This window comes from Antarctobacter albus, assembly GCF_900101505.1.
Classification (GTDB): domain Bacteria; phylum Pseudomonadota; class Alphaproteobacteria; order Rhodobacterales; family Rhodobacteraceae; genus Antarctobacter; species Antarctobacter albus.
Genome location: NZ_FMZI01000009.1, coordinates 169,136 through 224,719, shown reverse-complemented (window position 1 = coordinate 224,719; position 55,584 = coordinate 169,136). Strand labels below are relative to the sequence as shown.

The 55,584-nt window shown below is 65.6% G+C and carries 54 protein-coding genes (2 of these 54 only partly in view); 24 read left to right on the top strand and 30 right to left on the bottom strand.

Translation table 11 applies throughout. The annotated features are described in order from the left end of the window. From BLQ71_RS17115 to BLQ71_RS17105, 3 genes are all read left to right on the top strand, one after another. Window positions 1-499, top strand: the 3' portion of a protein-coding gene (locus BLQ71_RS17115) for an HD domain-containing protein (protein ID WP_074622564.1). It extends 101 nt beyond the left edge of the window; 499 of the gene's 600 nt are visible here — the last part of the coding sequence; its start codon lies beyond the left edge, outside the window; the stop codon is at window positions 497-499. Then, the gene (locus BLQ71_RS17110) at window positions 496-984 is read left to right on the top strand and encodes a GNAT family N-acetyltransferase (protein WP_074622563.1); all 489 of its coding nucleotides are present in this window, start codon (window positions 496-498) and stop codon (window positions 982-984) included. The genes BLQ71_RS17115 and BLQ71_RS17110 overlap by 4 nt, the downstream gene beginning before the upstream one ends. A 277-nt stretch (window positions 985-1,261) precedes the next feature. Continuing rightward, on the top strand, window positions 1,262-2,155 hold the full coding sequence (locus BLQ71_RS17105) for a LysR family transcriptional regulator (protein WP_074622562.1): 894 nt from the start codon (window positions 1,262-1,264) through the stop codon (window positions 2,153-2,155). Here the strand turns inward: BLQ71_RS17105 and BLQ71_RS17100 are convergent. After that, window positions 2,152-2,706 (bottom strand): ActR/PrrA/RegA family redox response regulator transcription factor, encoded by a 555-nt coding sequence (locus BLQ71_RS17100; RefSeq protein WP_043142704.1) that lies wholly within the window; start codon window positions 2,704-2,706, stop codon window positions 2,152-2,154. The two genes, BLQ71_RS17105 and BLQ71_RS17100, sit on opposite strands and share 4 nt — an antisense overlap. Before the next feature lie 78 nt (window positions 2,707-2,784). Then, window positions 2,785-3,408 (bottom strand): SCO family protein, encoded by a 624-nt coding sequence (locus BLQ71_RS17095; protein ID WP_043142707.1) that lies wholly within the window; start codon window positions 3,406-3,408, stop codon window positions 2,785-2,787. Window positions 3,409-3,484: 76 nt separating this feature from the next. Here BLQ71_RS17095 and regB point away from each other — a divergent pair, with 76 nt between their 5' ends. From regB to hslV, 9 genes are all read left to right on the top strand, one after another. After that, window positions 3,485-4,891 (top strand): sensor histidine kinase RegB, encoded by a 1,407-nt coding sequence (gene regB / locus BLQ71_RS17090; protein ID WP_043142710.1) that lies wholly within the window; start codon window positions 3,485-3,487, stop codon window positions 4,889-4,891. Between the two features lie 98 nt (window positions 4,892-4,989). Then, window positions 4,990-6,507 carry a PAS-domain containing protein gene (locus BLQ71_RS17085; RefSeq protein WP_074622561.1) on the top strand — a complete coding sequence of 506 codons (1,518 nt, stop codon included), beginning with the start codon at window positions 4,990-4,992 and terminating at the stop codon, window positions 6,505-6,507. A gap of 41 nt (window positions 6,508-6,548) precedes the next feature. Further along, a complete protein-coding gene (gene tsaE / locus BLQ71_RS17080; protein ID WP_074622560.1) occupies window positions 6,549-7,022 on the top strand; it encodes a tRNA (adenosine(37)-N6)-threonylcarbamoyltransferase complex ATPase subunit type 1 TsaE in 474 nt (157 codons plus the stop codon). Next, window positions 7,019-7,981: an aminoglycoside phosphotransferase family protein gene (locus BLQ71_RS17075; RefSeq protein WP_083342285.1), complete on the top strand. Its 963-nt coding sequence runs from the start codon at window positions 7,019-7,021 to the stop codon at window positions 7,979-7,981. The genes tsaE and BLQ71_RS17075 overlap by 4 nt, the downstream gene beginning before the upstream one ends. Then, window positions 7,966-8,634: a nucleotidyltransferase family protein gene (locus tag BLQ71_RS17070; RefSeq protein WP_074622559.1), complete on the top strand. Its 669-nt coding sequence runs from the start codon at window positions 7,966-7,968 to the stop codon at window positions 8,632-8,634. Before BLQ71_RS17075 ends, BLQ71_RS17070 begins: the two co-directional genes overlap by 16 nt. Beyond that, a complete protein-coding gene (gene addB, locus BLQ71_RS17065; protein ID WP_074622558.1) occupies window positions 8,627-11,557 on the top strand; it encodes a double-strand break repair protein AddB in 2,931 nt (976 codons plus the stop codon). The genes BLQ71_RS17070 and addB overlap by 8 nt, the downstream gene beginning before the upstream one ends. Beyond that, window positions 11,554-14,934: a double-strand break repair helicase AddA gene (gene addA / locus BLQ71_RS17060; RefSeq protein WP_074622557.1), complete on the top strand. Its 3,381-nt coding sequence runs from the start codon at window positions 11,554-11,556 to the stop codon at window positions 14,932-14,934. Before addB ends, addA begins: the two co-directional genes overlap by 4 nt. A gap of 68 nt (window positions 14,935-15,002) precedes the next feature. Continuing rightward, entirely contained in the window at window positions 15,003-15,323 is a 321-nt protein-coding gene (gene trxA / locus BLQ71_RS17055; protein WP_043142727.1) for a thioredoxin, read from the top strand. Between the two features lie 99 nt (window positions 15,324-15,422). Beyond that, window positions 15,423-15,974, top strand: a complete 552-nt coding sequence (gene hslV, locus BLQ71_RS17050) for an ATP-dependent protease subunit HslV (protein WP_043142729.1) — start codon at window positions 15,423-15,425, stop codon at window positions 15,972-15,974. A gap of 7 nt (window positions 15,975-15,981) precedes the next feature. On the opposite strand, the gene BLQ71_RS17045 is transcribed toward hslV, so the two are convergent. Both BLQ71_RS17045 and BLQ71_RS17040 read right to left on the bottom strand, forming a co-directional pair. Then, window positions 15,982-16,767 carry a metallophosphoesterase family protein gene (locus BLQ71_RS17045; protein ID WP_074622556.1) on the bottom strand — a complete coding sequence of 262 codons (786 nt, stop codon included), beginning with the start codon at window positions 16,765-16,767 and terminating at the stop codon, window positions 15,982-15,984. Beyond that, window positions 16,764-17,699: a diacylglycerol/lipid kinase family protein gene (locus tag BLQ71_RS17040; RefSeq protein ID WP_083342284.1), complete on the bottom strand. Its 936-nt coding sequence runs from the start codon at window positions 17,697-17,699 to the stop codon at window positions 16,764-16,766. Before BLQ71_RS17040 ends, BLQ71_RS17045 begins: the two co-directional genes overlap by 4 nt. 133 nt (window positions 17,700-17,832) lie before the next feature. Here BLQ71_RS17040 and hslU point away from each other — a divergent pair, with 133 nt between their 5' ends. After that, on the top strand, window positions 17,833-19,140 hold the full coding sequence (gene hslU / locus BLQ71_RS17035) for an ATP-dependent protease ATPase subunit HslU (protein ID WP_043142735.1): 1,308 nt from the start codon (window positions 17,833-17,835) through the stop codon (window positions 19,138-19,140). A 156-nt stretch (window positions 19,141-19,296) separates the two neighbouring features. Here the strand turns inward: hslU and BLQ71_RS17030 are convergent, their stop codons facing one another. From BLQ71_RS17030 to pip, 5 genes are all read right to left on the bottom strand, one after another. After that, window positions 19,297-20,850: an ABC transporter substrate-binding protein gene (locus tag BLQ71_RS17030; protein ID WP_074622554.1), complete on the bottom strand. Its 1,554-nt coding sequence runs from the start codon at window positions 20,848-20,850 to the stop codon at window positions 19,297-19,299. A 68-nt stretch (window positions 20,851-20,918) separates the two neighbouring features. Further along, window positions 20,919-22,568 (bottom strand): ABC transporter ATP-binding protein, encoded by a 1,650-nt coding sequence (locus BLQ71_RS17025; protein ID WP_074622553.1) that lies wholly within the window; start codon window positions 22,566-22,568, stop codon window positions 20,919-20,921. Window positions 22,569-22,571: 3 nt separating this feature from the next. Beyond that, a complete protein-coding gene (locus BLQ71_RS17020; RefSeq protein WP_043142744.1) occupies window positions 22,572-23,768 on the bottom strand; it encodes an ABC transporter permease in 1,197 nt (398 codons plus the stop codon). Continuing rightward, the gene (locus tag BLQ71_RS17015) at window positions 23,765-24,760 is read right to left on the bottom strand and encodes an ABC transporter permease (RefSeq protein WP_043142746.1); all 996 of its coding nucleotides are present in this window, start codon (window positions 24,758-24,760) and stop codon (window positions 23,765-23,767) included. Before BLQ71_RS17015 ends, BLQ71_RS17020 begins: the two co-directional genes overlap by 4 nt. 79 nt (window positions 24,761-24,839) lie before the next feature. Beyond that, window positions 24,840-25,817 carry a prolyl aminopeptidase gene (pip, locus tag BLQ71_RS17010; RefSeq protein ID WP_074622552.1) on the bottom strand — a complete coding sequence of 326 codons (978 nt, stop codon included), beginning with the start codon at window positions 25,815-25,817 and terminating at the stop codon, window positions 24,840-24,842. A 47-nt stretch (window positions 25,818-25,864) separates the two neighbouring features. Here pip and ubiG point away from each other — a divergent pair, with 47 nt between their 5' ends. After that, complete coding sequence (gene ubiG, locus BLQ71_RS17005; protein WP_074622551.1) at window positions 25,865-26,602, top strand: bifunctional 2-polyprenyl-6-hydroxyphenol methylase/3-demethylubiquinol 3-O-methyltransferase UbiG; 738 nt, start codon at window positions 25,865-25,867, stop codon at window positions 26,600-26,602. Between the two features lie 75 nt (window positions 26,603-26,677). Here ubiG and BLQ71_RS17000 read toward each other — a convergent pair whose 3' ends face one another. The 4 genes from BLQ71_RS17000 to BLQ71_RS16985 are packed head-to-tail and all read right to left on the bottom strand — an operon-like array spanning window position 26,678 to window position 28,978. After that, window positions 26,678-27,109 carry a MarR family winged helix-turn-helix transcriptional regulator gene (locus BLQ71_RS17000; RefSeq protein WP_069209771.1) on the bottom strand — a complete coding sequence of 144 codons (432 nt, stop codon included), beginning with the start codon at window positions 27,107-27,109 and terminating at the stop codon, window positions 26,678-26,680. Beyond that, entirely contained in the window at window positions 27,106-27,939 is an 834-nt protein-coding gene (locus BLQ71_RS16995) for a carbon-nitrogen hydrolase family protein (protein WP_074622550.1), read from the bottom strand. The genes BLQ71_RS17000 and BLQ71_RS16995 overlap by 4 nt, the downstream gene beginning before the upstream one ends. Beyond that, window positions 27,939-28,196 carry a glutaredoxin 3 gene (grxC, locus tag BLQ71_RS16990; protein ID WP_043142761.1) on the bottom strand — a complete coding sequence of 86 codons (258 nt, stop codon included), beginning with the start codon at window positions 28,194-28,196 and terminating at the stop codon, window positions 27,939-27,941. The genes BLQ71_RS16995 and grxC overlap by 1 nt, the downstream gene beginning before the upstream one ends. Window positions 28,197-28,234: 38 nt before the next feature. After that, window positions 28,235-28,978, bottom strand: a complete 744-nt coding sequence (locus BLQ71_RS16985; RefSeq protein WP_229754883.1) for a ComF family protein — start codon at window positions 28,976-28,978, stop codon at window positions 28,235-28,237. Here BLQ71_RS16985 and BLQ71_RS16980 point away from each other — a divergent pair, their 5' ends adjacent. Together BLQ71_RS16980 and hemH are read left to right on the top strand one after the other, a co-directional pair. After that, window positions 28,979-29,797, top strand: a complete 819-nt coding sequence (locus BLQ71_RS16980; RefSeq protein ID WP_074622549.1) for a methyltransferase domain-containing protein — start codon at window positions 28,979-28,981, stop codon at window positions 29,795-29,797. Window positions 29,798-29,852: 55 nt separating this feature from the next. Then, window positions 29,853-30,917: a ferrochelatase gene (hemH, locus tag BLQ71_RS16975; protein ID WP_074622548.1), complete on the top strand. Its 1,065-nt coding sequence runs from the start codon at window positions 29,853-29,855 to the stop codon at window positions 30,915-30,917. 123 nt (window positions 30,918-31,040) lie between these two features. Here hemH and BLQ71_RS16970 read toward each other — a convergent pair whose 3' ends face one another. Next, window positions 31,041-31,241: a hypothetical protein gene (locus tag BLQ71_RS16970; protein WP_043142766.1), complete on the bottom strand. Its 201-nt coding sequence runs from the start codon at window positions 31,239-31,241 to the stop codon at window positions 31,041-31,043. 148 nt (window positions 31,242-31,389) lie between these two features. After that, window positions 31,390-31,986: a L,D-transpeptidase gene (locus BLQ71_RS16965; protein ID WP_043142768.1), complete on the bottom strand. Its 597-nt coding sequence runs from the start codon at window positions 31,984-31,986 to the stop codon at window positions 31,390-31,392. A 167-nt stretch (window positions 31,987-32,153) separates the two neighbouring features. On the opposite strand from BLQ71_RS16965, the gene dalA reads away from it, so the two are divergent. Beyond that, window positions 32,154-32,726, top strand: coding sequence for a divisome-associated lipoprotein DalA (gene dalA / locus BLQ71_RS16960; RefSeq protein WP_074622547.1), 573 nt, complete (start codon window positions 32,154-32,156; stop codon window positions 32,724-32,726). Window positions 32,727-32,767: 41 nt separating this feature from the next. Here dalA and BLQ71_RS16955 read toward each other — a convergent pair whose 3' ends face one another. From BLQ71_RS16955 to hslO, 9 genes are all read right to left on the bottom strand, one after another. Continuing rightward, a complete protein-coding gene (locus BLQ71_RS16955) occupies window positions 32,768-33,259 on the bottom strand; it encodes a L,D-transpeptidase family protein (RefSeq protein ID WP_069211145.1) in 492 nt (163 codons plus the stop codon). A 34-nt stretch (window positions 33,260-33,293) separates the two neighbouring features. Continuing rightward, window positions 33,294-34,106 carry an ion transporter gene (locus BLQ71_RS16950; RefSeq protein ID WP_069211146.1) on the bottom strand — a complete coding sequence of 271 codons (813 nt, stop codon included), beginning with the start codon at window positions 34,104-34,106 and terminating at the stop codon, window positions 33,294-33,296. 4 nt (window positions 34,107-34,110) lie between these two features. Continuing rightward, a complete protein-coding gene (locus tag BLQ71_RS16945) occupies window positions 34,111-35,340 on the bottom strand; it encodes a class I SAM-dependent RNA methyltransferase (RefSeq protein WP_074622546.1) in 1,230 nt (409 codons plus the stop codon). A 75-nt stretch (window positions 35,341-35,415) separates the two neighbouring features. Further along, a complete protein-coding gene (locus BLQ71_RS16940; RefSeq protein ID WP_074622545.1) occupies window positions 35,416-37,248 on the bottom strand; it encodes an ABC transporter ATP-binding protein in 1,833 nt (610 codons plus the stop codon). Further along, window positions 37,245-39,107, bottom strand: coding sequence for an ABC transporter ATP-binding protein (locus tag BLQ71_RS16935; protein ID WP_074622544.1), 1,863 nt, complete (start codon window positions 39,105-39,107; stop codon window positions 37,245-37,247). Before BLQ71_RS16935 ends, BLQ71_RS16940 begins: the two co-directional genes overlap by 4 nt. After that, window positions 39,107-40,954, bottom strand: coding sequence for an ABC transporter ATP-binding protein (locus tag BLQ71_RS16930; protein ID WP_074622543.1), 1,848 nt, complete (start codon window positions 40,952-40,954; stop codon window positions 39,107-39,109). The genes BLQ71_RS16935 and BLQ71_RS16930 overlap by 1 nt, the downstream gene beginning before the upstream one ends. 174 nt (window positions 40,955-41,128) lie before the next feature. Then, window positions 41,129-42,292: a CCA tRNA nucleotidyltransferase gene (locus BLQ71_RS16925; RefSeq protein ID WP_074622542.1), complete on the bottom strand. Its 1,164-nt coding sequence runs from the start codon at window positions 42,290-42,292 to the stop codon at window positions 41,129-41,131. Next, window positions 42,289-42,891 (bottom strand): CoA pyrophosphatase, encoded by a 603-nt coding sequence (locus BLQ71_RS16920; protein WP_074622541.1) that lies wholly within the window; start codon window positions 42,889-42,891, stop codon window positions 42,289-42,291. The genes BLQ71_RS16925 and BLQ71_RS16920 overlap by 4 nt, the downstream gene beginning before the upstream one ends. After that, on the bottom strand, window positions 42,878-43,885 hold the full coding sequence (gene hslO / locus BLQ71_RS16915; protein ID WP_074622540.1) for an Hsp33 family molecular chaperone HslO: 1,008 nt from the start codon (window positions 43,883-43,885) through the stop codon (window positions 42,878-42,880). Before hslO ends, BLQ71_RS16920 begins: the two co-directional genes overlap by 14 nt. 78 nt (window positions 43,886-43,963) lie before the next feature. Here hslO and BLQ71_RS16910 point away from each other — a divergent pair, with 78 nt between their 5' ends. After that, window positions 43,964-44,425 (top strand): NUDIX domain-containing protein, encoded by a 462-nt coding sequence (locus tag BLQ71_RS16910; protein ID WP_069211154.1) that lies wholly within the window; start codon window positions 43,964-43,966, stop codon window positions 44,423-44,425. Here the strand turns inward: BLQ71_RS16910 and BLQ71_RS16905 are convergent. After that, complete coding sequence (locus BLQ71_RS16905) at window positions 44,406-45,686, bottom strand: PP2C family protein-serine/threonine phosphatase (protein ID WP_069211155.1); 1,281 nt, start codon at window positions 45,684-45,686, stop codon at window positions 44,406-44,408. The two genes, BLQ71_RS16910 and BLQ71_RS16905, sit on opposite strands and share 20 nt — an antisense overlap. A 198-nt stretch (window positions 45,687-45,884) precedes the next feature. Here BLQ71_RS16905 and BLQ71_RS16900 point away from each other — a divergent pair, with 198 nt between their 5' ends. Next, entirely contained in the window at window positions 45,885-46,220 is a 336-nt protein-coding gene (locus BLQ71_RS16900; protein ID WP_074622539.1) for a histidine kinase, read from the top strand. A 38-nt stretch (window positions 46,221-46,258) separates the two neighbouring features. On the opposite strand, the gene BLQ71_RS16895 is transcribed toward BLQ71_RS16900, so the two are convergent. The 3 genes from BLQ71_RS16895 to BLQ71_RS16885 are packed head-to-tail and all read right to left on the bottom strand — an operon-like array spanning window position 46,259 to window position 49,071. Beyond that, a complete protein-coding gene (locus BLQ71_RS16895; protein ID WP_074622538.1) occupies window positions 46,259-47,068 on the bottom strand; it encodes an SDR family NAD(P)-dependent oxidoreductase in 810 nt (269 codons plus the stop codon). Next, on the bottom strand, window positions 47,068-48,294 hold the full coding sequence (gene ilvA, locus BLQ71_RS16890; RefSeq protein WP_043142802.1) for a threonine ammonia-lyase IlvA: 1,227 nt from the start codon (window positions 48,292-48,294) through the stop codon (window positions 47,068-47,070). The genes BLQ71_RS16895 and ilvA overlap by 1 nt, the downstream gene beginning before the upstream one ends. Window positions 48,295-48,330: 36 nt before the next feature. Then, the gene (locus BLQ71_RS16885; protein ID WP_074622537.1) at window positions 48,331-49,071 is read right to left on the bottom strand and encodes a hypothetical protein; all 741 of its coding nucleotides are present in this window, start codon (window positions 49,069-49,071) and stop codon (window positions 48,331-48,333) included. A gap of 128 nt (window positions 49,072-49,199) precedes the next feature. Here BLQ71_RS16885 and BLQ71_RS16880 point away from each other — a divergent pair, with 128 nt between their 5' ends. Together BLQ71_RS16880 and BLQ71_RS16875 are read left to right on the top strand one after the other, a co-directional pair. Continuing rightward, on the top strand, window positions 49,200-50,423 hold the full coding sequence (locus BLQ71_RS16880) for an argininosuccinate synthase (RefSeq protein ID WP_069211158.1): 1,224 nt from the start codon (window positions 49,200-49,202) through the stop codon (window positions 50,421-50,423). Beyond that, the gene (locus tag BLQ71_RS16875) at window positions 50,416-50,841 is read left to right on the top strand and encodes a DUF1810 domain-containing protein (protein WP_074622536.1); all 426 of its coding nucleotides are present in this window, start codon (window positions 50,416-50,418) and stop codon (window positions 50,839-50,841) included. The genes BLQ71_RS16880 and BLQ71_RS16875 overlap by 8 nt, the downstream gene beginning before the upstream one ends. A 141-nt stretch (window positions 50,842-50,982) precedes the next feature. Here the strand turns inward: BLQ71_RS16875 and BLQ71_RS16870 are convergent, their stop codons facing one another. Next, on the bottom strand, window positions 50,983-51,396 hold the full coding sequence (locus BLQ71_RS16870; RefSeq protein ID WP_043142810.1) for a DUF7282 domain-containing protein: 414 nt from the start codon (window positions 51,394-51,396) through the stop codon (window positions 50,983-50,985). Window positions 51,397-51,604: 208 nt separating this feature from the next. Between BLQ71_RS16870 and msrA the strand changes: the two genes are divergently transcribed. The 3 genes from msrA (at window position 51,605) to BLQ71_RS16855 (ending at window position 55,557) form a co-directional block, all read left to right on the top strand. Continuing rightward, complete coding sequence (gene msrA / locus BLQ71_RS16865) at window positions 51,605-52,255, top strand: peptide-methionine (S)-S-oxide reductase MsrA (protein WP_069211160.1); 651 nt, start codon at window positions 51,605-51,607, stop codon at window positions 52,253-52,255. Between the two features lie 136 nt (window positions 52,256-52,391). After that, window positions 52,392-53,798, top strand: a complete 1,407-nt coding sequence (locus BLQ71_RS16860; protein ID WP_074622535.1) for a calcium-binding protein — start codon at window positions 52,392-52,394, stop codon at window positions 53,796-53,798. 118 nt (window positions 53,799-53,916) lie between these two features. Beyond that, the gene (locus BLQ71_RS16855; protein WP_074622534.1) at window positions 53,917-55,557 is read left to right on the top strand and encodes a calcium-binding protein; all 1,641 of its coding nucleotides are present in this window, start codon (window positions 53,917-53,919) and stop codon (window positions 55,555-55,557) included. Here the strand turns inward: BLQ71_RS16855 and BLQ71_RS16850 are convergent. After that, a protein-coding gene (locus BLQ71_RS16850; protein ID WP_074622533.1) for a ribokinase crosses the window boundary here: on the bottom strand, window positions 55,554-55,584 show its 3' end. The gene runs 842 nt beyond the window's last position; only the last 31 of its 873 coding nucleotides appear in the window; its start codon lies beyond the right edge, outside the window; its stop codon occupies window positions 55,554-55,556. The genes BLQ71_RS16855 and BLQ71_RS16850 overlap by 4 nt on opposite strands.

The window sequence follows — 55,584 nt, the reverse complement described above, 5'->3', positions numbered from 1 at the left end:
CGGGCTGGCCTTTGTCGCCCGCTGGAACGGGCAGACGCGCGGCGACTATGCCTATTCGGTGGCCGAGCATTCCCTGCTGGTCGAGGTGATATTCGGCCGGCTTTGCCCGCAGGCGCGCGTGGCCGACCGGCTGACCGCGCTGCTGCACGACGCGCCGGAATACGTGATCGGCGACATGATCTCTCCGGTGAAGGCCGCTGTCGGTCCGAACTACGAAGAACTGGACAAGCGGCTCTCCGCCGCCATCCACATCCGCTTTGGCCTGCCCGCCGCCACGCCGCAGCGGCTGAAAAAGCAGATCAAGAAGGCGGACCGTATCAGTGCCTGGATGGAGGCGACCCAGATCGCCGGGTTTACCCATGCCGAGGCGGACAGGTTCTTTGGCGCGCCCGACATGGACATGATCGCCGATCTGTCGATCCACCTGCGCCCGCCGGTCGAGGTGCGCGCAGATTTCACCGCCCGCCACGCGGCCCTGTTGCAGGAGATGCCCCGATGACGATCACGATACGCCGCGCCGGTCCGCTGGACGCCCGTCCCCTGGCCGAGTTGCTGAACGAGGTGATCGCCGCAGGCGGCACCACCGCCATGACCCGACCCGTCGATGCCGAGGACCTGCGCGGCTGGATCACGCGCTGTCCCGACCGCGCCGCCTGGCACCTGGCCGAGGATGACAGCGGCGAGGTCATGGGGTTCCAGTGGATCGAACCGGCGGAGTATTTGCCGGAAGACGCGGCCGAGATCGCCACCTTTGCCCGCCGTGGCCGGACCGGGCTTGGCATCGGCTCGGCGCTGTTTCGCGAAACCGAAAAGGCCGCCCGTGCACTTGGCTATCGCTGGATCAATGCCAACATCCGCTCGGACAATATGGGCGGGCTGGCCTACTACCAGAGCCGGGGGTTCGAGGACTACGGAACCAAGCCCGGCGTCCGATTGGATGATGGCCGGACCGTCGACAAGGTACTGAAACGCTACGACCTCTGACCGCGCAACGCAGGGTGCGCTGTGGCCTGGCGCGCCCCGTCCAGGACGTACCGCAACCATGCTCCGGGCGCGCAGGCGACGGGCAGGGCCGCAACCGCCCTCAGGGCCGCGTCTTCCTTTTCGATGTCCCGACGCATTCCACGGCCAGCGGCATCGTATCGGCGCGTTGCACGCATCATGTCTTCTGATAACTGAAGCATCGTATTCTCCCAGGGCACCTTCGGCCCAGGGCTATAAATAACTTGAGTTCCGACAAATCCTGAGTCAGGAATTTTTCGTGACCTTTAAGTTGGACTACAAGATGGCAGAGATCGACTGGCACCACCTCCCGCCGCTTTCCAGCCTGCGCGCCTTTGAGGCGACGGCGCGGCTGCAGGGGTTTTCCGCCGCCGCACGCGCCCTGAACGTGACCCCCGCCGCCGTGGCCCAGCAGGTGCGGTCACTTGAATCAGAGGTTGGCGCGAAACTCGTGCGGCGCGAAGGCCGGGGGCTGGTTCTGACGGAGGCCGGTCAGCAACTCGCCAAACCCATGACCGAGGCGTTTTCCCTTTTGGCGAATGGCATCGACGGGCTGCGGCAGCGAGAGGCCAGCCGTGGGATCCGTGCAACCACCACCACCTTTATCGTGGACGCGGTGATCCTGCCCAAACTCTGTGACTTCTGGTGCGCACATCCGGAAATCCCGGTCTCCTTCGTGCCCGGGGCCTGCCTGTCGCCGGTGGATTTCGACGGGTTCGACATCGGCATCCGCATCGGAACACCCGAGGACTGGCCGGACTATCGCTGCGAGCCCCTGATCGAATGCGAAACGGTCTTCGTTGCCGCGCCGAAACTCGCGGCGTCTGCGGCGCCGCAGGATCTGCCCTGGATCCTGGGTCCGGCGGACCGCCCCGATGCCCGCATGCTGGCGGAAACGGGGATCGACGTGGACAGGGTCGCACGCCGCGACATAGGCGAGATTTCACTTGAGATCGAGGCGGCGCGGCGCGGCATCGGCGCCATCATGGCGACGGATGTCATCGTGCGCCGCCACCTGGACGACGGGTCATTGGTCAAGCTGGACCTGACCTATCCGCGCAAGTCGGTCTACCACGTCATCCTGCCCAGCGGCCCGGTCAGACCGTCCGTGCGTACCTTCGTCGACTGGCTGAAATCCAGCGTCGCCACTTAGCGCGGGCTGCGCTTCGCCAGGATGCGCTGCAGTGTCCGGCGGTGCATGTTCAGCCGCCGCGCGGTTTCCGAGACGTTGCGATCACACAGCTCGTAGACCCGCTGGATATGCTCCCAACGCACGCGGTCGGCGCTCATCGGGTTTTCCGGGGGCGGCGGCAGGTCGTCGCCCTTGGCCAGCAGCGCGTTGGTGATGTCGGTCGCGTCCGCAGGTTTCGACAGGTAATCCGTCGCCCCGATCTTGACCGCGGCGACGGCGGTGGCAATGGCACCATAGCCGGTCAGCACGACCACGCGGCTGTCGGGCCGCTTTTCGCGCAGCACCTCGACCACGTCCAGGCCGTTGCCATCCTCAAGCCGCAGGTCGACAACCGCATAGGCCGGCGGGCGGGCGGTGGCGATGGCCGTACCCGCCGCGACAGATCCGGCCATCTCGACCTCGAAACCGCGTTTTTCCATAGCCTTGGCGAGGCGCCTCAGGAAAGGTTCGTCGTCATCGACCAGGAGCAACGAGCGGTCGGCTCCCAGTTCTTCGATGCTGCGTTCCGCCAATAGCCTTCCTCCCGCCACAACTGCGTGAAAACGAGTATTAGCGGGCTAAGTTCCGGCGGTCAAACGCATCCGGACAAGTCAAGATGCCTCGATGAAGCAGGCCGTGCGGTCAGCCATCTGCTCGGGCGTGACCTCGCGCCGGAAGAACTCGACAAAACCCTGTTCGGGCAGCACCAGGTAAGTGAAGGTCGAGTGGTCGACCAGATAGTATTCCGGGTCCGCGTCGGCCTCTTTGCGGTAGTAGGTCCGGTAGGCCTGGCTGGCCGCCTTGACCTGTTCGGCAGAGCCGGTCAGCCCGATCATCTTGTCGTGGATCACCTCGGCGAACTCGCCCACCACCTCGGGCGTGTCCCGCTCGGGGTCGATGGAAATGAAGACCGGGGTCACGTCGTAGCCGCGTTCCGCCAGCACATCGACGGCATCGGCGTTACGCGCGGTGTCGAAGGGACAGACATCGGGACAGAAGGTGTAGCCGAAATACACCAGGCTGGGCTTGGTGATCACATCCTTGTCGGTCACCGTCTCACCGTTCTTGTTCAACAGCTCGAAAGGTCCACCAATGGTTTCCGCGCCCCCGGCGATCTTGCTGGTCCGGCACTGGGCAAAGGGATCGTCCGAGGCGGATTGCTGAGTGTAGACCCAGACACCGGCGCTGATGGCGACGAGACCGGCGAAGGCGGCGATTGCGGCAAGACGCTGCATGACTTTCTTCCTCTGGAATGGTTTAGCTGTAGCTATCTGTTGAGGGGCTGGACGCAAGAGGGACGAAAGGGCGCAGATGGCGCAAGGGGATCTCGGACTGATCGGCGACGAACAGCGTAGCAACTGGATCCGGCTGCGCACGATGATCCTGTTGCGCTGGTTCGCGGTGATCGGACAGCTGATCGCGATCACCCTGGCCCAGCGGCTCTACAACCTGCAGCTGGAACTGGGCCTGTGTTACCTGGCCGTGGGTGTCTCGATCGTCGGCAACCTGATCGCGATCTCGGTTTTTCCCGAAAACAAGCGGTTGAGCGAGACAGAGAACTTCATGATGGTGATGTTCGACCTCTTGCAGCTGTGTTTCCTGCTGTACCTGACGGGTGGGCTGCACAACCCGTTCTCGTTGCTGGTACTGGCGCCGGTCACCGTTTCGGCGGCTGTGCTCAGCCTGCGGTCGACCTTTCTGCTGGGGTTCACTGCCTTCGCGCTGGTTACGGGCATGGTCTATTACCACCTGCCCCTGCGCACCGAGCAGGGGTTCATCCTGCGCATTCCTGACATTTTCGTGTACGGCCAATGGGCAGCAATCTGCATCGCGCTGGTCTTTATCTCTGTCTACTCGCGCCGCATCACGCGCGAGATGAATTCCATGTCCGACGCGCTGGCCGCCACGCAGATGGCGCTGGCCCGGGCACAGAAACTGAACGACCTCGGCGGCGTGGTGGCCGCTGCGGCGCATGAACTTGGCACGCCGCTGGCCACGATCAAGCTGACCTCGTCGGAACTGGCCGAGGAACTGGACGACCATCCCGACCTCGTCGATCTCAAGGAAGACGCGCTCTTGATCCGGGAACAGGCCGACCGCTGCCGCGACATCCTGCGCAGCATGGGGCGGGCGGGCAAGGACGACCTGCACATGCGCCACGCGCCCCTGATCGAGGTGATCCGCGAGGCCGCCGAACCGCACCAGGACCGGGGCAAGGAAATCCTGATCGAGGAGGGGCCGGGCCCCGGGGGCGACTATGCCCAGCCGCAGATCCTGCGCCGCCCCGAGGTGATCCACGGGCTGCGCAACCTGGTCCAGAATGCGGTGGATTTCGCGCGGACCAAGGTCTGGGTCGAGGCGATGTGGACGGATGACGTGATTTCCATCCGTATCGTCGATGACGGGCGCGGCTTTCCCCAGCACCTGATCGGCCGCATCGGCGACCCTTTCGTGCGCCGCCGCCGCAGCGAAAGCGAAAAACGCGCGCGCCCGGAATATGAGGGCATGGGCCTTGGGCTTTTCATCGCCAAGACCCTGCTTGAACGCACCGGGGCCGAGCTAAGCTTTGCCAATGGATCGGACCCCTACTCGGCGGTGTCGGACCAGTCCGAACGCCGCGGCGCCATCGTCGAGGTGGTCTGGCCACACAGCAAGATCGTCGCCGACGCCGCAAAACCGGGGACCGCGCTGGGAGAGAACCGCCCGATTGAAATTTAAGATGACTTTAACCTTAATGTTTTATGCTTAACGCGAAATTAACCAAACTGAAATCAACCTGAAGGCCAATCCGCGGGACACGGGTAAGAGGCAGGACCTTGGAGGATCTATTAATTCTGGCAATCGGCGCCGGTGCCGCCGCGGCATTCATGGCCGCCGCACTGATCCTGTTCACGCTGTGCCCGCGCCGATCGCAGTTGCAGCACTCTGGAACGCCGGAAACCGTACTGCTGTTCCGAAACGGCGAAGTTGTCGATTTCACCCAGGATGCCGCAGTGCTGTTCGATCGCACGGTGCTGACCGGTATGGGCTGGGACGAGGTGCGCGAAACGCTATTGCCCGGCTTCCCGGATCTGCCGGAAGAGCTGCCGGGCCGGCCCTTGCACTGGCGTTCGCCTCATGTCGGCAATGCCGAACTGTGGGCCGACCCCGCGGGCAGCCGGCTGCACCTGCGTCTGCAATGCACGCCCGACGGCGCCGCCACGCTGTTCCGGGCCCGCTGCCAGAGCGACGAGTACCACCGCCTTTCGGAAATGTCGCGCAACGCCCCCGATGCGCTCTGGCAAACCGATGATGACGGGCAACTGATCTGGTACAACGAGGCCTACGAACACCTGTGCGCAAGCACCGGGCACGAAATCGACGGCACCTGTCCCGTCGACATCGAACTGCCCTCCAAACGAGTCGAGCGCAGCACCCGCATCAGCATCAAGCCCGAGGGGCAGCCGCAGCGCTGGCTCGAAGTCGTCTCGCGCCCGGTCGAACACGGCTGGGTGCATTACGCCACAAGCATCGACAGCCTCGTCAACGCCGAGATGGCGCAGCGCAACTTCGTCCAGACGCTGACCAAGACCTTTGCCCACCTGCCCATCGGTCTGGCCGTCTTTGACCGTGACCGGCAACTGGTGCTGTTCAACCCGGCGCTGGTGGACCTGACACATCTGCCGGTGGATTTCCTTTCGGCCAAACCCAACCTCCTGTCCTTCTTCGATCACATGCGGGAAAACCGCATGATGCCCGAACCCAAGAACTATGCCTCCTGGCGGGACAAGCTCTATGACGTGGTTTCGGCCGCGCGCGAAGACCGCTATTGCGAGACCTGGAACCTGCCCTCTGGCCTGACCTACAAGATCACCGGCCGCCCGCATCCGGACGGCGCCGTCGCCTTCCTGATCGAGGACATCAGCGCCGAGATCTCGCTCACCCGCCGCTTCCGCTCGGAACTGGAATTGACGCAATCGGTGCTGGATTGTTTCGACGACGCGGTGGCCGTCTTCTCTCGGCTGGGTGTGCTGACCTTTTCCAACGCCGCCTACCGGGCACAGTGGAAATGCGACCCCGACAGCGCCTTTGCCGAGATCACCATCGTCGATGCCACCAAGGAATGGCAGCAGGATTGCCAGCCCAGCCCGATCTGGGCCGACCTGCGCGAATTTGTCCTGACCCTGCGTGACCGCCAGGGCTGGGAGGCGCAATTGACCCGCAAGTCCGGTGAACAACTGCGCTGCATGGTACAGCCTGTGGCTGCCGGGGCGACCCTTGTCCGCTTTACCAGCCTGCCCGTCCAGGCAGAGGAAACCGCCCAGCCCGACAATCGCCGGAAAGCGGTGGGATAGCCGCTTGCAGGCCCCTGCGCGGCGCCGGTATCCTCGCCGCCATGACCACCCGCCAGACCGCCCTCACCCTGCCCACGCCAGAGGCCACCTGCGCCCTGGCCCGCCGCATCGGCGCCGGTCTCCGGCCCGGCGACGTTCTGCTGCTGACGGGTGAGATCGGCGCCGGAAAAACCCATTTCGCGCGCTGCCTGATCCAGTCCCTGCTGGACGAACCAGAGGACGTGCCCTCACCCACCTTCACCCTTGTCCAGACCTACGACACCGCCACTGGCGAGCTCTGGCATGCCGATCTCTACCGGCTCACCGGCCCGGACGAGAGCGTCGAACTGGGCCTGACAGAGGCCTTTGACACGGCCATCTGCCTCGTCGAATGGCCCGACCGGCTGGAGGATCTGGCCCCCCGCGACGCCCTTCGGCTGAGCTTTGCCGCCGGAAAGGACGAGGACGCCCGGGCGCTGGTGCTGGATTGGGAGGCGCCGCGCTGGGACGCGCTGATCGCGGAGCAGGCGGCGTGAGTGACTTCCTGAGTGCAGCAGGATGGGGCGCCGCCCGGCGAGAGGCGCTGGCCGGGGATGCCTCCGCCCGGCGCTACACGCGGCTGTTCCTTGACGGGCAAACCGCCATCCTGATGCAGGACCCAGAGGGCGACGTGGCGCTTTTTGCCCGCCTGGCCCGGCACCTCTGCGGAATTGGCCTGAGCGCGCCGCGCATCCTGTCCGAGGATACAGCCAACGGCCTCTTGCTGATCGAGGATCTTGGCGACGATCTGGTTGCGCGGCTGGCAGAGACGCCCGCGGCAGAGCGGGACCTCTACCTGCTGGCGACGGATGTTCTGATCGACTTGCACCGACATCCCGCGGCGCCCGACCTGCCCGTCGCCACACCCGATCACCTGGCCCAACAGATCGACCTGGCCTTTATCCACTACACGCAGGCGCCAGAGGCCCTGCCCCGCGCCATCGCCGCCTTCCGCCCCCTGCTAGAGGCCCACGCCCAGCCCGCCGAGGTCATGGTATTGCGGGATTACCACGCCGAGAACATCCTGTTCCTGCCGGATCGTTCGGGCACCGCCCGCGCCGGTCTGCTGGATTTTCAGGACGCCCTGCTGGGACACCGCGCCTATGACCTTGTCTCGCTGATCCAGGACGCGCGCCGTGATGTGCACGCGGACACCGCCGAGGTCTGTATCGCGCATTACTGCACCGCCACCGGGCACGCGGAAACGCCATTCCGCGCCTCTCTGGCCGTGCTGGGCGCCCAGCGCAACCTGCGTATCCTGGGCGTTTTTGCCCGTCTCGCAGCGACGCGGGGCAAGCCGCATTACATCGACCTGATCCCGCGCGTCTGGGCACACCTGCAGAACGACCTTGCGCACCCGCTGCTGGCCCCGGTGAAAGAGGTCCTCGACACCGCCCTGCCCGCGCCCTCGCCGGACCATCTGACAAGGTTGAAATCCCCATGCCCGACGCCGTGATGCTCTTTGCCGCCGGGTTCGGCACCCGCATGGGGGCACTGACGGCCACCCGGCCCAAACCCCTGATCGAGGTCGCCGGGAAACCCCTGCTGGATCACGCGCTGGACCTGACCGCCGGGATCGCGACCCGCGTCGTGAATGCGCATTACCTGTCGGACCAGATCGAAAGCCACCTGAACGGGACCGGCATCCATGTCTCTGTCGAACATCCCGACATCCTGGACACCGGCGGCGGGTTGCGGTTTGCCCTGCCGAAACTGGGTGCACACCCTGTATACACGCTGAACACAGACGCCATCTGGAACGGTCCGAACCCCTTGGACCTGCTGCGCGCGGCCTGGGATCCGGCGCGAATGGACGCGCTTCTGCTCTGCGTCCCGCTGGCCCGCGCCGAGGGCCGCAAGACCCCCGGTGATTTCAGCCTGCAGCCGGACGGGCAACTGTGCCGCAAGGGCGATCTTGTCTACACCGGCGCGCAGATCATCAAGACAGAGGGGCTGCACGCCATCCCCGACAAGGTCTTTTCGCTCAATCGCCTGTGGAATGCCCAGGCGGAAACGGGCCGCCTTTGCGGCCTCACCTACCCGGGCCAATGGTGCGATGTGGGCCACCCCGAAGGCATCGCGCTGGCCGAAGGACTTTTGCATGTTTGACGACACGGGACCGCGCCTGTTCGGCCTGCCGCCGGGCGCCGATTTCGCCAGTGAACTTGTCGCGGGCCTGCGCGCCCGCCTGGGCGATGCCCCGCCCGAGGCGCTGGCGCGGGTGGAAATCTACGTCAACTCCGACCGCATGGCGCGGCGCCTGCGCGAAGTGTTCGACAAGGGCCCTGCCAGCCTCCTGCCGCGCATCCGCCTTGTGACCGACCTGGCCGACCCGCTGACGAAGGCCGCCCTGCCCGCGCCAGTGCCCCCGTTGCGCCGGCGGCTGGAACTGACAGGCCTCGTGTCCAAACTGCTGGACCAGGCGCCCGATCTTGCCCCGCGGGCGGCGCTGTTCGACCTGGCCGACAGCCTGGCGACCCTGATGGAGGAAATGCAGGGCGAGGGCGTTGCCCCCGAGGTCATCGAGACCCTCGACGTCTCGGACCAGTCGGGCCATTGGCAACGCGCGCTGACCTTCCTGCGCATCGTGCAACAGTATTTCGTGGCCGACAGCGCCCCCGACCCGCAGGCCTATGCCCGCCGCGCGCTGGACCTGCGCCTGCGGCAATGGCAGGACAGCCCGCCGCAACATCCGATCCTTGTCGCGGGGTCCACAGGGTCGCGCGGGACAACGGCAGCCTTCATGGAGGCGGTGGCGCGGCTACCGCAGGGGGCGGTGATCCTGCCCGGCTTTGACACCGACATGCCGGATCATGTCTGGGACCGGCTGGATACCGCGCTGACCGGTGAGGATCACCCGCAATTCCGCTTTGCCCGGCTGATGCAGGCTTTGGACATGGCGCCCGGAGATGTTCGCCCCTGGACCGAGACACCGCCGCCCAGCCCGGTGCGCAACCGCGTGCTGTCGCTGGCCCTGCGGCCCGCGCCGGTCACGCACCAATGGCTGTCCGAAGGACCCTCGCTGCCGCCACTGGACGCGGCGATGCAGGATGTGACCCTGCTGGAGGCGCCCAGCCAGCGGGACGAGGCGCTGGCCATCGCCCTGCGCCTGCGGCAGGCAGTGGCGGATGGCCAGCGCGCCGCCGTCATCACCCCGGACCGGATGCTGACCCGGCGCGTGACTTCTGCGCTGGACCGCTGGAACATCCTGCCAGACGACAGCGGCGGCACGCCCGCGCAGCTGACCCCTCCCGGGCGACTGCTGCGCCATGTGGCGGAACTCTTCGTCAAACCGCTGACGGCCGAGATGCTGCTGACCCTGCTCAAGCACCCGCTGGTTCACAGCGGCGCCGACCGGGGGCCGCATCTGCTGAATACCCGGGAACTGGAACTGTTCATCCGCCGCAAGGGCATGCCCTATCCCCAGCCCGAACCGCTGGCGCTTTGGGGCGAAAAGCGGTCGCAGGGTGATTGGGCGGCCTGGGTCGGCACACGGTTCTGCGGACAGGAGCGGCCCGGCAAACGCCCCCTGGCCGACTGGATCGCCGACCTGCTGACACTGGCCGGCGCGATCTGTGCCGGGCCGGGCTCCAAAGGCACTGGCGGGCTGTGGCACGAAGCGGCGGGCCGCAAGCTGCAAGGCGTCATGGCCGGACTGGAGAGAGAGGCAGAGCACGGCGCCGAGATGAACGCCCGCGACTTCACCGACCTGCTGGGCGCTTTGATGTCCCGCGAAGAGGTGCGCGACCGCGACGCGCCCCACCCCGACATCCTGATCTGGGGCACGCTGGAGGCACGGGTCATGGATGCCGAGCTGATAATCCTGGCGGGCCTGAACGAGGGCGCCTGGCCGGAACTGCCCGGCGCCGACCCCTGGCTGAACCGGCAGATGCGCGCCAAGGCGGGGCTGCTGCTGCCCGAACGGCGCATCGGCCTGTCGGCGCATGACTTTCAACAGGCGGCGGGCGCACCCGAGGTCTGGCTGTCACGGTCGCTGAAATCGGACGAGGCGGAAACCGTACCCTCACGCTGGGTCAACCGGCTGTTGAACCTGATGCGGGGGCTGGAGACGCAAGGCGGCAAGGAGGTCATCGCCGCGATGCAGGCGCGCGGCAACCGCTGGCTGGCGCTGGCGCGTGCCTCGGAGGTGCCGATCGAGGCCGCGCCAGTGCCGCGTCCCTCACCCGCGCCGCCCCCCGGGACACGGCCCGCGAAACTCTCGGTCACCGAAATCAAGCGGCTGGTGCGCGATCCCTACGCGATCTACGCCAAGCATGTCCTGCGGCTGCGTCCGCTGGATCCGCTGATGCAGGCGCCCGACGCGCTGATGCGCGGCATCCTCACCCACAAGGTGCTGGAGGACTTCGTCAAGGCCACGCAGGAGGAACCGCTGGACCTGCGGCCCGATCGTTTGATGGCGCTGGCCGAACAGATCATCGGCGACCCGGACCAGGTGCCCTTTCCCACCGTCCGTGCGCTGTGGCAGGCGCGCATGGCCCGCATCGCGCCCTGGTTCGTGGAAACCGAGGTGGAACGTCAGGGCCGCGCGACCCCCAGCAAGTACGAGATCAAGGGAGAACGGCAGATCCCCGCGCTGGGCTTTACCCTGAGCGCCACCGCCGACCGGATCGACATCGACGGGCGCGGCGGGGCGCATATCTACGACTACAAGACCGGCGCCGCGCCCTCACCCAAGGAACAGCGCGCCTTTGACAAGCAGTTGCTGCTGGAGGCGGCGATGCTGGACGAGGGCGGCTTCCCCCCGCTGGACCCGCCACATGTGGAACGGGCTGTCTTTGTCTCGCTGCAGCCCTCGAACCCGCGCGAGGTGCTGGCCCCGCTGGAAGACGCGCCGCCCGAACAGGTCTGGCAGGAGTTCGTCGCCCTCATCAGCGCCTATCATGCCGCCGAGACCGGCTTTACCGCCCGCCGCGCCCTGCAAAAGGACAGCGATGCCGGCGATTACGACCACCTCGCCCGGTACGGCGAATGGGACGTGACCGATGCGCCGGTCAAGGAGGTGCTGACATGAGGCGCGACGACGCGACAGAGGCGCAGGTGCGCGCCGCCGAACCGGGGCATTCGACGTGGCTGGCCGCCAATGCCGGATCGGGCAAGACCCGCGTGCTGACCGACCGGGTGGCGCGGCTGCTGCTGGACGGGGTGGACCCGTCGCACATCCTCTGCCTGACCTATACCAAGGCCGCCGCATCCGAGATGCAGAACCGCCTGTTCAAACGGCTGGGTGGCTGGGCGATGTTGGATGAAGCCGCGCTCAGGGGTGAGCTGCGCGAACTGGGCGTCGAAAAGGACCTGACGGGCGATTTCCTGCGCGAGGCGCGCACGTTGTTCGCCCGGGCCATCGAGACGCCGGGCGGGCTGCGCATCCAGACGATCCACTCTTTCTGCGCCTCCCTGCTGCGTCGGTTCCCGCTGGAGGCCCGCGTCACGCCGCAGTTCCAGGAAATGGAGGACCGCGCCGCCGAATTGCTGCGCGCCGAGGTGCTGGACCGGATGGCCGAGGGACCGGAGGCGCATCTGATCCGCGCCATCGCACCCTATGTCTCGGGTGACGACGTGGACAGCATCGCCGCGCAGGTCTGCCGCCACCGCGATGCCTTTGCCCCGCCCAAGGATGCGGGCGGGATCCGCGCCGCATACGGGTTGCGCGAAACGGATGACGAGGACACCCTGCTGGACCAGGTCTTCCTGGGGTCCGAGCTGGACCTCTTCGCGGCGCTGGCCGAGATCCTCGCCAACGGCGGCAAGACCGATCAGACTCTCTCGGGGCAGCTAGGCGCGGTGGAAGCAATGGACAGCGCCGGGCTGGCCCAAGTTCAGGCCGCGCTGCTGACGCAGGCGGGCACGATCCGCAAGACGCTGGGCACCAAGGGGGTGCGGGCCAGCGCCGCCGACCTCTTCGAGGCGCTGGATCAACTCGCCGCACGGGTCGAGGAGGCGCTTGCCATGCAGCGCGCGCTGGCCGCCGCCGACCGCGACACGGCCCTGCACGGTTTCGCGGGCGCCTTCCTGCGCGACTACGACGCCGAGAAACAACGCCGCGGCTGGCTGGATTTCGATGATCTCATCACCCGCGCGCGCGACCTGCTGCGCGATCCGGGCGTCGCGGAATGGGTGCTTTATCGGCTGGACGGCGGCATCGATCATATCCTTGTCGACGAGGCGCAGGACACCTCTCCCGTGCAATGGCAGGTGATCGAACGGCTGGCCCAGGAATTCACCGCAGGCGAGGGCGCGCGGGCCGATGTGCGCCGCACGATCTTTGTCGTCGGCGACAAGAAACAGTCGATCTATTCCTTCCAAGGTGCCGACCCGTCCGAGTTCGACCGGATGCGCGACGATTTCGCCAACCGTCTTGCCCGGACCGACGCGCCGCTGGTGCCTGCCAGCCTCGACTACAGCTTTCGTTCGGCAGAGCCGATCCTGCGGCTGGTCGACAACACCTTTCGCGGCGCCGAGGCCTCGGGGTTCGTGGGTGACGGGCACCTTGCCTTCAAGGAGGCCATGCCCGGGCGGGTCGATCTCTGGCCGCTGGTGGACAAGGTCGGCGACGAGGAGGACGGGCCGTGGCACGAGCCCGTCGACCGGCCCAGTGCCACCCATCACACCGTGCAACTGGCCCAGCGCATCGCGCATTTCATCAAGGAGAGCATCGAGAAAGGCACCCCGCTGCCCGAGGAGGTTGGCCATACCGGCACCTACCGGGCGCGGCCCGTTCACGCGGGCGATTTCCTGATCCTTGTGCAAAAGCGCGGACGCCTGTTCAAGGAGATCATCCGCGCCTGCAAGCAGCAGGACCTGCCCATTGCCGGGGCCGACGTGCTCAAGGTCATGGCGGAACTGGCGGTCAAGGACATCATCGCCCTGCTCAGTTTCCTGTCCACGCCAGAGGATGACCTGTCGCTGGCGACGCTGCTGCGCTCGCCGCTCTTCGGCCTCACGGAACAGGCGCTGTTCAATCTCGCCCACCGGCGGCAGAAAAAATACCTCTGGGAGGAACTGCGCGCCCGGCGCGAGGATTTCCCCGAGGTGCTGCGCGTGCTGGACGACCTGCGCGGGCAAACCGATTTCCTGCGCCCCTATGACCTGATCGACCGGATCCTGACCCGCCACGACGGCCGCCGCCTGCTGATCGGGCGGCTGGGGCCGGAGGCCGAAGATGGCATTAACGCGCTGCTGCAACAGGCCCTGGCCTATGAACAAAGCGCCGTGCCCTCGCTGACCGGGTTCCTGGAATGGGCGCGGTCGGACAACCTGAAGATCAAGCGCGCCCCGGACAGCGCGGGCGAAACCCTGCGGGTGATGACGGTGCATGGTTCCAAGGGGCTGGAGGCGCCCGTGGTCATCCTGCCCGATTGCGCCGAACCGGACACCAAGCTGCGCGACGATCTGTTCACCGACGATGACGGCCCGATGTGGAAGGCCAGCGCGGACGCCATGCCGCCGCGCCAGCAGGCGGTGGTCGACACCGCCAAGGAGAAGGCCGCGCAGGAAAAGGACCGCCTGCTCTATGTCGCCATGACCCGGGCCGAGAAATGGCTGATCGTGGCGGCGGCAGGCGACTTGGGGAAATCCGGCGAGGCTTGGTACGACAAGGTCGCGCGGGGGATGGAGGATTCGGGCCCCGAGCGGGTGATGTTCGATTTCGGCGACCTGGGCAGTGGCGAAGGGCTGCGGCTGGGCCTGTCGGACTGGACGCACTTGCCCCTGGATGTCCACGACAAGCCACGGCCCGCGCCGGTAGACCTGCCCGCCGCGTTGCTGGCCCCGGCGCCGGATCCCGTGGCCGCCACGAAGGCCCTGAAGCCTTCCGAGCTTGGCGGCGCCAAGGCGCTGCCCGGGGCCGCCGGCGATACCGAGGACATGGCCAAGGCGCGCGGCACGGCGCTGCATTACCTGCTGGAAAACCTGGCCCCCCTGCCCGCCGATCAACGCACACAGGCCGCGGATTCGCTCTGTACCCAGATGGAAACGGACCCGGACCTGGCGCTTGTCACCGGGCATCTGCCTGCGATCCGGGACGAGGCGCTGGCGGTGCTGGAGGCGCCCGCGCTGGCGCATGTCTTTGCCCCCGATGCGCTGGCAGAGGTGCCCGTCACCGCCGATCTGCCGGGGCTGGGGCGGATACATGGGATCATCGACCGGCTGCTGATCGCGCCCGACCGGATCACCGCCGTGGATTTCAAATCGAACCGCACGGTGCCCGACGGCGCCGACCATGTGCCAGACGGACTCTTGCGGCAGATGGGGGCCTATGCCGCCACCTTGGCGCAGGTCTATCCCGGTCGGCATATCGACACAGCCCTGGTCTGGACCGCGCGTGCACACTATATGCCGCTGCCGCACGATCTTGTGACACAAGCACTCGGTCGGGCCGCCGCATCTTGACGCGCTGGCGACCCCTCCATACCTTCCCACACCTGAAAAGGCTGCCTCAAATCTCAGGAGATTCCCCAATGGCCACCGTCGCCGTCACCGATGACACCTTCGACGCCGAAGTGAAGAATTCCGACATCCCCGTCGTCGTCGACTTCTGGGCCGAGTGGTGCGGCCCCTGCAAGCAGATCGGCCCCGCCCTCGAAGAACTGGCCGCCGAGATGGAAGGCAAGGTCAAGATCGCCAAGGTCGACGTTGACCAGAACCCGAACACTGCAGCCGCGATGGGCGTGCGCGGCATCCCCGCGCTGTTTGTCTTCAAGGACGGACAGGCGGTGTCGAACCTCGCCGGTGCGCGCCCCAAGGCCGCGCTGCAAAGCTGGATCGAAGAATCGATCTGAGCCGCGTAACCATTTGAATTCGCAGGGGCGCCTTCGGGCGCCCTTGTCGTTTTGCGCGGCATGGCCCATATCGGGCCACAACCGACAAGGAGCGTTCTCATGTCCGACGAGTTTCCCGGCTGGCACGGCACCACGATCATCGGCGTCCGCAAGGGCGGGCAGGTGGTCATCGCGGGCGACGGCCAGGTCAGCCTTGGCCAGACCGTGATCAAGGGCACCGCGCGCAAGGTGCGCCGCCTGTCTCCGGGCGGTCATGACGTGCTCTGCGGCTTTGCCGGGTCCACGGCGGATGCCTTTACCCTGCTGGAACGGCTGGAGAAAAAGCTGGAGGCCGCGCCGGGGCAATTGCAGCGCGCCAGCGTCGAACTGGCCAAGGACTGGCGCACCGACAAGTACCTGCAGAAACTCGAGGCGATGCTGATCGTCACCGACGGCAAGGAGCTTTACGTTATCACAGGCGCCGGCGACGTGCTGGAACCTGAACATGACGTGGCGGCCATCGGGTCGGGCGGGAATTTCGCCCTCGCCGCCGCGCGCGCCATGATGGACACCGATAAATCCGCCGAGGAGGTCGCCCGCACGGCAATGGCCATTGCCGCCGACATCTGCGTCTACACCAACGGCAACCTGACCGTGGAAACCCTGGGCTGAGCCCGGCTCAGCCCCTGCGATGCCAGGCGCCGTCACGCTGCACATAGCTGACGGCGTCGCTTTCGACGAAGCCCGTTTCCCCGGCGGCCCAGCGCGCGATCCGCACATCCGGCCCGTCGAGATCGAGCAGGTTGAAGGTGTTGGGCTCACCCCGCACGCGGCTGGACAGGCAGGTGCCCGCCTGCACGAACAGCAGTTCCGGCCAGGCCCGCATCGGGGCGATCACCGTGTTGTGCAGGTGCCCGGACAGGACGATCCGCGCACCGCATTCCGCAAAGCCCCTCAGCCCCGCATCCGCCCCCTGCATCAGCCGTTTCCGGACCCCGGCGCCGTGTTGCAGCGGATGGTGTAGAACTGCGATCCGCGCCCTGTCGCCCGCCGCGCCGAAGCCTTCGCAGGCCCGGGTGATCCGCCGCGACGACAGCCGCCCGCGCTGCCAGGCAAAGCGGTTTACCGTGTTCACGCCGACGACCACCATGCCATCATCGGCATATCGCGGTTCGAGGTCCTGATGGATGGCACGCCGATAGCGCCGCCAGGGCGCCACCATCCGCAGCCAGAGATTATCGAGCGGGGTATCGTGGTTGCCCGGAACAGCCAACCAAGGCGCATCGAGACGATCCAGAAAGGCGCGCGCCCGGGCAAACTGGCCCACCCGCGCGCGCTGGGTGAAATCGCCCGAGATCACCACCAGGTCCGGTGTCAACCGGCCGATCACGTCCAGCAGCGGCTGTTCCAGGTCCTCCCGCGCGCGCCCGTAGTGCAGGTCCGACAGGTGGAGTATTCGCTTCATTTCCTCTCTTGCGGCATGACCAGCCGCAATTCCTCCTCCGTCATGGCAAAGCGCAACGGTCCCTCCATCTTGCGCTTTTCACCGTCATAGGCCAGCAGCATCCGCCGTTTCCCGGGCAGGTCGAGGTCCAGCCGGTCTCCTTGGATCAGGTCATAGTCCACGCCTTCCTCGACCGCGCCGGCGGCCAGGCGGGCCACCCTGCGGAACAGTTCGCCCCGGCTTTCGGCGCGGACGACCAGCACCGCGAAACCGCCCGCCTTGATCGCCTCACCCCCTGCCAGGCCAAAGCGCGCCAGTTGAAAATCCGAGCGTCCGACAAAAACCAGAGCCGTCTTGCGGTGATGCGTCCCGTCGCCAGTGCCCAGCCGAACCCGCATGGGCCGGCGAAAGCGCAGGAAACTGCGGACGACCGACCAATGCGCCATCAGGCGGCGGCGGCCCCAGCGGCGATAGATCGCCTCGCGCTCTTTCAGGATGCGGGGATAGACGCCGACGCTGGCGTTGTTGAGAAAGATCTGCCCGTTGACCTGGCCCAGGCGCCGGGGCTCGATCCGGCCCGCCGCGATCTGGCGGGCCGCCTCTGCCGGGTCCGGGTCCAGCCCAAGGCCCCGCGCGAAGTAGTTGAAGGTTCCCAACGGCAGGACGGCCATGGCGATGCCCGTCCCCAGCAGCTTGCCCGCGGTTGCAACAGCGGTGCCATCGCCCCCGGCAGAGACGATCATGTCGGGCCGCCGTGCCACGGCCTTGTCCAGCGTCGCGCCCAGTTGATCGGGGCGGGTGCAGGCCAGGACCTCGGCTCCCAGCACCTCTGCGGCGGCATCGACCGCCGCCGCATCGCGCGAATTGCGCCCGGATTTCAGGTTGGCGACAATGCAGATCCGCCCGGTCGCCGCCATTTCCATCCTGTCCTGCATCGTGCCCGTATCCCGCATGGCGCCCTCGCTTTCGGTGAAAGGAACCCCCCGGCGGCGGAGGCGGTTCCCGGAAAGGGCTTGGATTCTGGCGTCACATGTATATCTCACGCCGAAACCCACGCTCTCTGGCGCGGCACAAGGAACAAGACGCATGACCGACCTCACCCCCCGCGAAATCGTCTCGGAACTCGACCGTTTCATCATCGGCCAGCAAGAGGCCAAGCGCGCCGTCGCCGTGGCCCTGCGCAACCGGTGGCGGCGCAAGCAGCTGTCCGATGACCTGCGCGACGAGGTCTATCCCAAGAACATCCTGATGATCGGGCCCACCGGCGTCGGCAAGACCGAGATCAGCCGCCGCCTGGCGAAACTGGCCCGCGCGCCCTTCATCAAGGTCGAGGCGACCAAGTTCACCGAGGTGGGCTATGTCGGCCGCGACGTGGAACAGATCATCCGGGACCTGGTGGACACCGCCATCGTCGACACGCGCGAGCACATGCGCGAAGAGGTCAAGGCGCGCGCCCATGAAGCCGCCGAAGAACGGGTCATCACGGCCATTGCTGGCACCGACGCGCGCGAAGGCACGCGCGAGATGTTCCGCCGCAAGCTGAAGAACGGCGAACTGGACGACACGGAAATCGAACTGGACGTGGCCGAGACAAGCTCTCCCTTTCCGATGATGGAAATCCCCGGCCAACCCGGCGCCAACATGGGCATGATGAACCTGGGCGAAATGTTCGGAAAGGCCTTTGGCGGGCGCACGGCGCGCAAGCGGATGACCGTGCGTGACAGCTACGAGGTGCTGATTTCCGAAGAGGCGGACAAGTTGCTGGACGACGAGGTCGTCAAGGCCGCGGCCCTGGAAGCGGTGGAACAGAACGGCATCGTCTTCCTCGACGAGATCGACAAGGTTGCCGCCCGGCAAGAGGCGCGGGGTGGCGATGTCAGTCGCGAGGGCGTGCAGCGCGACCTGCTGCCACTGATCGAGGGCACCACCGTTTCGACCAAGCATGGCGCGGTCAAGACCGACCATATCCTGTTCATCGCCTCGGGCGCCTTCCACATCGCCAAGCCTTCGGACCTGCTGCCGGAGTTGCAGGGGCGCCTGCCGATCCGCGTCAACCTGCGGGCGCTGACCGAAGAGGATTTCGTGCGCATCCTGACCGAAACGGACAACGCGCTGACCCGCCAGTACACGGCGCTGATGGCCACCGAGGAGGTCACGGTCAGCTTTACCGACGAGGGGATCGCCGCGCTGGCCAAGATCGCCGCCGAGGTGAACACCAGCGTCGAGAACATCGGCGCCCGCCGGCTTTACACGGTGATGGAACGGGTCTTCGAGGAGCTGAGCTTTACCGCCCCCGATCAGGCCGGGACCGAGGTCACGGTGGATGCGGATTTCGTCGAACAGCACCTGGGCGAGTTGACCCGGTCGACGGACCTCAGCCGCTACGTCCTCTGACCACCGGCGGACAGCGAGGGGCCAGCCCCTCGCACTCCCCGAGGTATTTTTCAAACCAAAGAAGCCGGGGCCGCCCCCGAAACGCAAAACGCCCCGCACATCCGGCGGGGCGTTTCGTTTGGGCGCGGTCCCGGGCCAGGCCCGGGACGGGTGCGCTCAGGCCGTCCACCAGCGCTCGGCCATGCGGGCGTTGTCCATTTGCCAGAGGTTGCCCACCTTTTCCGGGTTGGCGATCTTGTTGGACACCGCCTGCACGTAGTTGGCGAACATCGGCAGGACCACGCCGCCATCGGTGCGCAGGATCTGCTGCATTTCGGTGTACATCTCGCGGCGCTTGGCCGGGTCCAGTTCGGCGCGGGCCTCGACCAGCAGGTCCTGGAAGCGTTCGCTGTCCTCGCGGCCCCACTGGGTGTCGTTCCACGGCACACCTTCCTCGTAGGCACTGGAGAACATCCAGTCCTCGGTGGCGCGGCCCGACCAGTAGCAGGCACAGAAGGGCTTTTTCAGCCAGACGTTCGACCAGTAGCCATCCGCCGGTTCCTGCACCACGTTGATGTTGATGCCGGCCGACTTGGCCGAGGCCTGGTACAGCTGCGCCGCGTCGACGGCGCCCTCGAAGGCCGCGCTGGAGGCCGACAAGTCGATGTCCAGCGAGGACAGGCCCGCCTCCTTGAGGTAGAACTTGGCCTTGTCCGGGTCGTAGCTGTTCTGCTCCATGTCGGCGGCGAAATACTGGTTGGCGGGGCCGATGGGCGTGTCGTTGCCCACGCGACCGTGGCCCAGCAGGATCTTGTCGACCATCTCCTGGCGGTTGATGGCGAATTTCAGCGCCCGGCGCACGTTCACGTCGTCGAAGGGCGCGACATTGGTCAGCATCGGGAAGGTGTACTGCTGGTTGCAGGACACTTCCTGGATGCGCACCATCGGGTTCGCCTTGAGCAGCGCCTCGGTCTTGAGGTCGATGCGGTTGATCGCATCGACCTGGCCGGTCAGCAGGGCGTTCATCCGCGCGGTGTTGTCGTTGACGGCGATGTACTCGATCTCGTCGAAGAAGCCGGCGTCGCCGTCCTTGTAGTGGCTGTCGACCCGCGTCGCGACCATGCGCACGCCCGGCTCGAAGCTCTGGACCTTGTAAAGGCCGGTGCCGATGCCCTTGGCGATGGCCTCTTCGATCTGGCCCGCCGGGTACATCAGCAGGTGATAGTCCGACAGCAGGTAGGGGAAGTCGGCGTTGCCGGCCTCCAGCGTGAACTGCACCTGGTGGTCGGTGATCTTCTTCATCTCGACGATGGATTCGATGATCGGCTTGGCCGCCGATTTCGCGCCCTCGGCGACATGCATCTGCAACGAGGCGATCACGTCGTCCGCGCCAAAGGCCTTGCCGTTGTGGAAGGTCACGCCCTGGCGCAGGTTGAAGGTCCAGGTCTTGGCGTCCGGGGACGCCTCCCAGGAGGTGGCCAGCTCACCCTTGAGCGTACCATCGGCGCCGACCTCGGTGAGGTTGTCAAAGACCGAGCCCTGGGCCGAAGCGATCATGAACAGGTCGGAATGCGTACGGGCATCCCAGCTGTCAGAGGTGTTGGCCCCCGACAGAGCGGCGCGCAGGCGGCCGCCCCGCTTGGCCTGGGCGCGCAGCGGCAGGCCGCTGGCGGCAAGGACACCGGCAGCGGCGCCGGTTGTCAGAAGTCCGCGTCTGCTAATTCTGGTCATGTCAGTCTCCCTTGGTCATTGCCCGTCCCGGTTCGTTTTCGGACAGGTTTGTCGCTTTTTGGCGATTCCTACGACATTTTATCAACGGCGGCATCGCCTATGTTATCAACTCCGCGTTCTTTCAGCAGATTTGTCAGCCAATCCGGATCCATCTCGGGGACGGAGGACAGCAGCAGGTCGGTGTAGGCGTGGTGTGGCGGCTTGAACATGTCGCGTTTCGGCCCCTGTTCGACCACCAGCCCGTCCTTCATCACCACGACCTCGTCCGCGATGGCGCGCACGGTGGCCAGATCATGGGTGATGAACATGTAGCTCAGGCCCAGCTCGTCCTGCAGCCGCGCCAGCAGCTTGAGGATACCCTCGGCGACCAGCTGGTCCAGCGCGCTGGTGACCTCGTCGCAGATGATGAACTTCGGTTCTGCCGCCAGGGCACGGGCGATGCCGATGCGCTGTTTCTGACCGCCCGACAGTTCCGAGGGCAGGCGGTCGATGTACTGGTCTGCAGGCAGCTCGATCTGGTCCATCAGCTCTGCCACGCGCTTGCGCTTGGCGGCGCCGCGCAGGCCCATGTAGAATTCGACCGGGCGGCCGATGATCTCGCCGATGGACTTGCGCGGGTTCAACGCCGTATCCGCCATCTGGTAGATCATCTGGACCTGGCGCAGCTGTTCCTTGCTGCGTTTGCGATAGTCCAGGGGCAGCGGTTCGCCGTCCAGCTCGATGATGCCGAGACGCGGCGGCAAAAGACCGGTGATGCAGCGCGCGGTGGTCGATTTGCCGGAACCGGATTCGCCCACCACCGCCACGGTGCGGCCCGCGTGGATGTCGAAACTGACGTTTTTCAGCACATCCACCGTGCCATAGGCCGCCGTCACGCCCTGAACGGAAATCACCGGCGTCGCATCGGTGGCAACGGGCGGTTTCTCGGGGCGTTCAAAAGCGCGCACGGCCCAGAGGCTTTTTGTGTAGTCCTGCGTCGGCGCGCTCAGCATGGTGCGCGTCTCGGCCTCTTCGACCTCGTCGCCCTTAAGCAGCACCTTGATGCGGTCCGCCATCTGCGCAACCACGGCCAGGTCATGCGTGATGTAGATCGCGGCGGTGTCGAATTCCTCGACGATCTGCCGAATGCTGGCCAGCACCTCGATCTGGGTGGTCACGTCCAGCGCGGTGGTCGGCTCGTCAAAGATGATCAGGTCCGGACGGCAGGCCATCGCCATCGCGGTCATCGCCCGTTGCAACTGGCCGCCAGAGACCTGGTGCGGATAGCGAAAGCCGATCTCTTCCGGGTTGGGCAGGCGCAGCTTGCGATACAGCTCGATGCCGTCGGCGGCGCTGTCGGCCTTGCCCGACACGCTGTGCTGCACCGGCGCCTCCGTGTGCTGGTCGATCAGCTTGTGCGCGGGGTTGAAGCTGGCGGCGGCGGATTGTGCGACATAGGCGATGCGCTTGCCCAGCAACTGGCGTTTCTGCTCGGCGCTGGCGGCCAGCAGGTCGATGCCGTCGAACATCACGCTGCCGCCCGAGATGCGCACGCCGTCGCGGCAAAACCCCATCGCGGCAAGACCAAGCGTGGATTTCCCAGCCCCGGATTCACCGATCAGTCCCAGAACCTCGCCCTTTTTCAGGGTCAGGTCGACGCCATTGATGATCGGCATCCAGGTCTCGTCCGAGCGGCCCTCGATCCGAACGTCGCGCATTTCGACAAGGAAGTCAGACATGGCTCAATCCTTCAGCCCCGAAGAGCGGTTCAGCATCCAGTCGACGACGAAGTTCACGGCCACGGTCAGCAGCGCGATGGCGCCGGCGGCCAGCAGCGGCACGCTGGCCGCAAGCGGCGCGAAACTGGCGTAGTTGATGAAGGCCGAGAGATCCTTGACCATCGTGCCCCAATCCGCCAGCGGCGGCTGGATGCCCAGGCCCAGGAAGGACAGCGCGGAGATCGTCAGGAAGACGAAACAGAACCGAAGGCCGAATTCGGCCAGCAGGGGCGCGGTCGCGTTGGGCAGGATCTCGCGGAAGATGAGATAGGGCAGGCCCTCGCCGCGCAGCTTGGCCGCCTCGATGTAATCCATCACGACGATGTTCATGCCCACGGCACGCGCCAGCCGGAACACCCGCGTCGAATCGATCACCGCGATGATGACCACCATCGCCACCGTCAGGCCAAAACCGGACACCCAGGCCGAGGCCACGGTGATCAGCAACAGCGAGAAGATCAGCGAGGGGATCGCCATCAGCACATCGACCATGCGGCTCAGGACCTGGTCCATCCAGCCGCGCAGGGTGGCGGCAAGAAACCCGAAGGTGCCGCCCAGGACGAAGGCCAGCAGCGTGGTCGCAAAGGCGATGCCCACGGTGTTCTGGGCGCCGTAGATCAGGCGGGACAGGATGTCCCGGCCGATCTGGTCGGTGCCCAGCGGGAAATCCGGGTTGCCGCCCAGCGCCGGGTTGCCACCGGGGACGATATTGGCCTGGCCGAAGACCTCTTCCTGCCCGTGCGGCGCCAGCGCCGGCGCAAAGATCGCGAGCAGCGCATAGATCAGGATGACCAGCACGCCGAAGGCGGCGGTCAGCGGCATCTGCCGGAACATCTTGCGGCTGCCCGCGGTGCCCAGGGTGCGCCCGATCAGGCGAAAGACAAAGGCCGCCGCCGCGCCGATCAGCACGCCCTGCACCGCCCAGCGGAAGAACTGGACAGAGGCCACGGGCACGCCATCGGCTGTCACGGCGGGCTGGAAATAGTACCAGATGCCGAACAGCAGCAGCGCCGCCCCCAGAACGTAGCCAAAGGCCACCGCCAGCGGCATGTCGCGGAAGAAAGGCTTGTTTCCTGTCAGGCTCTGACCGGCCAGGCGCATGACCCAGCCACCCGCCAGCAAGACAACGATGGCGCCGAGACTCCAGAGTACGGTGCTCATTTCGGATGCCTCAGCCGCGGGTTGGACAGGATCGACAGAATGTCGGCCGTCAGGTTCAGCAGGATATAGGCGGCGGCAAAGATCAGGCAGCAGGCCTGCACCACCGGGATGTCACGGATCTTGACGCTGTCCACGAACAACTGGCCGATGCCGGGATAGACAAAGACCACCTCGACCACCACGACGCCCGTGATGAGATAGGCAAGGTTCAGCGCGATCACGTTGATGATCGGCGCCAGCGCGTTGGGCAGCGCATGGTGCACGATCACGCGCATCGGCTTGATGCCTTTCAGGCGCGCCATCTCGATATAGGGGCTGGCCAGCAGGTTGATGATCGCCGCGCGGGTCATCCGCATCATGTGCGCGGTCACCACCAGCGTCAGCGTCAGCGCCGGCAACAGCGTCTTCTGCAACCGTTCGGCAAATCCCATGTCCGCGTAGATGTTGGACAGGGACGGCAGCAGCGGATTCAGCACCGCCAGGAAGAGGATCAGCACATAGGCCAGAAAGAACTCGGGGCTGGAAATCGAGGTCAGGGTCGAGATGTTCGCCACCTTGTCGAAGACCGAGTTCCGATAGAGCGCCGCCAGCACGCCCAGCGTCACCGCAAAGGGCACCGCGATGGCGGCAGTGACACCGGCAAGGAACATCGTGTTGGCGAAGCGCGGCGCGATCTGCTGGGCCACGGTGGTCCGCACACCCGAGTCGTCACCGACGAAGCTGGCGAAATTCGCCTGGGCAAAGGAGTTGCCCAGATCGCCCTGCAACGCACCTGCCAGCCATTGAAGGTAGCGCGTCACCGGGTCCTGATCGAGCCCGAGATCCCGGCGGATGGCCGCCACGGCCTCGGGTGTGGCCCCCTGCCCCAGGATCGCCTCGGCGAAATCCCCCGGCAGCATGTTCACCGCCGCAAAGATGACGATGGATACGATGAACAGAGTCAAAAGGCCCAGCGCAAGACGCTGGAGTATGATTTTGATTACCGGATTCAAGATCCCTGTCGTTTTCTTGTTTTCGTTACAGCTACGTTAGCGCCTGAAATCGGTGTGTAAACCCTGTGTCTGGACCGTTTCAGTCCCTCAGGCTGGCCAGATCGTCCATTACGCGCACCAATTCGGCGCTGATCCCCGGTTCCGACAGCGCATGGCCCGCGTTCCGGATCATCCGCAGGTCGGCCCCCGGCCAGGCCTGCGCCAGGTCCCAGGCGCGGCGCGGCGGGCAGATCATGTCATAGCGGCCCTGCACGATGACCCCCGGCACATCGGCCAGCCGGCCGATGTTGTTCAGGATCCAGCCGTCCTCGTCCAGGAAACCCGCGTTGATGAAATAGTGATTCTCGAGCCGGGCAAAGGCACGGGCGTATTCGCCGGGGGCCTCGCCGCCCATCCCGTTGGAATAGACGGAGGCCAGCGCGTTTTCCCAGGACGACCAGGCCTGCGCAAAGCGCGTTTCCGTCCGCAGGTCGCCGCTGAACAGGCGCTTGTGATAAGCGGCGATCAGGTCGTCCCGCTCATCCTCGGGAATCATGTCGGCGAAACGCGCCCAAGGCTCGGGCCAGAACTGCCCGGCACCGCCGCCATAGAACCAGTCCAGCTCTGTCCGGGTCATCAGGAAGACGCCGCGCAACACCAGCTGGGACACCGCCTCGGGGTGGCTGATGGCATAGATCAGCGCCAGCGTCGCACCCCAGCTGCCGCCAAAGACGACGGTACGGTCGATCTCCAGCTCGGCGCGGATATGTTCAATGTCGGCGACCAGGTTCCAGGTGGTATTGGCGACCACGCTGGCATGGGGCCGCGAGCGTCCGCAGCCACGCTGGTCGAACAGGATGACGCGATAGTAACGGGGGTCGAAATAGCGCCGCATCGCCGGGCTGCAGCCGCCGCCGGGGCCGCCATGCAGCACGATGACGGGCTGGCCCTCGGGGTTGCCGCATTGCTCGACGTAGATCCGGTGACCGTCGCCAACGTCCAGCATACGCTGGTCGAACGGGTCGATCGCCGGATAGAGATACTGCACTGCGCGCTTTTGGCCCGGGATTTTGTCCATGCCCTACCTATATTGCGCCTCAAGGGCAAAAGACCATGAGGAAATTCATGACGACCACCGTGGACGCATCCGAGATCGCCAAGTTCGAAGCGATGGCCGCCGAATGGTGGGATCCGCATGGCAAGTTCAAGCCGCTGCACATGATGAACCCGGTGCGGCTGGACTATATCACCAGCCAGATCGCGGCGGAGTTCGACCGCGACCTGACCGGGCCGCAGCCCTTCGCGGGCCTGCGCATCATGGACATTGGCTGTGGCGGCGGGCTCTTGTCGGAACCGATGGCCCGGCTGGGGGCCGATGTGGTCGGCGTCGACGCGGCCGAGCGCAACATCCCCGTGGCCCGGACCCATGCGGCGCAATCCGGCCTGCAGATCGATTATCGCCACACCACCGCCGAGGCGATGGCAGCGGCAGGCGAACGGTTCGACGTGGTGCTGAACATGGAGGTGGTGGAACACGTCGCCGACCCGCTGGCCTACCTGACCGCCTGCCGGCAGTTGCTGAAACCCGGCGGGCTGCACATCTGTTCGACCATCAACCGCAACCCCAAGAGTTTCGCAGTGGCGATCGTGGGGGCGGAATACGTCATGCGGTGGCTGCCCAAGGGCACCCATGAATGGGCCAAGTTCATCACGCCGGACGAGCTCTACGAGCTGATGCGCCAGGCCGGGCTGGAGCCGGTGGACAGAAAGGGATTCGTCTTCAACCCGGTCAGCTGGGCCTGGAGCGTGTCGGACCGCGACCTCAGCGTGAACTACGTCACCGCCGCTCTGAACCCGGCCTGAACACGCGGCCGGCTTCTTTGGTTTTTAAAATACCTCGGGGGAGGCTCGGCTTGCCGAGACGGGGGCAGAGCGCCCTCACTCTTCCAGCCGCAGCCGCAACTCGCGCAGCACGGGCAGCGCGGCGCGCACGCGGTCCTCGCCCAGGTCGCCCAGCATCTCTTCAATCAGGGGCGTGATCGCGGCCAGCGCCGCCTCGCGCGCCGACCGGCCCGCGGGCGAGATCGAGACCAGCTTGCGCCGGGCATCGTCCCAGTCGGGGCGGATGTGGACGTAGCCGGCGATTTCCAGTTTCGACAGCGTGTTGGTCATCGCGCCACGGGTGACGTGGAAGGCCCGCGCCAGTTGTGCCGGGGTCTTCTCTCCACCCCGGGCAAGATGGTTGAGCACCGAGAAATGTGAGATTTCCATGCGGTTCGGCAGCACCTTGGTCAGCCGCGCGCGCAACAGCTGATCCGCGGTCAGCAGTTCCGAGAAGAGCGAGATGGCAAGGCCGCTGGCGTCGCTCATGCCGGTCCCTCGAATTGGCGGTCATGGCTCAGGGCGGGCACCTTGCGCCGCGCCTCTTCGACCGCCCCCATGTCGAGATCGACGCAGAAAACCCCCGGGTCCGTGCCCGCGTCCAGCAGCACCTCACCCCAGGGAGAGATCACCATCGAATGGCCATAGGTCCGGCGCGACCGGCCCGCCGTGGCCGCGTGCTGGCCCGTCTGGGCCGGGGCCAGGACGTAACAGCCCGTCTCGATCGCGCGGGCCTGCAACAGCGGTTGCCAGTGCATCGGGCCGGTCCCGGGCGAAAAGGCCGCCGGCACGGTCAGAACCTGCGCTCCCGCCTGCGCCAGTGCGCGGTAGAGGTAGGCAAAGCGCACATCGTAGCAGATGCTGAGGCCAAAGGTGCCCAAGGGCGTGTCCGCAAGGACGGCCCGCCCACCCGGCGCATAGCCCGATGATTCGCGGTAGGTCTCCGCCTCGGAGACCTGCACGTCGAACATGTGCATCTTGTCGTAGCGCGCGGCGATCTCACCCTCGGGAGAGATCAGGAAGGATCGGTTCACGAACCGCGTCTCGGGCGGTTCCGCCTTCAGCGCAAGTGACCCGGCCAGCACCCAGATCCCAAGCTCTGCCGCCGCAGCCCGCAGACCGGACAGCCCCTCGTCCGCATCCTCGGGACGCAGCACCTCTGCCTGGTGGCCACGGTCCATCGAGACGCAATTGCAGACCTCGGGCGTCAGCGCGATCTGCGCGCCTTCGTCCCGCGCACGGGCCAGCATCCCCCGCATCGTGGCCAGGTTTTGCGCCGGATCGTCCGACGAGGTCATCTGCAACAGCGCGGCCCGCATCAGCCCGCCAGCAGCGCGTCCAGCTTGCCCTGCCTTTCCAGCGCGGCAAGGTCATCGAAGCCGCCGACATGGGTCTCGCCGATGAAGATCTGCGGCACGGTGTGGCGGCCATGCGCGCGGTCCATCATCTCGGACCGGCGGTTCGGCTCTTCCAGCACGTTAATGCCGGCATAGTCGACACCCTTGCTGTCCAGCAGGCGCTTGGCCGCGTGGCAGTAGCCGCAGAGCGGCGAATAATACATCTCGACCGGTTGCATCTCGGTCCTCCAGATCGTTCGTGCGTATGGTCATGGATTTATGCGTCTTTGGCCGCGCGCGCCAGTACGCTGACACAAACCTCTGTTGCGCCGGCCGCAAGGCAGGCCTCTGACGCTGCGGCCAGCGTGGCGCCGCTGGTCATGACATCGTCGACGATCAGCACCGGCCGCCCCGCTATCATCGGGCTGTGCCGGTCCGGCACGCGGATCATGCCGGAAAGCACGCTGAACCGTTCCTCGCGGCTTTTGCCTTCGAGGCTGGGCGTGGCCCTGACCCGTTCCAGCGCGTCGGGGCACCAGTCCAGCCCCAGGTCCCGCGCCAGCGCCTCTGCCAGCAGCGCGGACTGGTTGTAGCGCCGTTTCAGGTGGCGATTGACGTGCAGGGGCACCGGCACGGCCAGCATGTTGTCCCGGATCAGCCCGCGCGTGACCCGCGCCATCCATTTCGCTGCCGGGCGCGCGATGTCGTGGCGGTCGCCATGTTTCAACGCCAGAACCATGCGCCGGCCCCGGTCACGGTAGACCAGCGCGGCGCGCCCCTGGCTCCAGGGTCGCGCGACGGTGAGGCAATCGTCGCAATGTTCCGCCCGGTCGGACTGGCCCGGCAAGGGCACACCGCATAGATCGCAGGACAGTCCGGATATGAACGGCGTATCGCGCCAGCAGGTCCCGCACAGGCCGAAATCCGTCTCCACCAGCCCGCCGCAGGCCAGGCAGCGCGGCGGATAGACCATCTGCACCAGGGTTTGCATCCCCGCCGACCACAGCCTATGAGCCAACATATGCCCAATCCTCCCCGTCTCACCGACCGGCACGCCCTGACCCTGCATCGCGCCCGTGCGCACGCCGAGGCGCTGTTCCTGCACGAGGCCGCGCGCGACGACGCGCAGGATCGTCTCGCGATGGTTAACAAGGGGTTTACGGACATCGCCGTGATCACGCCTTTCCCGCAGGTCTGGCAGCCGCATTTCCCCCAGGCCACATGCATCGCCGACACCGAGGTGCTGGACCTCGACGAGGGCGCGCATGACCTGGTGATCCACGCGCTGTGCCTGCACTGGGCCGACGACCCGGTGGGCCAGCTGATCCAGTGCCGCCGCGCGCTGCGCCCCGACGGGCTGTGCCTGGTGCTGACTTTGGGCGGGCAAACCCTGCACGAGCTGCGCGCCGCGCTGGCTCAGGCGGAAACGGAGGTCACGGGCGGGCTGTCGCCCCGCGTCGCCCCGATGGGCGAGATCCGCGACCTGGGTGCCCTGCTGCAACGCGCGGGGCTGGCCCTGCCGGTGGCGGATTCCGCGCCTTTGACCGCCAGCTACGCCTCGCCGCTGCACCTGATGCATGAACTGCGCGCGATGGGAGAAGGCAATGCCCTGGAGGGCCGGTTGCGGCATCCCACTCGGCGCGCCGTCCTGCTGCGCGCGGCCGAGATCTATGCCCGCGAATTCACCCTGCCGAACGGACGAGTTCCGGCCACCTTCGAGATCATCACCCTGACCGGATGGGCGCCGGACGCCTCGCAGCCGCAGCCCTTGCGCCCCGGGTCCGCCGCGCAGCGCCTGGCCGATGCATTGAATACCTCGGAAACGCCTTTGAAAGATTGACGCATTGCAAAACGACGATACATCCAGCCAAACGCGTGATCACGGGACAGACATCATGCTTGACGCCACCACTTCCGCCAAACGTCCGGCCCATGCCCCCGACGACCATCCCAGCCTGCCGCGTGAGCGCGTCGGCGTGCTGCTGGCCAACCTCGGCACCCCGGACAACTACGATTACTGGTCGATGCGCCGTTACCTGAACGAGTTCCTCTCGGACCAGCGGGTGATCGACTATCCCAAGTGGAAATGGCAGCCGCTGCTGCAACTCATCATCCTGACCAAGCGCCCCTTCAGCTCGGGCGAGGCCTACAAGTCGATCTGGAACGAGGAGGCGGGGGAAAGCCCGCTGATGACCATCACCAAGGACCAGACCGCCGCCATCGCCCGCAAGATGGCCGACCGCTACGGCGACAAGGTGCATGTCGATTTCTGCATGCGCTACGGCAACCCCTCGACCCAGTCCAAGGTGCGCGAGATGGTCGAGGCAGGTTGCCACAAGATCCTGTTTTTCCCGCTGTATCCGCATTACGCCGGTGCCACGTCCGCCACCGCAAACGACCAGTTCTTTCGCGCGCTGATGCAGGAGAAATGGCAGCCGACCGCGCGCATCGTCGACCCCTACTTTGGCCACCCGAAGTATATCGAGGCGCTGGCCCAATCGATCGAACGCGCCTATGCGCAGGCCGAAGAACGGCCCGACATCCTGGTCTGTTCCTACCACGGGGTGCCGAAACGCTACCTGCTGGAGGGCGACCCCTACCACTGCCAGTGCCAGAAGACGACTCGCCTGCTGCGCGAGCGGCTGGGGTGGGACAAGACCGAGATCACCACCACGTTCCAGAGTCGATTCGGCCCCGAGGAGTGGCTGAAACCCTACACGGTGGACGAGGTCGCCCGGCTGGCGAAAGAAGACGACAAGAAACACATCGCCGTCTGTGCCCCGGCCTTCTCGGCCGACTGCATCGAGACGCTCGAAGAGATCAACGAAGAGATCAAGGAGAGCTTTGAAGAGGCGGGCGGCGAGAAGTTCACCTATATCCCCTGCCTCAACGACGACCCGGCGCATATCGACGCCTTGTCGCAACTGATCGAGGAGAACCTGGGCGGCTGGGTCTCCTAACCCGGCCAAGCTCACGGTTTCGTTAGTGAAAACCGGAAAAGGGCCGCGCGATGCCTGGCCCAGGAAATGAAAAAGGCGGCGCCGTCGCACCGCCTTTTTGCATGATCTTGCGACCGTCGACGATTAGTCGGCGGCAACAGCTGCGATGATCGCGATGAGCAGCAGCGGGATCAGGAGACCAGCGGAGGACGATGCCTCTTGGGTTTCTTCCACGACCACGACGGGCTCCATGACCACTTCATCCTTGGCGTACGACTTGTACGAACCAGCGAATGCGGTGGTGGCTGCGCCAGCGAAAACGGCTGCGAGAGCGAGTTTCTTCATGTTTCTTCTCCAGATATTCGCCTACCGTGGCCACTATTGAACACACGACAGGCACCCAAGACTTACCTCGTATCCCTGTCTAAGCAGTAATTCAGAGGCTTTGCAATTGGTTCTTGGGCGCCCGATTTTGCGGTCCGCCCCCATGTCGTCAAATTAGCAACACCTGCGTTCCGACGTAGGCCATCTCGTACAGTTGTTCGATATGTTCGTTGTACAGGCCGATGCATCCGTTGGACGAACGGCGCCCGATCTTGCGGGTGTCGTGGGTGCCGTGAATCCGGTAGTACGTCCAGCTCAGGTGCAAGGCGCGGGTGCCCAGCGGGTTGTCCGGTCCGGGTCCGACATAGTCGGGCCACTCAGGGTTGCGCCGCTTCATCGCCGGCGTCGGACGCCAATCGGGCTCGGGGTCCTTCAGCACCACCCGGGTGCGGCCGCGCCGGGTCAGGTCCTCTGTCAGGGGGACCGACGACGGGTACAGGTAATAGCTGCCGTCCTCGCGCCAGAAGTGCAGCGCCCGCGACGAGATGTCGACCAGGATCGCGCCCTTGTTGAGGTTGCTGAAGTAGTCCTTCCACTCCAGGGTCCGAAAGCTCGAGATGTTGCGGCGCACGACGTTCGTCACGTTGCGCTCGATCTCTGTGGTGCCGTCGTTCACGTTCTGCGCCAGTGCGGGTGTGCCGATCAGCGCCGCTCCGCCGGCGAGGAACGCGCGGCGGTCAAAGGGTCTTCCTGCCGGTTTCGTCATGCTGCATTGTCCTCGGGGATCTGTATCCTATCGCGACATAATATGGCTCGAATGCCTCAGTCGCAATTCAAACACCTGTCAATATGCCGACTCACGCCGATGTGGGTTTGATCGGCAACGCGTCCTTCGCTAAGGCAGGGTCAAACGAAGAGTCCAAGAGCAGCCAGATGAACCGTCGCGCCTTTATCGCCCTGTCCGCCTCCGCCGCCGCGGCAGCCTGCACCACGACCCCCACCGGAAACACCGAACCCCGGCTGGGTCCGGACGGCAAGCCGCTGCCTCAGGTCTATCGCATCTCCTCGGTCGGGCGCGGCCGCATCCAGTACCGTATGCTCGATTCGGTCAACGCCCTGCGCAAGAGCGCCGGCGCCCCGGAACTGCAACTGGACTCCAAGCTGAACGCCGCCGCCGAAACCCATGCCCGCGACATGTCGGTTCAGAACCGGCCCTGGCACTTCGGCTCCGACGGCTCCTCGCCGATCGACCGCGTGCGCCGCGTCGGCTACCAGGGCAGCCTGGTGGGCGAAACCCTGTCCGAAACCTACGAATCCGAGCTGGAAACCCTGGCCGCCTGGATGCAACAGGACAGCACGCGCACCGTGATCCTGGACCCCTCGGCACGCGACCTCGGCTTTGCCTGGCACCAGGAACCCAACGGCAAGATCTGGTGGACGATGGTTCTGGGCGCCCCGGGAAATGCCGGCCCGACCCCCAGCGCAACCCCCGCTGCCGCCAGCTGACCCCGTCCCGGGCCTGACCCGGGACCTCTGTCCATCCCGTTTCAGGGCGTGATCGTGATCGGCGTGCCGTTCTTTACCATCGAATAGACTTGGCGCATTTCGCGGTTGGTCACGGCGATACAGCCAGCCGTCCAGTCCTGTCCGCCCTTGCGGTACTTCCACGGGCGGCCGTGGATAAAGATGTCGCCCCCCGGGCTCTTGCCCAGATCCTTGGCCTCGGCCCGGTCCTCGGGATTGGGATAGGACACGCCGATCGACAGGTAGAACTGACTGTTCGGATTGCGACGGTCGATGATGTAGCTGCCTTCGGGCGTCTTGCCGTCGCCCTCGATCTTCTTGTCGCCGTTCGGCGCGAATCCCAGACCGATGTCGTAGGATTCCAGCACCTCGTCATGGTGGATGAGGTACATTTTGCGTTCGCCCTTGTTCACAAGAACATGGGTCACCGCCGGTCCGTTGTAGGTGGGAAACTTGCCGCATCCCGCCACCGTCAGACCCAGCATCGCCAGTAGGGCCAACCTGAGAATCGTCATTTCACTGCCTCGTTTCGTTTTTCGGCAGTGTATCTCAGTCGCCCTGTTTTGCGTAGCTCACGATTTCGCCATCGCCCTGCCGTTCGGCCAGGCGCCGCTCGATCGCCTCCAGCCGGGCGATGACCTCGTCGCGGTAGGCATCGGTGGCAATCGTATCCTCCTCGTGGTGGGCATCCTGCATCGAGTTCACGATCAGACCCACCAGCAGGTTCACCACGGCAAAGGTCGTGACCATGATGAAGGGGACGAAGAACACCCAGGCATAGGGATAGACCTCCATCACCGGGCGCACGATCCCCATCGACCAGCTTTCCAGCGTCATGATCTGGAACAGTGAATAGGCCGACAGGCCGAGGTCGCCGAACCACTCGGGGAAACTGTCGCCAAAGAGTTTTGTCGCCATGACGCTGCCGATGTAGAAGATGATCGCCATCAGCAAGAAGACGCTGCCCATGCCCGGCAGCGCGGTCACGAATCCCTCGACCACCCGACGCAGGCGCGGCGCCACGGAAATCACCCTAAGCACCCGCAGGATGCGCAAGGCCCGCAGCACCGAAAGCCCCTGCCCGCCCGGCACCAGCGCAATGCCGACGATCAGGAAGTCGAAGACGCTCCAGCCGCTGCGAAAGAACCCGGCCCCCCGGGCCAGCAGCTTTGCCGCGATCTCGACGACGAAGACCACAAGGCAGAACTTGTCCAGGGCGATGATCAGCGCTCCGTACCGGCCCATCAGGACCTCCGAGGTCTCCATGCCCAGGACCACGGCGTTCAGGATGATGACGGCGATGATGGCATTCTGCACGCGGGGCGCATCGACGATGGCCCCGACGCGGGCGCGAAAATTCATGGGTTCAACTCTCCAGCTGCAATGCGGCGACCAGTTCCACATGGGTGGACCAGCGAAACTGGTCAACCACCTGCAACCAGTCGAGGCGATAGCCCGCCGCCACCAGCCGCGCACAGTCGCGTGCAAAGGTGACGGGGTTGCACGACACATGGGCGATGCGCGGCACCCGCGCCCGCGCCAGCTCTGCCACCTGCGCCTCGGCCCCGGCGCGCGGCGGGTCGATGACGGCGCCGTCAAAGCGTTTCAACTCGTCGGGCAACAGCGGATTGCGGAACAGGTCGCGCGCTTCCGTCGTGACATGGCGCAGCCCCTGCCCCTGGCGCCAGCCCTTGTCCAGCGCGGCGGTCATCGCCCGGTCCCCTTCGACCGCGTGAACCCGGGCCAATTCCGCCAGCGGCAGGGCAAAGGTGCCGCAGCCGGCGAACAGGTCGGCAACGTGTTTTGCCCCCGCCAGCGCCTCCAGCACACCGGCCAGCAGCGCGTCCTGCCCGGTCGCTGTCGCCTGCAAAAAGGCACCGGGCGGCGGTGTCACCAAGGCCGTGCCGAATTGCTGATGCGGCGGGCGCAGGGTCAGCACCTCGTCCCCCCAGGCCAGCCGGGCCAGCCCCGCGCCCTGCGCGATATTGGCCAGCTCCACCCGCAGGGCGTCGTCCACCGGCTTGCCACCCTTCACCATGACGTCCAGCCCCGACAGGCTTTCCGTCACCAGAACGGACATCTCTCCCTTGCGCGAGGCCCCCGCCACCGCCAGCCGTTCCACCATCGGCAATGCCGCCGACAGCGCGGGCGTCACCAGTTGACAGTCCGGCACCGCGACGATCACGTCCGAGGCCTTCTGGTGAAAGCCCGCCAGCGCGCCCTTCTTGGTCCGCCGAACCGAAAACGCCGCCCGCCGCCGCGACCGCGCGGGCGAGGTCACCGTCTCGCGCATCGGGCAGGCCAGCCCCTGCGCCTCCAGCGCGCGGCGCACCACCTCTTCCTTCCAGCCGGTGACAAAACCGTCGGCGGCATGTTGCAACTGGCAGCCGCCGCAGGATTTCGCATGCCGACAGGGCGGTGACACCCGCTGATCCGAGGGCGTCACGATGCGCGGCGCCGCCATGACCGAATTGGCCACCTCTCCCGTGACCACCTCGCCCGGCAGGACACCCGGCACATAGATCGGACCCGGCGCGATCCCGTCGCCGTGATGGCCCAGACGTTCAATGGTCACTTCCTGCGCGCCATCCGACATGCGCGACCCCCTGCTGCTTCTTCTTGGAACAAATACCCAATAGCCCCGGCACGCCAAACAGGCCAGCGCCCGGAGCTACTCGGCCGCCTCGGCCCCGATGAAACCGCCCGACTGACGCTCCCAGTAACGCGCATAGAGCCCGCCCTGCGCCAAAAGCACCTCGTGGCTGCCTTCCTCGACGATACGGCCGTGGTCCAGCACCAAGATCCGGTCCATCTGGGCGATGGTGGACAACCGGTGCGCGATGGCCAGAACGGTCTTGCCGCGCATGACTTCGCCCAGCGCGTCCTGGATTTCCGCCTCGATCTCGCTGTCCAGCGCGCTGGTCGCCTCGTCCAGCACCAGCACCGGGGCGTCCTTGAGGATGGCGCGGGCCAGCGCGATCCGCTGACGTTGCCCACCCGAGAGCTTCACCCCCCGTTCGCCCAGCCGCGCGGCATAGCCCCGGTTGCCCTTGTGGTCCGTCAAATCGAGGATGAAGTCATGCGCCGAGGCCCTCCGCGCGGCCTCGAAGACCTCTTCGTCCGTCGCCTCTGCCCGCCCATAGCGGATGTTTTCCAGGGCCGAGCGGTTGAACATCGCCGTCTCCTGACGGACGACGGAGATCTGCCGCCGCAGGGCCTGTTGGGTCAGGTCGCGGATGTCGGTGCCACCCATCAAGATGCGCCCCTGTTCCACGTCGTAAAGCCGCAACAGCAACGAGACGGCGGTGGATTTCCCCGCACCCGAGGCACCCACCAGCGCCACCTTTTCCCCCGGCGCGATGGTCAGGTCGAACCCGGCCAGCGCGTGCCCCTCGCCACCATAGGCAAACCCCACGTGGTCAAACCGGATCTCGCCCGACTGTGCCTGCGGCAGGGCACCGGGCCTGTTGGTGATCTCATGGCCCGGCGTCAGCGTGCCGATCCCGTCCTGCATCTCGCCGATGTTGGTAAAGATCGACATGGCCACGCGGCCCAGCCGGTTGGTCAGCATGGACAGCCGCGTCGTGACCATGGCGGTCACCGCGATGTCCCCCGCCGTCGCCGTGCCGATGCTGTAGAGGTAGAGCGCGCCCAGGATCGACACCACGGGCAGGATGCCCCCCAGCGTCATCAGCACCATGCGAAAGACCGCCGACAGCTCTCCGAAATCCAGCGCGCGGGCGCGGTACTGATCCAGCGCCGCGTGGGTCGCCGCGTCCTCGTCATCGTCGCGGGCGAACAGCTTGACCGTGGCGATGTTGGAATAGGTGTCGACGATCTGCCCGGTGACGGCGGTCCGTGCCCCCGCCCGTGCCGCCGACAGCCGTCGCACCCGCGGGATGAAATAGCGCAGCGCCAGCGCATACAGCACCGCCCAAAGCGCAAAGACCCCCAGCAGCCAGGGGTCGATCGCCCCCAGCAGGAAAAAGGCCCCCACGAACATCGCCAGCGCGTAGACGACCACATCCGTGGTTTCCAGCACAAGGTCGGTCAGCGCGCGCGACACCTGCAGCGCTTTCTGGCTGAGCCGTCCGGCAAAATCGTTCTCGAAGAAGCGCATCGAATGGCCAAGGACATGGCTGTTCAGCCGTTGCAGGACCATCGGAAACAGGTTCGGCCCCAGCATCACGCCCGACACGCCCGCGTCAAAGACGAAAATCAGCGGGCGGATCAGCAGGAAGAAGGCCAGCCCGAACAGGATCAGCCACCAGAACGGCTCCCAGAAGGCGCCGGGGCCGGTGGCCTCGGCGCCGTCGATCACCCAGCCGGTAAAGCGCGCCGCGACCAGTTCGGAAATCCCGGTCATCGCGGTGACGAAGACCGCCAGCAGGATCGGCTTTTCCGCGCCCTTCAGCGCCCAGCATGCAAAGGCCCACAGGCCCTGCGGCGGCGCACCGTCCGCAGGCTGGAACGGGTCGATCTTCGGCAGCAGGCGTCGGATCATTCCGCCGCCTCCACCGCGTCCTCACCCAGGAATCCGCCGGATTGCCGGTCCCAGTAGCGGGCATAAAGGCCCTTCTTCTCCAGCAGCTCGTCATGGGTGCCCTGTTCGGCGATGCGGCCCTCATGCAGGACAACGATCCGGTCCATGCTGGAAATGGTCGACAGCCGGTGCGCGATGGCCAGAACGGTCTTGCCCTCCATCACCCGGCCAAGCGCCTCCTGGATCGCCGCCTCGACCTCGCTGTCGAGCGCGCTTGTCGCCTCATCCAGCACCAGGATCGGCGCATCCTTGAGAATGGCACGGGCCAGCGCGATCCGCTGGCGCTGGCCACCGGACAGCTTGACGCCGCGTTCACCCAGGTAGGCGCCATAGCCGGTGCGGCCCCGAAAATCCTCCAGTTCCAGGATGAACTCATGTGCCTCGGCCCGTTTCGCGGCCTCGATCACCTCGGCCTCTGTCGCGCCGGGACGGCCATAGCGGATATTGTCCAGCGCCGAGCGGTTGAACATCGCGGTTTCCTGCGTGACCATGCCGATCTGGCTGCGCAGGCTGGTTTGCGTGACCCCCGAAACGTCGGTGCCGTCGATCCGCACCTGCCCGCTTTCGCTGTCGTAGAGCCGCAAAAGCAGCGACAAGAGCGTCGACTTGCCCGCGCCCGAGGCCCCGACGATGGCCAGCTTTTCGCCCGGATGGATGGTCAGGTCGATGCCGGACACACCGCCGGTCCGCCCGCCATAGGCAAAATGCACATTGTCAAAGGTGATCTCGCCCTCGCTCACCTGCAGGTCGGTGGCGCCGGGCTTGTCGGTCAGTGCGTGCGACACGCTGAGCGTTGTCATCCCGTCCTCGACCTCGCCGACGTGGCCGTAGATCACCATCAGGGTAAAGCTGATCCAGCCGGTCATCTGCGCCAGCCGGATCGTGACCGCGCCCACGGCGGCGATGTCGCCCGGCGACACGCCCGCGCTGCGCATGGCGATGGCCATGCCCACCATGATGACGGGCAGCATTCCAGCAATGAAGATCAGGCCAAGGCGAAAGGCCGTGGTCGCCTCGCCGAAGTCCAGCGTCTTGCCGCGCAGGTTTTCCATTTCGCCCAGCGCGCGGCGGTCCTCGTGCATGTCGCCGGCGAACAGCTTGACCGTCTTGATGTTGGAAATCGTGTCGACGACCTGGCCCGTCACCATCGCCTGCGCCTCTGCCCGGGCGGCGGAACGGCGGCGAATGATCGGCAACATCACCCGCAGGAAGGCCAGGTAAAGCGCAAACCACCCCGCCAGCAGCAAGAGCATCCCCGGGTGGATCGCGGCCAGCAGAACGGCAGTGCCGATGATGGTCGCCAGCCCGAAGGTGACGGCGTTGACCGTCTCGATCACGATTTCGGTCAAGGATCGCGCGGCCTGCACCATCTTCTGCGCGATGCGGCCCGCGTAATCGTCATCGAAAAAGGTAACGGACTGGCCGATGGTCCAGCGGTAGAGCCGTGCCAGCACCAGCTTGAAGATATTCGGCCCGATCATCACCGATTGGGTCAGCGCCAGACCACCGAACAGCAGCGGGCGTGCGACCAGCAGGATGCCGACCGCCAAGGCGATCAGCCCCATGTGGTCGGAGAGGAAACCGTCCTGCACCGGCCCGCCAACCGCATCGACCACGCGGCCCAGAAGGTACATCGACAGCACCTCTGTCACGCCCGCCAGGGCCGAGATCGCCACCCCCAGCCAGATGATCAACCAGCCGCCCTGCAAGGCCCAGGTCATGAAGGCGCGCAGCCGGTCGGGCGGCATGCCTTCGGCCTGCCGCTCCGGGTCGATCATGTTGCCCGCGCGTGCGATCAGTTTCTGGAAAAGTGCCTGCATTACTCTGCCGCCTGCGTGTCCGGATCAAGGAAACCGCCCGATTGGCGTGCCCAGAAACTGGCATATAGCCCGCCCTTGGCCAAAAGCGCGTCATGGCTGCCCTCTTCGGCGATCCGCCCCTCGTCCATGACCAGGATGCGGTCCATCTGGGCGATGGTCGACAGGCGGTGCGCGATGGCGATCACCGTCTTGCCCTGCATCATGCCGTAAAGCGTGTCCTGGATCGCGGCCTCGACCTCGGAGTCCAGCGCGCTGGTCGCCTCGTCCAGCAGCAGGATCGGCGCGTCCTTGAGGATCACCCGCGCCAGCGTCACCCGCTGCCGCTGCCCGCCGGAGAGTTTCACGCCCCGTTCCCCCACATGGGCGTCATAGCCGGTGCGCCCCTGCGGATCTTCGAGATCCAGGATGAACTCATGCGCCTGCGCCTGTTTCGCCGCCTCCAGCATCTCGGCCTCGCTGGCGTCGGGGCGACCGTACAGGATGTTGTCGCGGACCGAGCGGTGCAGCAGCGCCGAATCCTGCTGTACCATGCCGATGTTCAGCCGCAGGCTGTCCTGCGTGACGCGGGCGATGTTCTGACCGTCGATCAGGATCTCGCCCTTTTCGGCGTCGTAGAACCGCAACAGCAGCTTGACCAGTGTCGTCTTGCCCGCGCCCGACCGGCCAACGAGGCCGATCTTTTCGCCCGGTGCGATATTCAGCGATACACGGTCCAGCCCGCCCGCGTCGCGTCCGTAGTGATGCGACAGGTTGCGGATCTCGATGGCGCCCGTGTCCATCACCAGCGGCTTTGCGTCGTTGTCATCTACCAATGTCACCGGCTGGGCGATCGTTTCCATCCCCTCGGCCACGACACCAAGGTTCTGAACCAGGTTCGTCATCGCCCACATGATCCAGTAGGTCATGTTGTTCAGCCGCAGCACCATGGCCAGCGCGGCGGCCACCATCCCCTCTGTCGTCAACCCGGCGATCCAGAGCCAGACCGCAAGCGAGGCCACCGCCACGATCATCGCCCCGTTCAGGAAGGTCAGCGAGAAGTCCATGATCGTGACGATCCGCATTTCCCGCATGAAGGTCTTGCGCGCCGTTTCGATGGCCTCGCGGGCATAATCCACCTCGCGGTCGTGATGGGCGAACATCTTGACCGAATGGATGTTTGTGTAGCTGTCCACCACCCGCCCGGTGATCGCGCTGCGGGCATCGGAACTGGCCTTGGAGGCGGGACCGGCCCGCGTGATCGTCCAGCGCATCAGCCAAAGATATCCCGCGATCCAGAGGACCAGCGGGATAGCCAGCCGCACATCGAACCCCGACAGCATGATCAACGCGCCGATCAGTGTCGAAACGAAGAAGGCGGCGGCATCCAGCACCTGAAAGGCCGCCTCGCCCGCGGCGGGGGGCGTCTGCATGATACGGTTGGCGATGCGGCCCGCGAAATCGTTTTCGAACCAGCCAACCGACTGCCGCAGGACGTGCCGGTGCGACCGCCAGCGGATCAACGTCCCCAGGTTGGGCAGGATCGTGTTGTGCAGGAACGCCATGTCCACGCCCGAGACGATGGTGCGCAGCACCAGCACCCAAAGCGCGGCCAGCGCGAATTCCATCCCGTATTGCGGCAGGATCTGGTCGGGCGTGCCCTGCGCCAGGAGATCGACGATCCGGGCCATATACCAGATCAGAAGGACCTCGCTGGCGGCGACAACCATCTTGAACAGGACGGCCACGGCCATGATCCGGCGGAAAGGGTAAAGGTACTCGCGCATAAAGGGCCACAGGCGCGTGGGCGGCCGATCGGTCGGCGTGTAGTCAAGATAGGGATCGACGAGGTTTTCAAAGAAACGGAACATACCGGGCGCTCCTTGGAGCATTTTGACAATGATAAGGGTAAAGCGGGGCTGCCAGTGGCCGACCCGCGCGTGCAGACCGGCTCAGGCGAAGCTGATCAGGATCCTGTCACGCACCATCATGTCTCCCGGGAATTACATGAGTCGAACATGTATTAGGCCAGAATTCCCGGCCTGTCACCCCTCGTCGAGCCAGTTCCGCAGGACGGCGCCATCGGGCGCAAAATCCTGCGCAATCCAGTGATCCTCGGCCCGGCGCAGCGCATCGCCCAGCGCGGCGCCCTGGTAGGCTGGCATCAAATGCTTGGCTTTCAAGGGGAATTTGGCCTGCGCCCCGCGCGACAGCTCTGCCGCCAGTTCGGGCGGCACCGGCATCCCCAGGCTGGCGGCCCGCAGGACCATCACGATCTGAGCCGCCTGGCTGCCGTGGCGGTAGGCAAGCTCTGCCGGGCCCTCGGTCCCGGACATCAGTGCGCGGAACAGCTCCAGCTCGCGCTGCTGCGACCTCGACAGGCGCAACGCGGCCCCGTCGAAATATCCCATGACCGCCATGCGGGCCATCGGATCGGGCGGCATGCCCTGTTCCGCCTCAAGCAGCAGGTAGGGGCCCAGCGCCGTGATACTCGCCCCGGGAAGGACATGGGCCAGCACGCCCAGCCGCTCCATCACCGAGACGGACACCAGCGGATCGGGCGCCTTGAGCAGCTTGACCAGTTCCACGCCGACCCGTTCGCGCGACAGCACGTCCAGCCCATCGAGATTGGCAGCAATGGCGGCCAGCGCCTCGGGGTCCATCCCGGCCTCGGGATCGCCGTACCAGGCAGTGAACCGGAAAAAACGCAAAATGCGCAGGTAATCCTCGCGAATGCGGGTGTCGGCATCCAGGATAAAGCGGAAGTGCCGCGCCTCGAGGTCCGGCAAGCCGCCCAGCGGATCGACCAGCGTGCCGCGCCGATCGGCGTAAAGCGCGTTCATGGTAAAGTCGCGCCGCACGGCATCCTCGTGCACGTCATCGGCAAAGCGCACCACGGCCCGCCGGCCATCGGTTTCCACATCGGCGCGGAATGTCGTGACCTCGAACCCCTCGCCATCGGCGACCACCGTCACCGTGCCGTGGTCGATCCCCGTCGGTACGACCTTCAGCCCGGCGGCCCGCGCGAGTTCCATCACCCGTTCCGGGCGCGCGTCCGTGGAAATGTCCACGTCGCTGACCGGCACAGCCAAGAGCGCGTTGCGCACGCAGCCACCGACCGCATAGGCAAGGTGCCCCCCGTCTTCGAGCAGCCCCATGACCACCTGCGTTGCGGGCGAGTCCAGCCAGTCGCCGGTGACACGGGTCATGGCTGTACCCTTTCCGCCAGCGCCCGCAGCATCCGCGCCGTGGCGCCCCAGATGTAATAAGGCCCAAACGGCACCGTGTAGTACAGCCGCCTTTGCCCGCGCCAGCGCCGCCACTGCACGGAATAGCGTTCGGGATCAGTGACATGGGCGTAAGGCACGGCAAAGACCTCGTCGACCTCGCCGGGTTCCGGCACCGGCGTGAAATCACCATGCACCAGCCCGATGACCGGCGTCACCACGAAGCCGGTCACCGTCTCATGCGGCGGCAACGTGCCCAGCACCTCGACCTGGCCGGGGTCCAGCGCCACTTCCTCCTGCGCCTCGCGCAGGGCGGCCGCCACCTCGTCGGCATCGCCCGGATCGACCTTGCCGCCCGGAAAGGCGATCTGGCCGGGATGGTGTTTCAACCGGCTGGAGCGTTTGGTCAGGATCAGGTCCAGCCCCTTCGCGCCGGGGCGAAAGGCCGCCAGCACGCCCGCCGGGCGCAGCTTGCGGTCCTCGGGAAGGACAATCTTGGGGTTCAGGTCGAAATCCGACGAGGGCGCCCCGGGCGCATCCGGCGCCCGGCGCAACCGCGCTTCCTGTTCATTCCGTGTCATTGGCCGTGTCATCGGACCCATCGGCCTCGAACCCTACGCTGGCAGGGTCCAGCGTGTAATGTGCGCCGCAGAACTGGCAATCCGCCGTCACCAGCCCTTCGTCCGTGGTCATCTTCTCGATGTCCCGGGCCGAGTAGATCGACAGGCTCTGGCGCACGCGATCCTCGGAGCAGGTACAGCCGAAACGCACCGGCTGCGCATCGTAGACCCGCGGCTGTTCCTCGTGGAACAGGCGCAACAACAGCTCTGTCGGCGGCACGGTCGGGCCGATCAGCTCCATTTCCTCCAGCGTATGCAGGTGGCTGTTGACCCGGTTCCAGTTTTCCTCGTTGTCGCCGCTGAGCAGATCCTCGGCCTGCAGCAACCCTTCGTCACCCGACCCGCCTTCGCCGCTGGCAAAAGGCGAGGCCTTGGGCATGTGCTGCAGCATGATGCCCCCCGCACGCCAATGTTCGGCCACGCCCGGTTCGGTCGACCGGCCATAGGACAGCGCAAAGGTGGTGGGCAGCTGTTCGGACTGCGCGAAATAGGCGGCGGCGCAATCCGACAGGCTGCTGCCCGCGATGGGGGTGATGCCCTGGTAGGGTTGCATCCCCTTGCCCTGGTCGATCAGGATCGCGAAATAGCCCGAGCCAAGCTGCTGGAACGGCGGCGCGTCGGTGATCCGGTCCCGGTCGAAACTGGCATAGGCCCGGATACGCGCCGGCTGGCCTTCTTCCTCGGGGCCGAAGTAATCGGTGGCGATCATCCGCACCGGGCCGTTCGTCTGCACCTGCAGCGACAGTTTCCAGCGCAGCTTGATGGTTTGGCCGATCAGCGCGGTCAACAGTGCCATCTCGGCCACCAGTGCCTCGACCGGGGCGGGGTAATCGTGCTGTCTCAGAACGCCGGACAGCACGCCGTCAAGCCGGGCGACCCGGCCGCGCATGTCCGAACGGTCAAGCTGAAAGGGTAGGACGGTGTCGTCCCAGGCGAGTTTGTTGCCGATGCTCATGGGGTTTCCTTGTCTGCCTTTGGCTGGCATATCGCGACCATATAAGAGGAATGAACCCGGACGCAAAGGGGGCCAGGGATGACACCCAGGATCGGCACGCCGCCGGAACCCGGTCGGCGCTATACTCTGCGGCCCGGCGTCTATGCCATCCTGCCCCGCGCCGGGCGCCTGTTGCTGACGCTGCAGGCCGACCCGGGACCAGAGGTGCAACTGCCCGGCGGCGGCATCGACCCGGGGGAACATCCGCTGACCGCCCTGCACCGCGAGGTGTTCGAGGAAACCGGCTGGCGAATCGCCCGGCCGCGCCGGCTGGGTGCCTTCCGGCGGTTCACCTTCATGCCGGAATACGATCTCTGGGCGGAAAAGCTCTGCGTGATCTACACGGCGCAGCCGGTGCGACCGCACGGCCCCCCGACAGAAGCCGGGCATACCGCGATCTGGCGCAGCCCCGAGATGGCGGTGCAAGAGCTTGGCAATCGCGGCGACAGCAGCTTTGTCCGGGAATTCTGCCTGCGGAACGTCAGGCCCTGGCGTCCCTGAGAACGTCGTATTCCAGCAGCGCGGCAGAAACGTCATCGCCCAGTTTCGCGGCGCTTTCCATCTGCTGTGTCAGGCGCCAGAACATGTCCTCCAGCAGGTCCGGCCCACTGCCGGTGCGGGCGCTTTCGCGAAAGATCTCGACCAGGCCATCGTCGCCCAGCATCTCGCCGTTCTTCATCACCGCCTCGGTGAACCCGTCGGAATAAAGCAGCAGGCGGTCCCCGGACTGCAGCTGGAAATCGTGCTGGTCATAGCTGACCTCGTCGACCAGGCCGATGGGCAGCCCGCCATCCCCGATGAAGTCATGGCTGCCATCCGCCCGCAGCAAAAGCGGCGGCGAATGCCCGGCCTGCACCATGCGCATCCGGCCCGAGGCAAGATCGGCCGCGACATAGGCCATCGTCAGGTATTCTTCGACCCCGGGATCGGCGGCCAGCCTCTGGTTCAGCATCTGCGCCGTCTCTGCCGGTTCGCGCATGGCGTAGAACCGATCGAACCGGCGTTCCAGGGCAACATTCTGTTCCGGAAAGGTCGACGACAGATAGCCCGCCACCCGCGCCGTCACCATCGCCGAGGTGATGCCGTGGCCCGAGACGTCGATACTGTAGAGACCCAGCCGCCCGAACCCCGGCTTGAACACGCCCACCAGGTCACCGCCGACATGACCGCAGGGCCTGAGCAGCAGGCTGACGCGAGACGTCAGGACCTCGCAGATACGTTCGGGGACCAGCGATTGCTGGATCGTGCGCGCCTGGCGCAGGTCGTTGTCTATGGCGGTGTGGATCTCACGCAACTCCTCCAGCGCATCCGAGACCTGGCGGTTCTTTTCCGACAGCTGCCGTTCCATCGACACGATGCGTTCTCCAGCCTTGATCCGCGCGCGCAATTCGTGCGCGTTGACCGGCTTGGTCAGGAAATCATCGGCGCCCGCGTCCAGCCCCTTGGCAATGTCGCCTTTCTCGCTCTTGGAGGTGAGCAGGATGAAATAACCGTATCCATTCTGGGACAGGCCCCTGAAATGGCGACAGAATTCCAACCCCGTCATGCCCGGCATCATCCAGTCCGAAAGGATCAGATCCGGCGGCGTCCGGCGCACGATTTCCAGCGCCTGGTGCCCGGAGTCGGCGGTCATCACCTCGTACCCCCAGCGGCGGACCATCGTCTCGACCATCTTCAGCTGGGCGCGGCTGTCATCGACCACCAGCACGCGCTGAATAGCGCCTGTCAGCCCGGACGGGATACTGGTGCTCTGGGTCTGCAATTCGTGCCCCTGTTGGCGTTTCCAATGCCGCGGTTTCTAAGCTCCGTTCCTTAACGCGGCCTGAACGATAAAATGCGCCGTATTCCTTCGCCGCCCCGGCACAAACGGAAAGGCAGCCTTTACCTGCGCAGATTAGACAGGGCGCACAAAGGGGCCACGGCCTCTTTCACCGGCGTGTTTTCCGCAGGAGGTCAGGGAATGATTGATTGGTCGCGTGTCGACGAGCTGGTCGATGAAATCGGCGCCGAGGATTTTGCCGAGGTTGTCGACCTGTTCCTGGACGAGGTTGAAATCGCCATCGTCGCGCTGGAGAAATGCGAAGGGAATCCGGTGGTGACAGAGGAACAGATGCACTTCCTCAAGGGCGCTTCGCTGAACCTTGGGTTCGCGGAACTGGCCCAACTGTGCCTGAAGGGAGAAAAATCCGCCGCCTCGGGCGCGTCGGACACCGTCAGCCCGGCACAGGTCCGCGACACGTTCGAATCCTCGCGGCGCAAGTTCGAACAGGATCTGCCCGGTCGACTTGCCGCCTGACAGGCAAAGCGCAACCCGACACAGCGAATCCCGGCTGCTCAGATGCGGCGGTGCAGTTCTGACAGGTCACGCGGCGCACCGTCGGCAAAGGCCCCGCGCCGCAAGCGGCGCATGCCGTCTATCCAACGGTCCATGTCCGCGGCCCGGCGCCGTGCAAACTCCGCCGCCTCCGGATGCGGCAGGATCAGGAACCGCTGCTCTCTCAGCCCCTGCAACACACGGTCCGCAACCGTTTCGGGTGTCAGGACGCCCTCGGGCCGGTCCTCTTCCCCAACCCCGTACCCCAAAAGCGGAGTCGCGACATACAGCGGACAGACGACAGCGACGCGGATACCCTCGTCGCCATGTTCGATCGCCAGGGATTGCGCCAGGCTGACGGCGGCATGTTTGCTGGCCGAATAGGGTGCATCGCCGATCTGCGACAACAGCCCCGCCGCCGAGGCAACATTGACCAGCCAGCCCTCGCCCCGTTCCCGCATACCGGGCAGGACAAGCCGCGCGGCCCGCAGATGCGCCATGACATGCAGATCCCAACTGTCCTGCCACTGGTCATCCGGCGCGCTGCAAGGCCCCTCCATCGCGCCCCGCGAAAAGCCCGCGTTCGAGATCAGCATGTCGACCCTGCCCATCGCCGCCTGCGCGCCCGCGACAAGCGCAGCGATCTGCCCGGGGTCACGCAGATCGGCGGCAAAGGCCTCGACCCCCAGGTCCCGCGCGACCCTGTCCAGATCCGGCCCGGCCCTGTCGGTCAGGAAAAGCCGCGCGCTCTCTGCCGCCAGGGCGCGGGCCAGCGCAAGGCCGATCCCCTGTGCCGCGCCGGTCAGCAGAACGCGCCGCCCGGCAAACATCAGATCACGAACTGGGCGAGGATCTCGTCCTCGGTGATGTCCTGGTAGGTGAACCCCTGCGCATCCAGCTGGGCAAACAGCTTGGCGAAATTCTCGGGCGCCGAGGTCTCGATCCCGATCAGGACAGAACCAAAGTTGCGCGCGGATTTCTTGAGGTATTCGAATCGCGCGATGTCATCCTCGGGACCCAACAGGCCCAGGAAATCCTTGAGCGCACCGGGCCGCTGCGGCAGGCGCAGGATGAAGTACTTCTTGACCCCCGAATAGCGCTGCCCGCGTTCCTTGACCTCTGGCAGGCGTTCGAAATCGAAATTCCCGCCCGAGGTGATACAGACCACCGTCCGCCCGGAGATCCCCTGGCCGAGGTCCTGCAGCGCATCGACCGAGAGCGCCCCGGCGGGTTCCAGAACGATTCCCTCGACGTTCAGCATTTCCAGGATGGTCAGGCAAAGCCTGTCCTCGTTGATCGTCAGGGTATTGGCCAGGCCCACGCCCTTGAGCCGGTCAAAGGTCCGCTCACCAATCCGGGCCACAGCGGCGCCATCGGCAAAGGTGTTCACCTGTGGCAGGGCCACGGGCCGCCCGGCCTGCAGCGCCGCGCGCAGGCAGGCCCCGCCCGAGGGCTCGACAAAGGTATATTGCACCGAATTGCCGAAATAGCTGAGCACGCCCGAGGACAAGCCGCCGCCGCCCACCGGAATCACCAGGTGGTCGGGCGCGCGGCCCAGCTGCTGTTCAATCTCGACCGCGACGCTGGCCTGCCCCTCGATCACGTCGTCATCGTCGAAGGGAGACAGGAAATGCCCACCCTCCTGCGCGCAGAACGCCTGCGCCGCCTTCAGGCAATCGTCGAAATAATCCCCGATCAGGCGGATCTCGATACTGTCGCCGCCGAACATCCGCGTCTTCTGGATCTTCTGCTGTGGCGTCGTCACGGGCATGAAGATCACGCCCGTCACCCCGAAATGCCGGCACATGTAGGCCACGCCCTGCGCGTGGTTGCCGGCAGAGGCACAGACGAAGAGGATTTCCCCCTCCGCCTTGCGCATGGCGTTGAAGGCCCCGCGCAGCTTGTAGCTGCGGACGGGGCTGAGATCCTCGCGTTTCAGCAGCACCTCGGCGCCGAACCGTTCGGAAAGATGGGCATTGCGCAAGAGCGGCGTCGGCGGAAAGACGTCGCGCATGGCGGCCTCGGCGGCGCGGGCCTGGTCCTGGAAACGTGTCATGGCCCAGAAGTGACCCAAGCCCAGCGCCTGCGCAAGTCAGTCGATGTCGCGGCCCTCGACGCAGACACCGTAGAGCGTGGTCAGGACCGAGATCCCGATCATCGTCGCGAACCAGCCGACAACGACGCTGTAGACAAGGTTGATCAGCGAATGCGGGTCGGGGTTCAGCATCGCGGGCAGTTGCACCGCCACCACCATACCCGTCACCAGCAGCGTCAGCACCACCATCGCCTCCTGGTCCTTGCCGGTCGCGGCCCAGGCCTCGCGCAGGGTCATCTTGCGGTCGATGGCGCCGGCGGGCAGCATCACCCCGAAGCGGAAGAACAGGTAGACCGCCAGCGCCACGACCATCAACATCAGCGGCAGGCCCAGCGCGGGCGCCATCGCCATGACCGCCGTCACCGGGATCAGCGCGGCCACCAGCGCAACGACCACCAGCAGGGCGATCATCACCGACCGGCCCAGGTAGGCCAGCACCAGCCCGCCGTGCCAGGGCGGCACCGCACCGTCGGGTTCCTCTCCGGTCAGGACATAGCGGTGCCAGGCCACGGCGATCCACAGGCTGGCGACAATCGCCAGGATCGAGGTCGCGAGAACCATCATCGCCATGCCCGGGTTGATCACCGTCGCGGCCGACCCCTCGGCCGGGGCGGCCAGCAGCACCAGCACCTGGTTCAGCGCCTGCACGGCGTACAGGACCGCCGACAGGCGAAAGGCCGCTTCGAGGTTGTTGAGCACCATGCGGAACGAATGTCTGAAAATCTGCCAGCCGCGCATCGCGCACCTTTCCGAAATAATCCGGGTCAGGGGGTAGCACGCCGAGAGGTGGCGTCAACGCCCCTTCCTTGCAGGCTCCCTGAAAACAGGCTAATCCGCCCGCCAAACTGCCCCAAAGGACATGATCCATGACAGCGCCCAAGAAAGTTGTGCTCGCCTATTCCGGCGGCCTCGACACCTCGATCATCCTGAAATGGCTGCAGACGGAATACGGCTGCGAAGTGGTGACCTTTACCGCGGACCTCGGTCAGGGCGAAGAGCTGGAGCCCGCCCGCGAAAAGGCGCTGATGCTGGGGATCAAGCCCGAGAACATCTACATCGAGGACGTGCGCGAGGAATTCGTGCGGGATTTCGTCTTTCCGATGTTCCGCGCCAACGCCGTCTACGAGGGGCTGTACCTGCTGGGCACCTCCATCGCCCGCCCGCTGATTTCCAAGCGGCTGGTCGAGATCGCTGAGGAAACCGGTGCCGACGCCGTCGCCCACGGTGCCACCGGCAAGGGCAATGACCAGGTGCGTTTTGAACTGAGCGCCGCCGCGCTGAACCCCGACATCAAGGTGATCGCGCCCTGGCGCGAGTGGGACCTGAACTCGCGCACCGCGCTGCTGGACTTTGCCGAGAAGAACCAGATCCCGATCGCCAAGGACAAGCGCGGCGAGGCGCCCTTCTCTGTCGATGCGAACCTGCTGCACACCTCGTCGGAGGGCCGCGTGCTGGAAGACCCGGCAGAAGAGGCACCCGAATACGTCCACCTGCGCACCGTGAACCCCGAGGACGCGCCCGACACGCCCGAGGTGATCGAGATCACCTTTGAAAAGGGCGACGCCGTGGCCATCAACGGCGAGGCCATGTCCCCCGCCACGATCCTGACCAAGCTGAACGACTATGGTCGCACCCACGGCATCGGGCGGCTGGATTTCGTCGAGAACCGCTTTGTCGGCATGAAGTCGCGCGGCATCTACGAAACCCCCGGCGGCACCATCCTGCTCGAGGCACACCGCGGCATCGAACAGATCACGCTGGACAGCGGCGCGGGCCACCTCAAGGACAGCCTGATGCCGCGCTACGCGGAACTGATCTACAACGGTTTCTGGTACTCGCCGGAACGCGAGATGTTGCAGGCGGCCATCGACACCTCGCAGCAATTGGTCTCGGGCACCGTGCGTCTGAAGCTCTACAAGGGCTCGGTCCGCTGCATCGGTCGCTGGTCCGAGAACTCGCTCTACTCCGAAGCCCATGTAACCTTCGAGGATGATGCCGGCGCCTACGACCAGAAGGACGCCGAGGGCTTCATCACCCTCAACGCCCTGCGCCTGCGCCTGCTGGCGGCACGCAAGCGGCGTCTTGGCTGAGCTATCCGAGTTCGTCACGTCCCAGGCCCCGGTCTGGGACGACGTGCTGCGCGAGTTGCGCGCGGGCCGGAAGACCTCGCACTGGATCTGGTGGGTCTTTCCGCAGCTGGCCATCCTGGGCCGCTCGCATCGGGCGCGGCATTTCGGGCTGTCCGGGCTGGACGAGGCTGCATCCTATCTTGCCCACCCGGTACTTGGCCCCCGGCTGGTCGAGGTTTCGCAGATCCTTCTGACCCATGCGGAGACGGATCCGGAAACGATCCTTGGCGCTGTCGATGCGCTCAAGGTGCGGTCCTGCATGACCCTGTTCGAGGCGGTTCCCGGCGCGCCGGAGGTCTTTGCCGAGGTACTGGACCGCATGTATGACGGCGCCCGCTGTCCGATCACGCGCGAGGCGATCGGCGGAAACGCATCCTGAAATGCATGGCGGCCGCCCAGGTCCGGGAAACCGGGACCTGGGCGGCCGTTCACCGTGCCCAAATACGCAGGCACGTGCCTGCCGTGTAACCTGCGGCAGGTGCCGGGCCGGGGTTGAGACGAGGTGACCCGGCGAAAGCCCTTACTGGGCGGTGATGGTGGTCATCACCAGGTTGCCGTCCATGCGGATCGGGCCGTCTTCCTTGGCGCCCAGCGTGTATTCGAAGATACCGGTGGTCATGCCACCGTCTTCGCCGTGAACCATGAGCATCAGCATGTCACCGGCGGCGACTTCCTCGGTCAGGATCGCGGCGACATCCATGTTCTCGCCCTTGCGCAGCGGCGCATGGCCGACAACCGGGCCCGGTTTCATGTCTTCGCCGGTACGGTGCACCACCAGCCAGCCGTTGGCGGGCGCGACAACCTTGGACGCGGAAACGGTGCCCTCTGCAACGCTCTGGTCAGCGGCTTCGACCATCGGGGCCATGCCGTGGCCGCCGGCAAAGGCAGTGCCTGCGACACAGATGAGAGCGGCGGTCATAATCTTGAAATTCATACATTTTCTCCCAGTTCTACTCTACGCCGACAAAGTTGTTTTTCGGCGTGTGGTGCCCTGAATCACGAACCCTCTCCGAAAAAGTTTCAGCACGGATGAATTTTTTCGAGAAAAGTCACGTCTCGCTCACCTTCGGGTGAGACCCTCTCGGGGTGGATTGCCAGGCAGGGGGGCACCGGGGCAGGCTTTGGGAAAAGGAGGACCCGCCATGCCCCGTCTCGTATCCATCCGTCCCGCCCTGCTCTGCCTTCTTCTCGCACTTGGCCTGGGAACAACGGCCCAGACCGCCCGCGCCGCCGAGATCATCGTGGCCGGCGGCTGCTTCTGGTGCGTCGAGGCGGATTTCGAGAAAGTCCGCGGCGTAAGCGAGGCGGTGTCAGGCTACACCGGCGGGCGCACCGCCAACCCGACCTACAAGCAGGTCAGCCGGGGCGGAACCGGCCATTACGAGGCCGTCAGGATCAGTTTCAATCCCGGCTCGGTCTCTGTCCGCCAGCTGTACGACATGTTCTTCCGCTCGGTCGATCCGACCGACGCAGGGGGCCAGTTCTGTGACCGTGGCGAAAGCTATCGCACCGCGATCTTCTACACGGATGCCGCCCAGAAATCCGCCGCCGAAGCCGCCAAGGCAGAGGCGGAAAAGGCGCTGGGCCAGCGGATCGTCACCCCGATCCTGCCCGCCAAACGCTTTTACCGGGCCGAGGATTATCATCAGGACTACTACAAGGGCAGCCAGCGCATCGTCACCCGGTTTGGCATCGTCAAGCAACGCGACGCCTACAAACGCTACCGCGACGGATGCGGCCGAGACCAGCGTGTGAAACAGCTTTGGGGCAACGCCGCACCTTTCGTGAACTGACCCGAGGATGGGCATCAATCGGCCGCTTTCCCCCGCTCACATGACGCAATGCACGGCCTGCATTAAGCTGGATGGACCGGATCGGCAGCGATCCGGTCCTTGCATGTATTGAAGAGCGAATTGGAGAGAAGGCAAAATGGCGAATTTCACCATTACAGGCTACAACACGACCGCAAGAACATTGACCGGGGCGGAACTTGGCGTCGTCACCAAGGACGGTGAGCTGATCATCACGAACGACGAGGCCATCACCCTGTCCGGAGTCGGGCTCAACTACCTGTCTGTCAACGGGTCGGTCCAGACCGTTTCCAACGCTTCCTTGACGGCCATCGAGATGTCCGGAGAAGGCAGCATCATGCTGTTTGGTCCGAATGCGACGATCATTTCGTTGAACGGAAACGCCGTGGCCGGCGACGTGTCAGAAAACTTCGAGCTGGACAATGCAGGTACGATCCTTGCGGGCAGCAGCGGCATCATCGTCACCGAGTCAGATGGAAGCATAGCCAGTCGGATCTCGAACAGCGGGCGCATTCATGCCGACGGCAGCGGAATCATCCTGGCATCCGGCAACACGACGGTACGTGTCGTGAACACCGGCGAAATCATCGGGACAACGGGAACCGGTATCATCGTCAACGCCAACGTGGGCCAGACAGGCGGCTCTGTCATAAACAATGCCGGCTATATCTATGGGTCATCAAGGGCCTTCCTGGGTGGCGAAGGCGCTGATTGGATTTTCAACAGCGGCACCTTCGATGGCGACATCCTGCTGTTCAGCGGAAATGACCGTTACGAAGGCGGCGCCGGAGTCGCGACCGGGGTGATCGAAGGTGACAGCGGAGAGGATACCATCGCCGGCGGGGACGCTCCGGACACGATGGAGGGCGGCACGGAAGACGACCTGCTGGTCGGGCGCGGCGGGGATGACAACCTGTCCGGCGACAACGGCAACGACACGCTCTTGGGCGGCGACGGCAACGATCTGCTGGATGGCGGTTCAGATGACGACGTGATCACCGGCAACGCGGGCGACGACACGATGGCAGGCGGCATCGGCGATGACATCCTGGTGGGACAGGACGGCTCTGACCGGCTCGAAGGCGGCAGCCAGAACGACACGATGGACGGCGGCGCCGGGAATGACACGCTGGAAGGGGATGATGGCAACGACATCCTGCGAGGCCGCTCCGGCGAGGATGAACTGGCCGGGGGTCCGGGGCGCGATTTTCTGACGGGAGGCACCGGGGCGGACCAATTCGTGTTCCGCGCGGCGGCCAATACGGTGCCCGGTGCCAACCGCGACCAGATTCTGGACTTTGAGCCGGGCATCGATCTGATCGTCGTCGCCGGCCTGTCCCCCGGCGTTTTCGAGTTCCGTGGCACGGCCGGGTTTGCGCCCTCGGGCAATCCCGAACTGCGTCTGCTGGAAACCGCCACCGGCTCGACCATCGTGCAGCTCGACAACGATGGCGACGGCATCGCCGATGCCGAGATCCGCGTGGCGAATGTCACCGGGCTGACGGCGGATGATTTCGTGCTGTGACATTGGGCACACGAGCCAGGGGGCGCTGTACGCCCCCTTGGTATCATTGAAGATTTCGGGCCATGCGCTAGACAGTCTGGTTGTAGACACAAGCATTGACGCGACAGGACAGGATTTCATGGCCCAGATTTTCCAGACGACCGATACCAGCGCGACCGTGACCGCCACCAATGGCGACACACTGACAATTCTCGAAGGTGTACAGGTCACACCCAGCGCCGTCGCGGTGCAAATGGCCGATGGTTCGTCGACCCAGACGCGGCTTTTCAACAACGGCGATCTTTTCGGGACGGTCCAGATCAACACGGCTTACGCCGAGATCGTCAACAACGGCACCATCCAGGCCGGTATCGACAGCGCCTTTGTCCTGGATACGCCCTCGTCAGAGCCGGGGGCGCGGCTGCACATCTACAACTACGGCAGCGTGATCGCCGCCGATGACGTGATCGACCCCTCCGGCGCGCGATCCTCGGTGGACCTGCAGGTGGTGAATCACGGATTGATGAGCGCAACGCGACTGGGCGATCTGCTGCCCGGCGGCGGCAACCTGTCGAACGCGATCATCGTGAACTACGGAGAGATGCGCGGTTCTATACTGGACCTGTCGTCCGATTCCGGCGGTCGCCTGACCAACCTGGGCACACTCGCGGTGGACCGCATCATCTTTGCCACCACCAGCAGCGCCTTCCTTCCGGGGGTCTTCGTCAACCACGGAACGATCATCGGCAAGAACGGCATGTCGGCCCAGATCGAGTTCAGCAATGAAAACGACCGCATGATCAACACCGGGACGATCACCGGCACCGTCAACCTTGGCGACGGTTTCGATCTTTATGACGGCATGGGCACAGGTCAGGTTGTCCAGGCGAACTTTTCCGGAACGGTCAGCGGCGGCAACGGGAACGACACGCTCAAGGGCGGCAACTTTCCCGATTTCCTGTCGGGCGGCAACGACGACGACCTGCTGATCGGGCGCGGCGGCAACGACACGTTGAGCGCGGGATCGGGCGACGACATCGCCTTTGGCGGCGACGGAGACGACGACCTCCGTGGACAGAGCGACAATGACACCCTCAACGGCAACGCGGGCGACGACCTGATCTCGGGGGATGATGGCAACGACGTTCTGGTCGGTCAGGCGGGCAGCGACAGCCTGTATGGCGGCATCGGGGACGACACGCTGGACGGGGGCAGCGACGACGACGTCCTGGAAGGCGGCGATGACAACGACATCCTGCGCGGCCAGGCGGGCAATGACACCCTGCGGGGCCAGAACGGCAACGACCTGCTGAACGGTCGCGATGGTGCCGACGAACTGGACGGCGGCGAGGGCAACGACACGCTGGACGGCGGGTCGGGCAACGATGTGCTGGAAGGCAGCGATGGCACCGACGTCCTGCGCGGCCGCGATGGCGAGGATGAGCTGGCCGGCGGGCTTGGCCTCGACTTCCTGACCGGGGGACAGGATGCGGATGTCTTCCTGTTCCGCACCACCGCCCAGGCCGGTCTGGGTGCCCAGCGTGACCAGATCCTGGATTTCGAACAGGGGATCGACATCATCAACGTGGTCTCGATGATCCCCGGTGTCTTCACCTTTGTCGGCACCGGGCCGTTTACTGGCGCCAACCAGATCCGGGTGATCGAGACGGCCGCCGGATCCAGCATCGTGCAGTTCAACACCGACGCCGACCTGGCCGCCGAGGCCGAGATCCGTGTCGCCGGTGTGACCGGGCTGACAGAAGATGACTTTGCGCTTTAACCGCCGAAGTCCTGAACGTCGCGGAGG

What these genes read in the sequence shown, in the direction of transcription:
- ilvA (WP_043142802.1), bottom strand. Translation starts at nt 48,294, where the DNA reads ATGACACGTTTCCAGGACCAGGCCCGCGCCGCCGAGGCCGCCATGCGC.
- pip (WP_074622552.1), bottom strand. Translation starts at nt 25,817, where the DNA reads ATGGACAAAATCCCGGGCCAAAAGCGCGCAGTGCAGTATCTCTATCCG.
- hslV (WP_043142729.1), top strand. Translation starts at nt 15,423, where the DNA reads ATGTCCGACGAGTTTCCCGGCTGGCACGGCACCACGATCATCGGCGTC.
- BLQ71_RS16885 (WP_074622537.1), bottom strand. Translation starts at nt 49,071, where the DNA reads ATGCGCGGCTGGCAGATTTTCAGACATTCGTTCCGCATGGTGCTCAAC.
- dalA (WP_074622547.1), top strand. Translation starts at nt 32,154, where the DNA reads ATGAACCGTCGCGCCTTTATCGCCCTGTCCGCCTCCGCCGCCGCGGCA.
- BLQ71_RS16910 (WP_069211154.1), top strand. Translation starts at nt 43,964, where the DNA reads ATGACACCCAGGATCGGCACGCCGCCGGAACCCGGTCGGCGCTATACT.
- BLQ71_RS16980 (WP_074622549.1), top strand. Translation starts at nt 28,979, where the DNA reads ATGCCCAATCCTCCCCGTCTCACCGACCGGCACGCCCTGACCCTGCAT.
- msrA (WP_069211160.1), top strand. Translation starts at nt 51,605, where the DNA reads ATGCCCCGTCTCGTATCCATCCGTCCCGCCCTGCTCTGCCTTCTTCTC.
- ubiG (WP_074622551.1), top strand. Translation starts at nt 25,865, where the DNA reads ATGACGACCACCGTGGACGCATCCGAGATCGCCAAGTTCGAAGCGATG.
- addB (WP_074622558.1), top strand. Translation starts at nt 8,627, where the DNA reads ATGTTTGACGACACGGGACCGCGCCTGTTCGGCCTGCCGCCGGGCGCC.
- BLQ71_RS16895 (WP_074622538.1), bottom strand. Translation starts at nt 47,068, where the DNA reads ATGTTTGCCGGGCGGCGCGTTCTGCTGACCGGCGCGGCACAGGGGATC.
- BLQ71_RS17000 (WP_069209771.1), bottom strand. Translation starts at nt 27,109, where the DNA reads ATGAGCGACGCCAGCGGCCTTGCCATCTCGCTCTTCTCGGAACTGCTG.
- BLQ71_RS16995 (WP_074622550.1), bottom strand. Translation starts at nt 27,939, where the DNA reads ATGCGGGCCGCGCTGTTGCAGATGACCTCGTCGGACGATCCGGCGCAA.
- BLQ71_RS17070 (WP_074622559.1), top strand. Translation starts at nt 7,966, where the DNA reads ATGCCCGACGCCGTGATGCTCTTTGCCGCCGGGTTCGGCACCCGCATG.
- BLQ71_RS16930 (WP_074622543.1), bottom strand. Translation starts at nt 40,954, where the DNA reads ATGTTCCGTTTCTTTGAAAACCTCGTCGATCCCTATCTTGACTACACG.
- BLQ71_RS16855 (WP_074622534.1), top strand. Translation starts at nt 53,917, where the DNA reads ATGGCCCAGATTTTCCAGACGACCGATACCAGCGCGACCGTGACCGCC.
- BLQ71_RS16935 (WP_074622544.1), bottom strand. Translation starts at nt 39,107, where the DNA reads ATGCAGGCACTTTTCCAGAAACTGATCGCACGCGCGGGCAACATGATC.
- BLQ71_RS17095 (WP_043142707.1), bottom strand. Translation starts at nt 3,408, where the DNA reads ATGCAGCGTCTTGCCGCAATCGCCGCCTTCGCCGGTCTCGTCGCCATC.
- BLQ71_RS16940 (WP_074622545.1), bottom strand. Translation starts at nt 37,248, where the DNA reads ATGATCCGACGCCTGCTGCCGAAGATCGACCCGTTCCAGCCTGCGGAC.
- hemH (WP_074622548.1), top strand. Translation starts at nt 29,853, where the DNA reads ATGCTTGACGCCACCACTTCCGCCAAACGTCCGGCCCATGCCCCCGAC.
- addA (WP_074622557.1), top strand. Translation starts at nt 11,554, where the DNA reads ATGAGGCGCGACGACGCGACAGAGGCGCAGGTGCGCGCCGCCGAACCG.
- regB (WP_043142710.1), top strand. Translation starts at nt 3,485, where the DNA reads ATGGCGCAAGGGGATCTCGGACTGATCGGCGACGAACAGCGTAGCAAC.
- BLQ71_RS16860 (WP_074622535.1), top strand. Translation starts at nt 52,392, where the DNA reads ATGGCGAATTTCACCATTACAGGCTACAACACGACCGCAAGAACATTG.
- BLQ71_RS16950 (WP_069211146.1), bottom strand. Translation starts at nt 34,106, where the DNA reads ATGAATTTTCGCGCCCGCGTCGGGGCCATCGTCGATGCGCCCCGCGTG.
- BLQ71_RS16880 (WP_069211158.1), top strand. Translation starts at nt 49,200, where the DNA reads ATGACAGCGCCCAAGAAAGTTGTGCTCGCCTATTCCGGCGGCCTCGAC.
- BLQ71_RS16920 (WP_074622541.1), bottom strand. Translation starts at nt 42,891, where the DNA reads ATGACACGGAATGAACAGGAAGCGCGGTTGCGCCGGGCGCCGGATGCG.
- BLQ71_RS17025 (WP_074622553.1), bottom strand. Translation starts at nt 22,568, where the DNA reads ATGTCTGACTTCCTTGTCGAAATGCGCGACGTTCGGATCGAGGGCCGC.
- BLQ71_RS16870 (WP_043142810.1), bottom strand. Translation starts at nt 51,396, where the DNA reads ATGAATTTCAAGATTATGACCGCCGCTCTCATCTGTGTCGCAGGCACT.
- BLQ71_RS16965 (WP_043142768.1), bottom strand. Translation starts at nt 31,986, where the DNA reads ATGACGAAACCGGCAGGAAGACCCTTTGACCGCCGCGCGTTCCTCGCC.
- BLQ71_RS17030 (WP_074622554.1), bottom strand. Translation starts at nt 20,850, where the DNA reads ATGACCAGAATTAGCAGACGCGGACTTCTGACAACCGGCGCCGCTGCC.
- grxC (WP_043142761.1), bottom strand. Translation starts at nt 28,196, where the DNA reads ATGCAACCGGTCGAGATGTATTATTCGCCGCTCTGCGGCTACTGCCAC.
- BLQ71_RS17045 (WP_074622556.1), bottom strand. Translation starts at nt 16,767, where the DNA reads ATGAAGCGAATACTCCACCTGTCGGACCTGCACTACGGGCGCGCGCGG.
- BLQ71_RS16925 (WP_074622542.1), bottom strand. Translation starts at nt 42,292, where the DNA reads ATGACCCGTGTCACCGGCGACTGGCTGGACTCGCCCGCAACGCAGGTG.
- BLQ71_RS17020 (WP_043142744.1), bottom strand. Translation starts at nt 23,768, where the DNA reads ATGAGCACCGTACTCTGGAGTCTCGGCGCCATCGTTGTCTTGCTGGCG.
- BLQ71_RS17110 (WP_074622563.1), top strand. Translation starts at nt 496, where the DNA reads ATGACGATCACGATACGCCGCGCCGGTCCGCTGGACGCCCGTCCCCTG.
- BLQ71_RS16985 (WP_229754883.1), bottom strand. Translation starts at nt 28,978, where the DNA reads ATGTTGGCTCATAGGCTGTGGTCGGCGGGGATGCAAACCCTGGTGCAG.
- hslO (WP_074622540.1), bottom strand. Translation starts at nt 43,885, where the DNA reads ATGAGCATCGGCAACAAACTCGCCTGGGACGACACCGTCCTACCCTTT.
- tsaE (WP_074622560.1), top strand. Translation starts at nt 6,549, where the DNA reads ATGACCACCCGCCAGACCGCCCTCACCCTGCCCACGCCAGAGGCCACC.
- BLQ71_RS16900 (WP_074622539.1), top strand. Translation starts at nt 45,885, where the DNA reads ATGATTGATTGGTCGCGTGTCGACGAGCTGGTCGATGAAATCGGCGCC.
- hslU (WP_043142735.1), top strand. Translation starts at nt 17,833, where the DNA reads ATGACCGACCTCACCCCCCGCGAAATCGTCTCGGAACTCGACCGTTTC.
- BLQ71_RS16945 (WP_074622546.1), bottom strand. Translation starts at nt 35,340, where the DNA reads ATGTCGGATGGCGCGCAGGAAGTGACCATTGAACGTCTGGGCCATCAC.
- trxA (WP_043142727.1), top strand. Translation starts at nt 15,003, where the DNA reads ATGGCCACCGTCGCCGTCACCGATGACACCTTCGACGCCGAAGTGAAG.
- BLQ71_RS16955 (WP_069211145.1), bottom strand. Translation starts at nt 33,259, where the DNA reads ATGACGATTCTCAGGTTGGCCCTACTGGCGATGCTGGGTCTGACGGTG.
- BLQ71_RS16970 (WP_043142766.1), bottom strand. Translation starts at nt 31,241, where the DNA reads ATGAAGAAACTCGCTCTCGCAGCCGTTTTCGCTGGCGCAGCCACCACC.
- BLQ71_RS17040 (WP_083342284.1), bottom strand. Translation starts at nt 17,699, where the DNA reads ATGCGGGATACGGGCACGATGCAGGACAGGATGGAAATGGCGGCGACC.